The sequence below is a fragment of the Rhizobium sp. 01T444 genome (genome assembly GCF_056398305.1).
In genome coordinates this window covers 1-56,341 of record NZ_JBFTPD010000025.1, presented here as the reverse complement: position 1 = coordinate 56,341, position 56,341 = coordinate 1, and the positions used below count along the sequence as shown (strand labels likewise).

At 59.7% G+C, this 56,341-nt stretch carries 57 protein-coding genes and 2 pseudogenes (1 of these 59 cut by a window edge); 26 read left to right on the top strand and 33 right to left on the bottom strand.

Annotated elements, in window-relative coordinates; translation table 11 throughout:
- The 14 genes from AC1DTN_RS27170 to AC1DTN_RS27105 form a co-directional block, all read left to right on the top strand.
- Nucleotides 1-340 carry the 3' portion of a GNAT family N-acetyltransferase gene (locus tag AC1DTN_RS27170; protein WP_003551138.1) on the top strand. The gene continues 113 nt to the left of window position 1, outside the view, so only the last 340 of its 453 coding nucleotides appear in the window; the start codon falls outside the window, past its left edge; it ends in the stop codon at nt 338-340.
- A 307-nt stretch (nt 341-647) separates the two neighbouring features.
- Nucleotides 648-902 (top strand): DUF6894 family protein, encoded by a 255-nt coding sequence (locus AC1DTN_RS27165; RefSeq protein WP_310384367.1) that lies wholly within the window; start codon nt 648-650, stop codon nt 900-902.
- Nucleotides 903-943: 41 nt separating this feature from the next.
- A complete protein-coding gene (locus AC1DTN_RS27160; RefSeq protein ID WP_113184711.1) occupies nt 944-1,225 on the top strand; it encodes a hypothetical protein in 282 nt (93 codons plus the stop codon).
- Between the two features lie 576 nt (nt 1,226-1,801).
- Nucleotides 1,802-2,086: a protein kinase family protein gene (locus AC1DTN_RS27155; protein WP_113325016.1), complete on the top strand. Its 285-nt coding sequence runs from the start codon at nt 1,802-1,804 to the stop codon at nt 2,084-2,086.
- Nucleotides 2,087-2,313: 227 nt separating this feature from the next.
- Complete coding sequence (locus AC1DTN_RS27150; protein ID WP_477923365.1) at nt 2,314-2,448, top strand: hypothetical protein; 135 nt, start codon at nt 2,314-2,316, stop codon at nt 2,446-2,448.
- A gap of 31 nt (nt 2,449-2,479) precedes the next feature.
- Nucleotides 2,480-2,713 carry a hypothetical protein gene (locus tag AC1DTN_RS27145; RefSeq protein WP_477923364.1) on the top strand — a complete coding sequence of 78 codons (234 nt, stop codon included), beginning with the start codon at nt 2,480-2,482 and terminating at the stop codon, nt 2,711-2,713.
- Nucleotides 2,714-2,922: 209 nt separating this feature from the next.
- Entirely contained in the window at nt 2,923-6,138 is a 3,216-nt protein-coding gene (locus tag AC1DTN_RS27140; protein WP_477923363.1) for an alpha-1,4-glucan--maltose-1-phosphate maltosyltransferase, read from the top strand.
- A 1-nt stretch (nt 6,139) separates the two neighbouring features.
- Nucleotides 6,140-9,433: a maltose alpha-D-glucosyltransferase gene (gene treS, locus AC1DTN_RS27135; protein ID WP_113325013.1), complete on the top strand. Its 3,294-nt coding sequence runs from the start codon at nt 6,140-6,142 to the stop codon at nt 9,431-9,433.
- Entirely contained in the window at nt 9,430-11,661 is a 2,232-nt protein-coding gene (glgB, locus tag AC1DTN_RS27130; protein ID WP_477923362.1) for a 1,4-alpha-glucan branching protein GlgB, read from the top strand. The genes treS and glgB overlap by 4 nt, the downstream gene beginning before the upstream one ends.
- Before the next feature lie 79 nt (nt 11,662-11,740).
- The gene (locus AC1DTN_RS27125) at nt 11,741-12,472 is read left to right on the top strand and encodes a Crp/Fnr family transcriptional regulator (protein WP_113184716.1); all 732 of its coding nucleotides are present in this window, start codon (nt 11,741-11,743) and stop codon (nt 12,470-12,472) included.
- Between the two features lie 3 nt (nt 12,473-12,475).
- Nucleotides 12,476-12,706, top strand: a complete 231-nt coding sequence (locus AC1DTN_RS27120) for a DUF6894 family protein (RefSeq protein ID WP_113325564.1) — start codon at nt 12,476-12,478, stop codon at nt 12,704-12,706.
- A gap of 161 nt (nt 12,707-12,867) precedes the next feature.
- Nucleotides 12,868-13,734: a TIGR02587 family membrane protein gene (locus AC1DTN_RS27115; RefSeq protein WP_477923358.1), complete on the top strand. Its 867-nt coding sequence runs from the start codon at nt 12,868-12,870 to the stop codon at nt 13,732-13,734.
- Nucleotides 13,735-13,742: 8 nt separating this feature from the next.
- Nucleotides 13,743-14,144: a hypothetical protein gene (locus tag AC1DTN_RS27110; protein WP_113184717.1), complete on the top strand. Its 402-nt coding sequence runs from the start codon at nt 13,743-13,745 to the stop codon at nt 14,142-14,144.
- Between the two features lie 561 nt (nt 14,145-14,705).
- Complete coding sequence (locus AC1DTN_RS27105; RefSeq protein WP_477923357.1) at nt 14,706-15,779, top strand: YihY/virulence factor BrkB family protein; 1,074 nt, start codon at nt 14,706-14,708, stop codon at nt 15,777-15,779.
- Nucleotides 15,780-15,842: 63 nt separating this feature from the next.
- Here AC1DTN_RS27105 and AC1DTN_RS27100 read toward each other — a convergent pair whose 3' ends face one another.
- Entirely contained in the window at nt 15,843-16,085 is a 243-nt protein-coding gene (locus AC1DTN_RS27100; RefSeq protein ID WP_477923355.1) for a hypothetical protein, read from the bottom strand.
- On the opposite strand from AC1DTN_RS27100, the gene AC1DTN_RS27095 reads away from it, so the two are divergent.
- On the top strand, nt 16,084-17,253 hold the full coding sequence (locus AC1DTN_RS27095; RefSeq protein ID WP_477923353.1) for a zinc-dependent alcohol dehydrogenase: 1,170 nt from the start codon (nt 16,084-16,086) through the stop codon (nt 17,251-17,253). The genes AC1DTN_RS27100 and AC1DTN_RS27095 overlap by 2 nt on opposite strands.
- 10 nt (nt 17,254-17,263) lie before the next feature.
- Nucleotides 17,264-18,064: pseudogene (locus AC1DTN_RS27090) on the top strand (SDR family NAD(P)-dependent oxidoreductase).
- Nucleotides 18,065-18,101: 37 nt separating this feature from the next.
- Here AC1DTN_RS27090 and AC1DTN_RS27085 read toward each other — a convergent pair.
- Complete coding sequence (locus AC1DTN_RS27085; RefSeq protein WP_477923437.1) at nt 18,102-18,800, bottom strand: endonuclease/exonuclease/phosphatase family protein; 699 nt, start codon at nt 18,798-18,800, stop codon at nt 18,102-18,104.
- Nucleotides 18,801-18,917: 117 nt separating this feature from the next.
- On the opposite strand from AC1DTN_RS27085, the gene AC1DTN_RS27080 reads away from it, so the two are divergent.
- Complete coding sequence (locus AC1DTN_RS27080) at nt 18,918-19,886, top strand: lysylphosphatidylglycerol synthase domain-containing protein (RefSeq protein ID WP_477923352.1); 969 nt, start codon at nt 18,918-18,920, stop codon at nt 19,884-19,886.
- On the opposite strand, the gene AC1DTN_RS27075 is transcribed toward AC1DTN_RS27080, so the two are convergent.
- The 7 genes from AC1DTN_RS27075 to AC1DTN_RS27045 all read right to left on the bottom strand — a co-directional run bounded on the left by AC1DTN_RS27075 (nt 19,878) and on the right by AC1DTN_RS27045 (nt 26,212).
- Nucleotides 19,878-21,317 (bottom strand): phospholipase D-like domain-containing protein, encoded by a 1,440-nt coding sequence (locus AC1DTN_RS27075; protein ID WP_477923350.1) that lies wholly within the window; start codon nt 21,315-21,317, stop codon nt 19,878-19,880. The genes AC1DTN_RS27080 and AC1DTN_RS27075 overlap by 9 nt on opposite strands.
- A 192-nt stretch (nt 21,318-21,509) precedes the next feature.
- Nucleotides 21,510-21,890 carry a GFA family protein gene (locus AC1DTN_RS27070; RefSeq protein WP_025670270.1) on the bottom strand — a complete coding sequence of 127 codons (381 nt, stop codon included), beginning with the start codon at nt 21,888-21,890 and terminating at the stop codon, nt 21,510-21,512.
- A 133-nt stretch (nt 21,891-22,023) separates the two neighbouring features.
- On the bottom strand, nt 22,024-24,168 hold the full coding sequence (gene katE / locus AC1DTN_RS27065; protein WP_477923348.1) for a catalase: 2,145 nt from the start codon (nt 24,166-24,168) through the stop codon (nt 22,024-22,026).
- 63 nt (nt 24,169-24,231) lie between these two features.
- The gene (locus AC1DTN_RS27060; RefSeq protein WP_477923346.1) at nt 24,232-24,732 is read right to left on the bottom strand and encodes a YciE/YciF ferroxidase family protein; all 501 of its coding nucleotides are present in this window, start codon (nt 24,730-24,732) and stop codon (nt 24,232-24,234) included.
- A gap of 251 nt (nt 24,733-24,983) precedes the next feature.
- Nucleotides 24,984-25,319: a hypothetical protein gene (locus AC1DTN_RS27055; RefSeq protein WP_025669694.1), complete on the bottom strand. Its 336-nt coding sequence runs from the start codon at nt 25,317-25,319 to the stop codon at nt 24,984-24,986.
- Between the two features lie 145 nt (nt 25,320-25,464).
- Nucleotides 25,465-25,752, bottom strand: coding sequence for a hypothetical protein (locus tag AC1DTN_RS27050; protein ID WP_477923344.1), 288 nt, complete (start codon nt 25,750-25,752; stop codon nt 25,465-25,467).
- Nucleotides 25,753-25,798: 46 nt separating this feature from the next.
- Nucleotides 25,799-26,212 (bottom strand): CBS domain-containing protein, encoded by a 414-nt coding sequence (locus AC1DTN_RS27045; protein WP_025669693.1) that lies wholly within the window; start codon nt 26,210-26,212, stop codon nt 25,799-25,801.
- Between the two features lie 435 nt (nt 26,213-26,647).
- On the opposite strand from AC1DTN_RS27045, the pseudogene AC1DTN_RS27040 reads away from it, so the two are divergent.
- The 3 genes and pseudogenes from AC1DTN_RS27040 to AC1DTN_RS27030 all read left to right on the top strand — a co-directional run bounded on the left by AC1DTN_RS27040 (nt 26,648) and on the right by AC1DTN_RS27030 (nt 28,832).
- Nucleotides 26,648-27,201, top strand: a pseudogene (locus AC1DTN_RS27040) (cysteine hydrolase family protein).
- Between the two features lie 158 nt (nt 27,202-27,359).
- A complete protein-coding gene (locus AC1DTN_RS27035; RefSeq protein ID WP_025669691.1) occupies nt 27,360-27,605 on the top strand; it encodes a hypothetical protein in 246 nt (81 codons plus the stop codon).
- Nucleotides 27,606-28,304: 699 nt separating this feature from the next.
- Entirely contained in the window at nt 28,305-28,832 is a 528-nt protein-coding gene (locus AC1DTN_RS27030; RefSeq protein WP_113185907.1) for a response regulator, read from the top strand.
- A gap of 329 nt (nt 28,833-29,161) precedes the next feature.
- Here the strand turns inward: AC1DTN_RS27030 and AC1DTN_RS27025 are convergent, their stop codons facing one another.
- Both AC1DTN_RS27025 and AC1DTN_RS27020 read right to left on the bottom strand, forming a co-directional pair.
- Nucleotides 29,162-29,671 carry a sigma-70 family RNA polymerase sigma factor gene (locus tag AC1DTN_RS27025; RefSeq protein ID WP_025669688.1) on the bottom strand — a complete coding sequence of 170 codons (510 nt, stop codon included), beginning with the start codon at nt 29,669-29,671 and terminating at the stop codon, nt 29,162-29,164.
- 78 nt (nt 29,672-29,749) lie between these two features.
- The gene (locus AC1DTN_RS27020; RefSeq protein WP_025669687.1) at nt 29,750-30,133 is read right to left on the bottom strand and encodes a transcriptional regulator; all 384 of its coding nucleotides are present in this window, start codon (nt 30,131-30,133) and stop codon (nt 29,750-29,752) included.
- A gap of 243 nt (nt 30,134-30,376) precedes the next feature.
- On the opposite strand from AC1DTN_RS27020, the gene AC1DTN_RS27015 reads away from it, so the two are divergent.
- Together AC1DTN_RS27015 and AC1DTN_RS27010 are read left to right on the top strand one after the other, a co-directional pair.
- Nucleotides 30,377-30,790: an HD domain-containing protein gene (locus tag AC1DTN_RS27015; protein ID WP_477923341.1), complete on the top strand. Its 414-nt coding sequence runs from the start codon at nt 30,377-30,379 to the stop codon at nt 30,788-30,790.
- Nucleotides 30,791-31,028: 238 nt separating this feature from the next.
- Nucleotides 31,029-31,370 (top strand): response regulator, encoded by a 342-nt coding sequence (locus AC1DTN_RS27010; protein WP_049818531.1) that lies wholly within the window; start codon nt 31,029-31,031, stop codon nt 31,368-31,370.
- A gap of 318 nt (nt 31,371-31,688) precedes the next feature.
- Here AC1DTN_RS27010 and AC1DTN_RS27005 read toward each other — a convergent pair whose 3' ends face one another.
- The 11 genes from AC1DTN_RS27005 to AC1DTN_RS26955 form a co-directional block, all read right to left on the bottom strand.
- Nucleotides 31,689-32,291: a general stress protein gene (locus tag AC1DTN_RS27005; protein ID WP_113325526.1), complete on the bottom strand. Its 603-nt coding sequence runs from the start codon at nt 32,289-32,291 to the stop codon at nt 31,689-31,691.
- A 36-nt stretch (nt 32,292-32,327) separates the two neighbouring features.
- The gene (locus AC1DTN_RS27000) at nt 32,328-32,639 is read right to left on the bottom strand and encodes a PepSY domain-containing protein (protein ID WP_113325527.1); all 312 of its coding nucleotides are present in this window, start codon (nt 32,637-32,639) and stop codon (nt 32,328-32,330) included.
- A gap of 433 nt (nt 32,640-33,072) precedes the next feature.
- Nucleotides 33,073-33,414, bottom strand: a complete 342-nt coding sequence (locus AC1DTN_RS26995; RefSeq protein ID WP_477923340.1) for a hypothetical protein — start codon at nt 33,412-33,414, stop codon at nt 33,073-33,075.
- Between the two features lie 23 nt (nt 33,415-33,437).
- Nucleotides 33,438-33,725, bottom strand: coding sequence for a hypothetical protein (locus AC1DTN_RS26990; RefSeq protein ID WP_477923338.1), 288 nt, complete (start codon nt 33,723-33,725; stop codon nt 33,438-33,440).
- A gap of 72 nt (nt 33,726-33,797) precedes the next feature.
- Nucleotides 33,798-34,691 carry a carbon-nitrogen hydrolase family protein gene (locus AC1DTN_RS26985; protein ID WP_477923336.1) on the bottom strand — a complete coding sequence of 298 codons (894 nt, stop codon included), beginning with the start codon at nt 34,689-34,691 and terminating at the stop codon, nt 33,798-33,800.
- Entirely contained in the window at nt 34,688-35,341 is a 654-nt protein-coding gene (locus AC1DTN_RS26980; RefSeq protein WP_477923334.1) for an RraA family protein, read from the bottom strand. Before AC1DTN_RS26980 ends, AC1DTN_RS26985 begins: the two co-directional genes overlap by 4 nt.
- A gap of 24 nt (nt 35,342-35,365) precedes the next feature.
- Nucleotides 35,366-36,229 (bottom strand): TauD/TfdA dioxygenase family protein, encoded by an 864-nt coding sequence (locus AC1DTN_RS26975; RefSeq protein ID WP_477923332.1) that lies wholly within the window; start codon nt 36,227-36,229, stop codon nt 35,366-35,368.
- 112 nt (nt 36,230-36,341) lie between these two features.
- Nucleotides 36,342-37,430 (bottom strand): ABC transporter ATP-binding protein, encoded by a 1,089-nt coding sequence (locus AC1DTN_RS26970; protein WP_477923330.1) that lies wholly within the window; start codon nt 37,428-37,430, stop codon nt 36,342-36,344.
- Complete coding sequence (locus AC1DTN_RS26965; RefSeq protein ID WP_113325534.1) at nt 37,427-38,230, bottom strand: ABC transporter permease; 804 nt, start codon at nt 38,228-38,230, stop codon at nt 37,427-37,429. The genes AC1DTN_RS26970 and AC1DTN_RS26965 overlap by 4 nt, the downstream gene beginning before the upstream one ends.
- A complete protein-coding gene (locus AC1DTN_RS26960) occupies nt 38,227-39,126 on the bottom strand; it encodes an ABC transporter permease (protein WP_113325535.1) in 900 nt (299 codons plus the stop codon). The genes AC1DTN_RS26965 and AC1DTN_RS26960 overlap by 4 nt, the downstream gene beginning before the upstream one ends.
- A gap of 9 nt (nt 39,127-39,135) precedes the next feature.
- Nucleotides 39,136-40,182: an ABC transporter substrate-binding protein gene (locus AC1DTN_RS26955; RefSeq protein ID WP_113325536.1), complete on the bottom strand. Its 1,047-nt coding sequence runs from the start codon at nt 40,180-40,182 to the stop codon at nt 39,136-39,138.
- A 308-nt stretch (nt 40,183-40,490) separates the two neighbouring features.
- Between AC1DTN_RS26955 and AC1DTN_RS26950 the strand changes: the two genes are divergently transcribed.
- Entirely contained in the window at nt 40,491-41,195 is a 705-nt protein-coding gene (locus AC1DTN_RS26950; RefSeq protein ID WP_113325537.1) for an autoinducer binding domain-containing protein, read from the top strand.
- A gap of 43 nt (nt 41,196-41,238) precedes the next feature.
- Here AC1DTN_RS26950 and AC1DTN_RS26945 read toward each other — a convergent pair whose 3' ends face one another.
- Genes AC1DTN_RS26945 through traA form a run of 4 tightly spaced genes read right to left on the bottom strand, consistent with a single transcriptional unit; the run spans nt 41,239 to nt 46,881 of the window.
- Complete coding sequence (locus AC1DTN_RS26945) at nt 41,239-41,835, bottom strand: lysozyme family protein (RefSeq protein ID WP_477923328.1); 597 nt, start codon at nt 41,833-41,835, stop codon at nt 41,239-41,241.
- A gap of 15 nt (nt 41,836-41,850) precedes the next feature.
- Entirely contained in the window at nt 41,851-43,017 is a 1,167-nt protein-coding gene (locus AC1DTN_RS26940; RefSeq protein WP_477923327.1) for a conjugal transfer protein TraB, read from the bottom strand.
- Entirely contained in the window at nt 43,007-43,576 is a 570-nt protein-coding gene (traF, locus tag AC1DTN_RS26935; RefSeq protein ID WP_113325540.1) for a conjugative transfer signal peptidase TraF, read from the bottom strand. Before traF ends, AC1DTN_RS26940 begins: the two co-directional genes overlap by 11 nt.
- Nucleotides 43,573-46,881, bottom strand: a complete 3,309-nt coding sequence (traA, locus tag AC1DTN_RS26930) for a Ti-type conjugative transfer relaxase TraA (protein WP_477923325.1) — start codon at nt 46,879-46,881, stop codon at nt 43,573-43,575. The genes traF and traA overlap by 4 nt, the downstream gene beginning before the upstream one ends.
- A gap of 248 nt (nt 46,882-47,129) precedes the next feature.
- Between traA and traC the strand changes: the two genes are divergently transcribed.
- The 3 genes from traC to traG are packed head-to-tail and all read left to right on the top strand — an operon-like array spanning nt 47,130 to nt 49,561.
- A complete protein-coding gene (gene traC / locus AC1DTN_RS26925) occupies nt 47,130-47,423 on the top strand; it encodes a conjugal transfer protein TraC (RefSeq protein WP_113325628.1) in 294 nt (97 codons plus the stop codon).
- 4 nt (nt 47,424-47,427) lie between these two features.
- The gene (gene traD / locus AC1DTN_RS26920; RefSeq protein ID WP_025668405.1) at nt 47,428-47,643 is read left to right on the top strand and encodes a type IV conjugative transfer system coupling protein TraD; all 216 of its coding nucleotides are present in this window, start codon (nt 47,428-47,430) and stop codon (nt 47,641-47,643) included.
- A complete protein-coding gene (traG, locus tag AC1DTN_RS26915; protein ID WP_113325627.1) occupies nt 47,630-49,561 on the top strand; it encodes a Ti-type conjugative transfer system protein TraG in 1,932 nt (643 codons plus the stop codon). The genes traD and traG overlap by 14 nt, the downstream gene beginning before the upstream one ends.
- An 87-nt stretch (nt 49,562-49,648) precedes the next feature.
- Here traG and AC1DTN_RS26910 read toward each other — a convergent pair whose 3' ends face one another.
- The 7 genes from AC1DTN_RS26910 to AC1DTN_RS26880 all read right to left on the bottom strand — a co-directional run.
- Nucleotides 49,649-49,819 carry a hypothetical protein gene (locus tag AC1DTN_RS26910; protein WP_477923323.1) on the bottom strand — a complete coding sequence of 57 codons (171 nt, stop codon included), beginning with the start codon at nt 49,817-49,819 and terminating at the stop codon, nt 49,649-49,651.
- A gap of 446 nt (nt 49,820-50,265) precedes the next feature.
- Complete coding sequence (locus AC1DTN_RS26905; protein WP_025668403.1) at nt 50,266-50,577, bottom strand: DUF736 domain-containing protein; 312 nt, start codon at nt 50,575-50,577, stop codon at nt 50,266-50,268.
- Nucleotides 50,578-51,235: 658 nt separating this feature from the next.
- Nucleotides 51,236-51,502 carry a WGR domain-containing protein gene (locus tag AC1DTN_RS26900; RefSeq protein WP_113186152.1) on the bottom strand — a complete coding sequence of 89 codons (267 nt, stop codon included), beginning with the start codon at nt 51,500-51,502 and terminating at the stop codon, nt 51,236-51,238.
- 348 nt (nt 51,503-51,850) lie between these two features.
- Nucleotides 51,851-52,771, bottom strand: coding sequence for a DUF2493 domain-containing protein (locus AC1DTN_RS26895; RefSeq protein WP_477923321.1), 921 nt, complete (start codon nt 52,769-52,771; stop codon nt 51,851-51,853).
- Between the two features lie 329 nt (nt 52,772-53,100).
- On the bottom strand, nt 53,101-54,135 hold the full coding sequence (locus AC1DTN_RS26890) for a DUF7146 domain-containing protein (RefSeq protein WP_477923319.1): 1,035 nt from the start codon (nt 54,133-54,135) through the stop codon (nt 53,101-53,103).
- Nucleotides 54,136-54,439: 304 nt separating this feature from the next.
- The gene (locus AC1DTN_RS26885) at nt 54,440-55,636 is read right to left on the bottom strand and encodes a DUF932 domain-containing protein (protein ID WP_477923318.1); all 1,197 of its coding nucleotides are present in this window, start codon (nt 55,634-55,636) and stop codon (nt 54,440-54,442) included.
- Between the two features lie 479 nt (nt 55,637-56,115).
- Nucleotides 56,116-56,341: transposase (locus tag AC1DTN_RS26880; protein WP_477923316.1), on the bottom strand; the 226-nt coding region annotated here is incomplete at its 5' end.

The window sequence follows — 56,341 nt, the reverse complement described above, 5'->3', positions numbered from 1 at the left end:
TGAAGACGAATGGCGCAGCGGGGCCAATCGCTTTGAGCGCCCAGGGGAAATTCTAGCTCTTGCCACAATCGATGGTGAGGTCGCCGGTATTGGCGGCACGACACAGGATTTCATGGATAGCGGTTGGCTGCGTATGAGGCGATTCTACGTTCGGCCAGCCTATCGAAGGCTAGGGGTTGGCAGACAGATCGCGTTGTTTGTTCTTGAACATGCGAAAGCTTTCGATCGCCCGATCGTACTTTATACCGCAGGCCCAGAGGCGGAAGCATTCTGGCCAACGATTGGATTTGTCCCAATTGAGCGCGATAACACGACCCATATCTTTCGTGGCAAGCAATGACGGCTTTGGGCCGAATCCTGCCTTTCAGTGCGAGCTACTATGCCGAGCCATTGAGCTTGGTTTACCGGAAATCTCGGGCTTTAGGGAATGAGCTCGGCATAGTATCCGGCTCGGGATAAATCCCGGACCTGCATATCGACACTCTGAAGGTCAAAAGCCGCAATTTCCACTGAAGCACCCGGACCCTGCACCCGAACAGGCAAGTTCGGCCGGCAAGTCACGTCGACTTTCATCGCTTGTCGACAGCAGCATCCTCTCGCGCGGGAACAAAGAGAGCTGTCCGATGTTGTTGGGCATGGAGGTCGCGATGCCAAAATTCATCTTTCAGGTCATCGATCGCACGAGCCCGGAACCGACCGAACTTGCACATGAGTTTCCAAGCCTTGAGGATGCAAAGCAGCAGGCACGGCTTGCCCTTGCCGAGATGGCCCGCGACGGCCTGCCTGAAGCACCGCTTAATATAGTCTCGGTCGAGCTCTTCGATGAAGATCGACGGCCGATCACCGAATTCAGACTGCTGCTCGAAGAAGTGCCGAAATCCGTTCGCGATCCAACGGCCTGACGGGCCAGGATCGCACACCAACCCCATCGCTGGAGGACAATTTGAATACCGCCAATCTTCAACTGGAAGGCATGGTCATGGCGCTCGCCTCGCTCTGCGAGACGCTGGCCGATAGGGGCGTGCTGGAGCACAAGGAAATTGGCGCTGCACTCGAACGGGCAAGAAGCGCTGTCGAGCAGGACGACACCCATCAGCTATCCGAGGCCAATCAGGCCGCCGTCCTGTTTCCGATCCACCTCCTAAGCCTGGCGAACCAGGCCCATCAGCGTGGCCAACGTTTCACGTTCTCCGACTATGCGGCTCTGGTCGGGAAGTTGACATGATCGCCGATGATCGCGGCCGATCGTCGAAGCGATTTCGGCCGCGCGCCGGCAGGCCAGGAACAGCCGGGATTACCGACGTTGGCCGACGATAATATCATTGGTTCTGCGTAGGGTCATCGGTTCTGGAATTGTCCGACCGACAAGCCGGAGTGCGACATGAACGCCGACCCGCGCACACGGGACAACCAGATTTAGCCCATGCCGGAACCCTGGATCACGCGTCTGCCGCCCTCGGACAGTGAGCCGCCTCCAGGCGTCCTTTCCTATCGGGAGCGCTTTTTCTAAGCCGTATAAGCCCAACCGTCCTGCGCGGTCGTAGCGAAGAAGACGGGACCAAGCCGATCGGTCGTGCCTGCCGGTCGGCGATCTCCGACGCCGAAGAGCTTTCGGTTTCGGCATGGAGGATCCCGACTACTTCATCCTCCGCCCAATCTGCCGCTGCCAGCAGATGCCAAGCTGGCGCCGGCAAAGCACCAGAACGTCTCTGGTCTCAGGGCCTCAAAGCGCCCTTGCGGCCAGCCGCGGAACTTCAAAACCGGGACGACGTTAAAAAGGGCGAACACGTGGAGAAAAGACATGAACGCCGTGAAATCCCCCGCCGTAAAGGCATACGAACTCGACAAGGCCAAGAACAAGGAGCAGGAAAACAAGGGGGAGCTGGACCAGGCCCTAGAGGATACGTTTCCAGCCTCCGATCCGGTCTCGCAATCCAGCACGTCGGTGGCCGGAGCGCCGCCAGCAAGCGAACCGCAAAAGCAGGAAGGATTTCTTGACGGTGCCAGAGGGTGGATCAAAAGCAATCCGCTTGCCGCTGTTGCCATCACCGCAGCCATCGCATGGATTTACGGCTCGACGCGATAGCGCACCGGCCCCGGCCGGGGAGGGGTTTTTGCAGGTGGTTCCCTGCGGATCGAGTTTGCCACTCCGCACCTTCGACAAGCCACACTTCCAAATGTCAGCCCGTGTAATCCAAGGCCGACCATTCATTCACGATTGATTAACCATAAACGCAGGTCTCTGGTCGTCAATTGTATCGGAATGGGACATCGCGACGTTCCTCTGTCATCTCAACACATAGAGGTGCGGGAATGGCAAAAGTGCTGATCGTGGAAGACGAAATGCTGATCCGCTTCGCGCTCGCCGACGCGTTGATCGATGCGGGGCACGTGGTGATCGAATGCGGGACCGTCCTCGAAGCGGTGGCTGCTTTTTTTCAGACATGACAAGATCGAGGCGCTCATCACGGATGTCGACATGCCTGGCGGCCTGACAGGTCTCGACCTTGCCGGACTTGTGAGGAGGACAAGATCATCCGTTCCGATATGGGTGACGTCAGGGCGCAAGGTCGATATTTCGCATATCAGGGGTGCTGCTTTTCTGACCAAGCCCTACGATTTCGCTGCGCTGGCAAAGACCGTCACCGATCATATCGAAACGGGCGGCCCAAGCTTGTCCCATTTCAGTTCGCGCTACCGTGTGCCGGGTTAATAGTCGCACAGGACGGGGTCGGCGGGGAACCGTCGGGCCCCCAAGCCCATCCGACATAATGTCTCTTCATAAAATGGAACCGTCGGCGACATCCACCGGTCGACCTCATCCTGTGTCGCGTCGCCAGGGAACAACTAAAGCCTTCGCTGGTTGAACTCGGCAATTGCAAGATCGGCCATTCGATTGGACGCGTGGAGACCCACCGAGTGATGACGACAGCATCTCAACCGACCGCTTCCACCAATCCTCCGCGGATCTACTACGTCAATCCGCTTTTGTTATCTGGCAGGGACCGATGGTTGGAGGTCTTCGATCATGCCCGGTTTCTGGGTTTCGATACAGTACTCTCAGCCCCACCATTTCTGAGAACCGGAGAGAGTCTTTTTTCAGCGCTGGATTACCAGGCGCTCGATCCGGCCCTTCAGTTGCAAGGGCCCTGCGACGAAGCCGTCGCCAGCCTTGCAAGGGATGCAAAGGAACGTGGCGTCGAATTGATGCTGGACCTTGCCGTCAGCCGGGGTGGCGAAGAGCGTGATCTGGAATCGCTGTCTCTCGACCCGCGACGATCGCCGGTGACGCCATTCGAAGCCGGGCCTTTCCCAAGCGCCGTGATCGAGGAGTGGCAGGCTCGGTTGGCAGTCTTTGCCGCTTGCGGCATTGCCGGCTACCGGATTGTCGGGCTGGATGTGTTGTCGCCCCGCGACTGGCAGCAGTTGATCGCTGCCTCCAGGGCTGCAAACCCAACAACACGCTATTTTGCCTATACGCCGGGAACCGACTTTGCGCTGCGCCATGCTTTGCGCGACTGCGGCTTCGATGGCAGCTTCTCGTCGTTTGCTTGGTGGGATCTGCGTGAAAGCTGGATCCTGGAGGAATATCGGCTGCAGCGCTCGCTCGGACCGCAGATTGCCTTTCCGGAAGCGCCTTTCGCCAAGCGGCTTGCTCACGGCACGGAAAGCAGGGAGATCCGTGAGAGACGGTCGCGCCGCGCGCTGCGTTTGGCGGTCGAGTTCGGCGACGGACTTCTCGTGCCGATGGGCTTCGAATTCGGTGCAATGCTGCCGCTCGATCCGACGCATGGCCATGGTGGCGGTCTGCGTCGTGTTAAAGCTGAAGGCGCCTTCGATATTTCGACCGAGTTGCGTAACCTGATATCGGATGACAACGACGCGTCCAGGCCGCGACTGCTTCTCAAAAGCGAGATGTCACCTCAGGTGACGGTCATCGCGCAGGCCAACAGGCCAGATATCAGGACTGCCGAGGAGGTGCGGCTGATAGCAGTCAACAGGGACTTGCGTCGCCCAGGCACCGTCCCCGAAACGATCCTCAATCGCCTGGTCTCGCCATTCGTGCCCGTCGATGCGGTCTCGGCCGGCCGACGTCTCGGCCCCGGCGAGGTCTGCGTCATTGCAACCCGAGCTCGTCCCGCCATAACGGCCGAAGCAGGGGAGTTGGTGCTTAATGACGCCACGCGATCGCCCCGCATCGCCATCGAAAAAGTCGAGCCGCAGGTTGACGACGGTCGGTTTCCTGTCAAACGCATCATCGGCGAGGCCGTCATGGTCGAGGCCGATATCTTCACCGACGGTCACGACCCCCTGTCAGCGGCACTTCTCTATCGTCCACGCGGCCAAGGGGAATGGCATGAGGCACGCATGGCACTTTCCGAAAATGACCGATGGCAAGGGAGTTTCGTTCTCGATCGGGTAGGCCGTTTCGAATTTTGCGTGGAAGCCTGGAAAAACCCCTTCGCCATCTTCCGGTACGAACTTCTTAAAAAGCACGAGGCCCGGCTCGACCTGCGGCTGGAGTTGATCGAGGGACAGGAACTCATTGCCAGGGCCGCGGCTGAGCCCGCCGACACCATGAGGATCGAGCAACGGACCGAGCTTGGCGCATTCCTGGCCGAACTCGAGCGCCGTGAAGGCATGGGCAAGCTCGACATCCTGCTTGCCCCGCGAATGGCCGAGCTGATGAGTCTTGCCGATCGGCGGCCCTTCAAGTCCCGATCAGCTGTGTATCGCGTCGAGTCGGAGCGGCGCGAGGCGGCCTTCGCGAGCTGGTACCAGATTTTTCCGCGCTCGCAGAGCGGCGATCCGAACCGCCACGGTACGTTTGAGGACGTCATCGCACGCCTGCCGGCGATCCGCGACATGGGGTTTGACGTTCTTTATTTCCCGCCGATCCATCCGATCGGCCGCACCAACAGGAAGGGCCGCAACAATTCACTGGTCGCCGCCCCCGCCGATCCCGGCAGCCCTTACGCGATTGGATCGGAAGCCGGCGGCCACGAGGCCATTCATCCTGAGCTCGGCGCCTTCGACGACTTCGAGCGCCTGGTTGATGAAGCGAGGCGGTTTGGATTAGAAATCGCGCTCGATCTCGCAATCCAGGCCTCTCCCGACCATCCCTGGCTGAGCGAACATCCCGGCTGGTTCGACTGGCGCCCCGACGGCACCATTCGTTACGCCGAAAACCCTCCGAAAAAATACGAGGACATTGTCAATGTCGATTTTTACGCCGAGGACGCCATACCAGCGCTCTGGGCGGAACTGCGCGACATCGTCGAGATGTGGGTCGATGAAGGGGTCAAGCTGTTTCGCGTCGACAACCCGCATACAAAACCCTTTCCCTTTTGGGAATGGATGATCGGGGATATCCGGGCGCGCCATCCAGACGTCATATTCCTGTCGGAGGCCTTCACCCGCCCGAAGGTCATGTATCGTCTGGCCAAGATCGGCTTCTCACAATCCTACACCTACTTCACCTGGCGCAACGAAAGATGGGAGCTCGAGCAGTATATGAGCGAGCTCACGACGAGCGAGGCTCGCGAATTTTTCCGCCCGCACTTCTTCGTCAACACGCATGACATAAACCCGGATTTCCTGCAGAACGCGCCGCGTCCTGCCTATGTCATACGCGCTGCGCTTGCCGCAACGCTCTCCGGTCTCTGGGGCGTCTATAACGGCTTCGAGCTTTGCGAAGGGCGCCCCGACGCCAAGCGCAAGGAATATGCCGACAGCGAAAAATACGAAATCCGCGCCTGGGACTACGACCGCCCGGGCAATATCAAGGCGGAAATCGCCATGCTTAACCGGATCCGCAGGGACAATCTCGCGCTGCAATCGCATCTCGGCCTGACGCTGCTGCCCTCGTCGAACCAAAAGATCATGTTTTTCGAAAAGGCGGGGGCCGGACGCCACAACGCCCTCTTGATCGCGGTGACGCTCAATCCCAACGGCATCGAGGAAAGCAACGTCGAGTTCCCGCTCTGGCAGTACGGTGTGGCCGATACAGGCACGCTCGCATTGGAGGATCTCGTCACTGGCCAGAATTTCACGCGAACCGGAAAATGGCAAACGATCAGGCTGGACCCGGCCCATTTGCCTTTCGCCATATGGCGGGTCAGGGCAGGGGAGGCCTGAGATGGACATAGCCTTCACGGAAGACAGAAAAACGATCACTGACGACGTGCTCTGGTACAAGGATGCGATCATATATCAGTTGCACATCAAGTCCTTCTACGACGCCAACGGCGATGGGATCGGTGATTTCGAGGGCCTTTATCAGAAACTCGATCATATCGCCGCGCTCGGCGTCAACGCCATCTGGCTCCTGCCATTCTTTCCCTCGCCACGGCGCGATGACGGCTACGACATTGCCGACTATCGCAATGTCAGTCCCGATTACGGGACGATCGACGATTTCCGCAAATTCGTCGCGGCCGCCCACGAACGCAATATCCGGGTAATCATCGAGCTCGTCATCAACCATACATCCGACCAGCATCCCTGGTTCCAGCGCGCCAGGCAGTCGCCGGCCGGCAGCCCTGACCGCGATTTTTACGTCTGGTCCGACAATGACCAGAAATTTCCCGAGACCCGCATCATCTTCCTGGATACGGAAAAATCGAACTGGACCTTCGATGCGGTCGCCGGTGCCTATTACTGGCACCGCTTCTATTCCCATCAGCCGGACCTGAACTTCGACAATCCCCGGGTGATGGAGGAGCTCATCGATATCATGCGCTTTTGGCTCGAAACCGGGATCGACGGCTTTCGGCTCGACGCGATCCCCTATCTAGTGGAGCGTGAGGGCACCAACAACGAGAACCTGCCCGAAACTCACGCGATCCTGAAACAGATCCGCGCAGCGCTAGATGCCACCCATCCAGGCGTGATGCTGCTAGCCGAGGCAAACCAGTGGCCGGAGGACACACGCGAATATTTCGGGAATGGTGACGAGTGCCACATGGCTTTCCATTTCCCGTTGATGCCGCGCATGTACATGGCGATCGCCAAGGAAGACCGCTTTCCGATCACCGACATCATGCGGCAGACGCCCGACATACCCGAGACCTGCCAATGGGCGATCTTCCTGAGGAACCATGACGAGCTAACACTGGAAATGGTGACCGACGCCGAGCGCGACTATCTCTGGGAGACCTATGCATCCGACAAGCGCGCCCGGATCAATCTGGGCATCCGTCGCCGCCTGGCGCCGCTGATGGAGCGTGATCGCCGGCGTATCGAATTGATGAACGCGCTCCTCCTGTCCATGCCCGGTACGCCCGTCGTCTACTATGGAGACGAGATCGGCATGGGCGATAATATCTATCTTGGCGACCGGGATGGCGTGCGAACGCCGATGCAATGGTCGCCCGACCGCAATGGTGGCTTTTCGCGAGCAGATCCCGCTCGCCTCGTCTTGCCGCTGGTTGCCGATGCGCTCTATGGGTTCGAGGCCCTCAATGTCGAGGCACAGGTCTCCGATGCCCATTCCCTGTTGAACTGGACCCGGCGCATGCTGGCATTGCGCGGCCGCCACAGCGCCTTCGGGCGCGGCACGCTGCGTTTTCTCACGCCGAGCAACCGGCGCATTCTTGCCTATCTTCGCGAGCATGACGACGAAGTCATCCTGTGCGTGGTCAATCTCTCGCGGCTCCCCCAGGCTGTCGAGCTCGACCTATCAGCCTTCGAAGGCCGCATTCCCATCGAGCTGACCGGTATGTCGCCTTTCCCGCCGATCGGCCAGCTGACCTATCTGCTGACCTTGCCTCCCTATGGATTTTTCTGGTTCCAGCTCAATGCCGAAGCAGATGGTCCCGCCTGGCGCATGGCCCCGCCCGAGCAATTGGCCGACTTCCTCACGCTCGTCGTCCGGCGCAGTCTGACGGAGCTCGTCGAACAGCCCCAGCATGCGGCGATCCTCAGCCGCGATATTCTGCCGGCCTATCTGTCCAAGCGCCGCTGGTTCGGCGCCAAGGACCAGCCCCTTCAAGAGGCGCGGCTTGTCTCGGCGTCACCCATTCCGTTTGCCGAGGGTGTCGTGCTCGGCGAGCTGGAGGCCGTGCTTCCCGATCATGTCGAAACCTACCAGCTGCCGCTGGCAGCCGAATGGGACGACACGGCGCCGAACGTGCTTGGCCAACAGCTGTCGCTTGCGCGTATAAGACAGGGCAGGCGTGTCGGCTTCCTAACCGATGGTTTTGCGGTCGAAACAATGGCACGCGGCATCCTGAGAGGGCTCTGCGACCGCTCGATCGTCAGCGGTCGGACAGGCCAGATCGAGTTCGTTGGTACCGACCGGATCGATTGTCTGGCGCTGAGCGACGACATGCCAATCCGCTGGCTATCGGCCGAACAGTCGAACAGCTCGCTCATTGTCGGCGACCTGGCGATGATCAAGCTCATCCGCCATATCTTCATCGGCGTCCATCCCGAAGTCGAAATGACCCGCCATCTGACCGAGCACGGATATGAACATACCGCACCGTTGCTTGGCGAGGTTGTACGCACCGATGGCGAAGGCAGGCGCTCGACCCTGATCATCGTCCAGGGTGCCATCCGCAACCAGGGTGATGCGTGGAATTGGATGCTTGGCAACCTCCGGCGGGTTGCCGACGAGATCGTCATGACCGAAACCGCAATTGAGACGGCCGACGAGCAGTTGCAACCACTACTGACCTTCGTTGCCATGGTCGGAGAGCGGCTTGGTGAACTGCATGTGCTCCTGTCACGACCGACCGAAGACGAGGCATTTTCACCGTTCCGGGCGGGCGATGGGGACGTCGATGTCATCAGAAAATCCGTCACCGGCGAAATCGCCTATGCGTTTTCCAAACTGGTCGACATCGGCGAAGACGTCGATGGCGACCTTCGTGAGCGTATCGGGCTTCTTCTTGGCAAACAGGACCGGATCATCAAACTCGCCGGAGATCTCGCTGGCCAGGCAAGAGGCACGCTGCTGACCCGGACGCATGGGGACTTTCACCTTGGCCAGATCCTGGTCACCGAAGGAGATGCCGTCATCATCGATTTCGAGGGAGAACCGGCACGCAACCTCGCTGAAAGAAGGGCCAAGACAAGCCCACTCCGTGACGCTGCCGGCCTGTTGCGTTCGCTGGACTACCTGACGGCGACTGCCATGCTCGAAAATGACGCGATATCCGATCACCACGATGCACGGCGTCGTGAGGTCATTACCCGTTTTGGCAGAAGCGCAGAACAGGTGTTCCTGCAGGCCTATGTCAAGGCGCTTTCAGCCTCACCCGATCTGCCGAAGACCTCGGAAGAGATCCGGCGCGTCCTCGACATTTTCCTCCTCGAAAAGGCCGCCTACGAGATCGCCTATGAAGCGCGAAACCGTCCGAAATGGCTGCCGATCCCGCTCAATGGCTTTGCCAACATCCTGACCCGACTTTCGGAGACCCGCTTATGATAACCGACCTCGCCGACATCTTCTTCGGTGTGGAGGCGGATGCGCTGCAAGCTCTCACCGAGGGAAGGCATGGCGATGCTTTTTCGATCCTCGGCATGCACCCGGCCGGTGACGGCCGCTTCAGCTTCAGAGCTTTTCTTCCTGGAGCATTGGGACTTGAGGTGATCGATCGCCAGAGTGGTGCACTGCTTGCTTCGGCCGATCTCGTTCACCCGGCCGGCCTCTTTGGAGCAATCCTTGCCGACCATGGCCCTTACAGTCTGAGGATCCACTGGCCAGACGGGGTCCAGCTCACAGATGATCCCTACAGTTTCGGGCCGCTGCTTGGCGAGCTCGACCTTCATCTCATTTCGGAAGGCACGCATTATAATCTCACCAGAGCACTGGGCGCCGTCCCGCTTGAAGTCGACAAAGTGGCCGGCGTACGCTTCGCCGTCTGGGCACCGAATGCTCGGCGCGTATCGGTCGTCGGCGACTTCAATTCCTGGGACGGCCGCCGTCATCCGATGCGACTTCGCCCGCAGGCCGGCATATGGGAGATATTCATCCCTCATCTTACCGTTGGTGAGCGCTATAAGTTCGAGATCCTCGATCGGCACGGCAATCTTCTCGCCCAGAAGGCTGATCCGGTGGCACGGGCGGCAGAGCCGGCGCCGTCGACCGCCTCCGTCGTCGCCTCGATCGACCCGTTCTCCTGGAGTGACGCCGCATGGATGGACGGGGGGCGGCGGGGGGCGGACCGGCTGGGCGAGCCATTCTCGATCTACGAGGTTCATGCCGGCTCCTGGTTGCGCGACATGCAGGATGGCGCACGCGCGCTCGACTGGGTAGAGCTGTCGCAGCGGCTCATTCCCTACGTTCGCGACATGGGCTTCACTCACATTGAGCTGCTACCGATCATGGAGCATCCCTTCGGTGGATCTTGGGGCTATCAGCCACTCGGTCTCTTCGCACCGACCGGTCGCTACGGCACACCCGAGGATTTTGCCTATTTCGTCGATCGCTGCCACGGCGCCGGTATCGGTGTCTTGCTTGATTGGGTTCCGGCGCATTTTCCGACTGACGTGTGGGGCCTGGTGCAGTTCGACGGGACTGCGCTTTACGAGCATGAAGACCCGCGAGAAGGGTTTCATCAAGACTGGAATACCCTGATCTACAATCTTGGCCGCAACGAGGTCAAAGGCTTTCTCATCGCCAGCGCGCTCGAATGGCTGGAGCACTATCATATCGACGGATTGCGCGTCGATGCCGTCGCATCGATGCTCTACCGCGACTATAGCCGCGCGGATGGCGAATGGGTACCGAACCGCTATGGCGGGCGCGAAAACCTCGAAGCCATCGAATTCTTCAAGCACCTCAACAGCATCGTCCACGAACGCTACCCGAATGCACTGATGATCGCGGAGGAATCGACCGCCTTTCCAAACATGACCAAGTCACCTGAAGCAGGCGGCCTGGGCTTCGACATGAAATGGAACATGGGTTGGATGCATGACACGCTTCATTACATGTCCGACGATGCGATTTACCGGAAATACCATCACGGCTCGATGACCTTCGGCATGATTTATGCCTATAGCGAGCGTTTCATTCTGCCATTCTCCCATGACGAGGTCGTTCACGGGAAAGCGTCGATGCTTTCCAAGATGCCGGGGGACAAGTGGCAGAAACTGGCCAATCTGCGCGCCCTTTTCGGTTTCATGTGGGGCCACCCCGGCAAGAAGCTCATCTTCATGGGATGCGAGATCGGCCAGAGATCGGAATGGAGCCATGACGGTTCCATCGAATGGGATCTTCTGGATGATCCTGTTCACGCTGGCCTGCAGCGGCTCGTGCGGGATCTCAACCGCATTTACCGACATTTTCCCTGCTTGCACTATGGCGACACCGAAGCTGACGGCTTCGAATGGGCAGTTGCCGACGATGCGGAAAACTCGGTCCTCGCAATGCTGCGCTATGACCACGAACGGCGCTCTGCGATACTGGTGGTTTCAAACTTCACCCCGATGTCACGGCCCGGTTACCGGATCGGTGTCCCATTTTCCGGCCGCTGGCGGCAAATACTCAACACCGATGCGGCCGTATATGGCGGCGCGGGCGTAGGAGCTGGCGACCGGGACACGCAGCCCGTCGAGGCGCATGGTCGTGGTCAATCGCTTCTCGCGGATCTTCCGCCTCTGGCGACAATGATGTTTATCTGCGAGCACGACCGGAACCACGAGCTCTGAAATGGCGTTCAATAGAGATTGATACGCCTCCGGGCCGGCCCTGCGGCGTGCTCCTGGCCAGTGGCGATGGGAGGAAGAGATGGGGCCTAGCCAGGACAAAATATCCAATCGTATGCTGACGGCTCTCGAGCGGGACGATTTTGGCCTCCTTGCGCCCTACCTGGAGATGGTCGATCTCCCGTCGCAATTCAGGATTGCCGTGCCTCGGGAAAAGCTCGAACACGTCTATTTTCTCGAAAGCGGCGTCGGGGCTGTCATGACTGTTTCGTCGACAGGCCAGATGGCGGAAGCCGGCATGTTCGGTTGGGAAGGCTTTGTGCCCACTGCCACGATCATCGGCGACGATACGGTCCCTTACCTGATCGAAATGAATGTCGGGGGAGCAGGTTACCGCGTTCCGATCGCCGCGATGCGCGAAGCGACCATGAGGAGTTCAAACTTTCAGGTCCCCCTTATCAAATACATGCATGTTTTCGCAACCCAGGTCGCCTACACCGCGCTTGCCAATGTCCGCTACCTGCTTGAGCAACGACTGGCACGCTGGATTCTGATGTGCCACGATCGCCTTCGCACCGACGAGATGGCGATAACGCACGACTATATCGCGCTGATGTTAGGGGCGCGCCGCCCCGGTGTGACGACCTCGCTCCACGTCCTTGAAGGCCATCACCTGATCCGCTCGCTAAGGGGGTCGATCATAGTCCGCAACCGTGCGGGTCTGGAAGAATTTGCGGCCGGCTCTTATGGCGTTCCCGAGCATGAATACGAGCGATTGATCGGAGCGAACGGACGTGGCAACTCCAAACGGTGAAGCATGCGATACTATTTTCACATCAGGAATGGCGACGAGCTGATCTGCGACCCCGAAGGAAGCGTGTGCGCCAACGTTGCCGTCGCAATCGAGGAAGCAAAGGCGCATGCGCGTGAACTCATGGCAGAACGGCTGAAGTCCGGCCGGGAAATGGACGGACAGACGTTCGAAATCGTTGACGAGAAAGGATTGCTTGCCGCCACGGTCCGGTTCAAGGATGCCTTGCCGTCCTAGACGGTCCTGGCGGGAACCAGGTCATGCTCGACTTTGGATCGTGAAGATCCTAGCCTCACGCGACCTGCATCTCTCAAATATGTCTATATTTCGCCAATGTTGCCTGCGCGCCGCTCCTGGCACTGGCCAGGCGCCACCGCTTGCCTAGTTTTATGGCGATCATGGCTTTGAACGCACAGCAGAGACAATCCCGAAAATGGAACGGCACCCGATTTGCTGCGGGACTCGGCCGCGGGCTTGCAGGCGCGCTGATATTTGCCCTGCCGATGTTCATGACGATGGAGATGTGGGAACTTGGCTTCTACATGGATCGTAGCCGATTACTGATCTTGCTTCTCCTCAACATTCCGCTGCTCATTGTTCTGTCCAACAATGTCGGTTTCGAGGCTACCCATACCTGGAGCGATGCGATCCGGGACGCGGCCATCGCCTATGCAATTGGCATCGTCTCCTCCACCGCAGTCCTGACCGCGGTCGGTGTCCTGCAGTTTGGTCAGCCATTTCACGAGGTCGTTGGAAAAATCGCCGTGCAGGCTGTTCCGGCAAGCATCGGCGCACTTCTTGCCCGTAGCCAGCTGAACGGCGATACGGGAGACAACACCGAGGACGACGACGATCCGATCCAGGAGGGGCCGGCAGACTATGCCGGCGAGATGTTTCTGATGGCGATTGGCGCGCTCTTTCTTGGCCTTAACGTCGCGCCGACCGAGGAGATGATCCTGCTATCCTACAAAATGACGCCATGGCACGTCCTGGCTGTCGTTGCACTTTCCCTCCTTGTCATGCACGGTTTCGTCTATGCCGTTTCCTTCAAGGGCGGACATGAGATCGGCGACGAGGTGCCAGCCTGGCATGTCATCATCCGCTTCACACTGCCGGGATATGTGATGTCCCTTCTTGTCAGCGCATACGCATTGTGGACTTTCGAGCGTTTTGGAGATGCGGCGATCTGGCCGATGCTCACCGCCGTCATCGTTCTTGGCCTGCCGTGTTCGATCGGCGCGGCCGCCGCGCGACTGATACTATGAGGAGTCCAGTGGACGATAAGCCGAACGGCACCGCAAACAAGCCCCACCCTGTCGAATGGGCGGTCGGGCTGGCGAGTACGCTGCTCGTGACAGCCATGATCGGTTTCATCTTTTATCAGGCGATCACACAATCGCCTTTGCCGCCTCGCCTCTCGATCAAAAGGCTTCCGCCTATGGCGGGGGATTCAGACCATCAGGTCCGTTTCGCTGTCCAAAATGATGCAAATAAGACCGCCTCTGCGGTGCACGTTCAAGGCGAGGCCAAAAGGCTGGACGGCGGGACAGAGGTCTCGGAAGCGACATTCGACTACGTGCCGGCACAGTCGCTGGCAACGGGCGCGTTGATCTTTTCGATACCCGTCACCGAGGCCAACCTGACGATCCGGGCATCCGGATATATGGACCCCTGACTTCAGGCGAGGTGGCCTGGGACAAAACTGAGCCGCGACGAGGTTGGTTCGCACTTGCGACGCGGACAGGACCAAGGCGAGCATTCCGAAGCTTTTCTGACCTCGTCTTCGGTTTCAGCCTTCTGCAGCTTGCCACGCACTGGCGCCGGATTTCACCTTGCCAACAGTTGGAAAGCCGCGCTGATGGTCTGGCCATCTGGTGAACTTGATCAACACGACCGACGGGGCAGAAGGGACGATGTTTCGACGGACGAGGCTCCGAGTACCTTCGGCTGTACTTCAAGTGACCCTAATACTTTCGGCGGTTTTGGTCTCACCGGAGGACACAGTCGCGGGTCGATGGTCCCGAGGCCAGACAGGAGCCTTTCCGGTCTTAACGCGTTCATATTTTTGGCGCTCGACGATCAGGCAGACCCTCGAGCAGAAGAGTAATGAGATGATTGGAACAAATCGGCCTTTTGCACGATTGCGCCATCAGCAGCCGCGGACTGAGCGATCAGCGATAGCTTTGATATCTGGTTGACCTCATTGCATAGGGCCTGGCGGCAAGCAACGGAGCAGATGGATATGGGAATGCAACGGCACAATGTACCCAAGATTGTTTTGGGGCTTGCGGCTGTTGCCGGCCTCGCTTTGTCCCTTGGAGGGGGCAGGGGTCGATCGCAGATAAATGCTGCGCCCGGTCACGATGTTGGTCGCGGCAGAGAGGCCGATGTTCCGGAAGAAATCCCAATGCGGGGGTTGCGGGACGTTTTCTGGCGCGTCGTCGGGGAGGTCAGCGAAGACAGGGTGATGCTGATCGCGGGCGGTGTGACCTTCTACCTGTTGCTAGCGATGTTTCCCGCTCTTGCTGCTCTCGTTTCCCTATACGGCCTCGCCGCCGATCCGATGACCATCGCAAATCATCTGCGCAAGCTTGCGATCATGCTGCCACCCGGAGCCTTTGACATCGTTGCCGACCAGATCCGGGCGCTCGCCGGCCGACGGGAAGAAAGTCTGGGAATAACGTTTTTCGTCGGCCTCGCTTTCGCGCTTTGGAGCACTCATAGCGGCACGCTCGCCCTTTTTGACGCGATGAACGTAGCCTACGAGGAAAAGGAAAAACGCGGCCTCGTCCGCCTCAACCTTATAGGCCTTGCCTTTACGCTTTGCGCCATCGTCGGCGCAATTGCGGTGGTGGCACTGATTGCGGTCATACCGCTCATTCTGTCCTATGTCTGGCTTGACGGGTTGAAAGAGAAGCTCGCCCTCTTTGGCCGTTGGCCGCTGCTGCTCATCATCGTCGCCGGCGCGGTCACGACGATTTATCGGTTCGCACCGAGCCGCGAACCAGCAAGGTTGCGCTGGCTGACCTGGGGAGCGGTGTTGACGACGATCGCCTGGTCGGCAATGTCGCTTGGATTTGCTTTCTATTTGGACCACTTCGCCAACTATAATGCCACGTACGGGACACTCGGCGCGTTGATCGGCCTGCTGGTCTGGATCTGGCTCTCCGTCACCATCCTCATCATTGGCGCCGAGCTCAATGCCGAGCTTGAGCATCAGACGACAAGGGACACCACGACCGGCGCGCCGCGGCCGATGGGCACACGCGGCGCTTATGTTGCCGACACGCTAGGGCGCCAGGCCGATTGAACCGCTGTATTGACTGCGCGCGAGCCCGTCTCAATGGCTGCGATCATCAATGCTGAAGGCGCCTCAGCCATTGCTTGTCAACCCGGCGACCTTGGGCCCCGCAAGAAACACGATCGGATTCGCGATGATCGCGAGCATCGGGATCGCAATAGCACCGGCGAACGATTTGTGGGGAACAAGGTCGCCACGCTGAGGTTTGGGATCATCAACCGAACCTGCCAAAGATCGTCGCGTGCCGTAGCGGCTTCCGATTTGCGACAATGCAGGAACAAAGGCAGCAGAATTGACAAGAGGAGGACGACGCATGAAGGCGCTTACCTGGCACGGCAAACATGACATCCGCTGCGAGAGCGTACCCGATCCGGAGATTGAGGACGGTCGCGACGCGATCATTAAGGTTACCGCCTGCGCCATCTGCGGCTCGGACCTTCACCTTTTCAATGGCGTCATGCCCGACATGCACAGTGGCGACATTATGGGCCACGAAACGATGGGCGAGGTCGTGGAAGTCGGCAAGGACAATCCCAAGCTCAAGGTCGGCGATCGCGTCGTCGTTCCCTTTACGATTTCCTGCGGCGAGTGCTTCTTCTGCAGGCGGGGCTTCTTCTCAGGTTGCGAACGGTCCAACCCCGATCCCTCAAAGGTCACCAAAATGTGGGGAAATTCGCCCGCCGGCCTGTTCGGCTATACGCATCTGCTCGGCGGCTACAGCGGCGGACAGGCGGAATATCTGCGCGTGCCTTATGCCGATGTCGGTCCGATCAAGGTCCCGGACGGTCTGAGCGATGAGCAGGTTCTCTTTCTTTCCGACATCTTTCCGACCGGCTACATGGCGGCTGAATTCTGCAACATCCAGCCCGGCGAGACGATCGCAGTCTGGGGATGCGGGCCAGTGGGTCAGATGGCGATCAAGTCCGCCTTTATTCTTGGTGCCGAACGGGTAATCGCCATCGACACCGTGCCGGAGCGCATGGCGCTCGCGCACAGATCGGGTGCCATCACGCTCGATTTCCGGGATGAGGATATCTACGACAGGGTCATGGAACTGACGAGCGGCCGCGGGGCGGATGCCTGCATCGATGCGGTAGGCACCGAGGCGGACGCCTCGGCAAGCTGGGATTCGCGCATCGACCGCATCAAGGTCGCGACTTTCATGGGGACCGACCGGCCCCACGTCTTGCGTCAGGCGATCCATTGCTGCCGGAACTTCGGCACAGTCTCGATCGTCGGCGTCTACGGCGGCTATCTCGACAAGATCCCGATGGGTTCTGCAATCAACCGTGGCCTGACGTTCAAGATGGCCCAGACGCCCGTCCAACGCTACCTGCCGCTTCTGATGGAGCGCATTCAGAAAGGCGAAATCGATCCTTCATTCGTGATAACACATCGGGCGTCTTTGGAGGACGGTCCTGATCTCTACAAAACGTTTCGCGACAAACAGGATGGTTGCATCAAGGTTGTCCTCAAGCCCTAGGAGAAACAAAATGGCCGAAACTGCTTCGACGAAAGGCATGGCCGTTATTACCGGCGCTCCACCGGCATCGGCTTCGAGCTTGCCCAATGCGCCGCACGCGATGGTTACGATCTCATCATCGCCGCCGACGAAGCCCGCATCGTGCAGGCGGCGTCCCGACTGAAAGCTTTCGGTGTCGCGGTCGAGCCCATCGAGACTGACCTTTCGACTCTTGAGGGCGTCGATAGATTGATCGAGCGCATCGAGGCCGACGGTCGGTCCGTCGATCTCCTGATGGCGAATGCCGGCCGTGGTCTTGGTAAGGGTTTTCTCGATCAGAATTTCGCCGACGTGCGCAAGGTGGTGGACACAAATATCACCGGTACGATCTATCTCGTTCAGCAAATAGGCAATCATATGCGCGCCCGTGGTGAAGGGCGGATCCTGCTGACCGGTTCGATCGCCGGTTTCATGCCGGGCTCCTACCAGGCCGTCTACAAACGGCACGAAGGCCTTCATCAACAGCTTCTCCTTCGCGCTGCGCGAGGAACTGAGAGGCAGCGGCGTAACCGTAAGCTGCTTGATGCCCGGTGCGACTGAAACGGAATTCTTCAAACGAGCCGACTTGATGGATACGTCGATCGGTCAGGCAAAGAAGGACGATCCGGCCGATGTGGCGCGGATCGGCTATGACGCCATGCTCGACGGAGAAGGTGATGTCGTCAGCGGCTGGAAGAACAAATTGCAGGCCGCCGTCGCCAATGTGACGCCAGCCAGCGTACTCGCGCATCAGCATGCAAAAATGGCAGAGCCTGGGTCGGGCACTAAATAGCCCTCAGACAGGCCCCGCCGCTGGTCACCGACACCCATTATCGCGAAAGAGCAAGTATCGAAACCAGCGGAAGATGATCCGAAGCCATCCTTGCGAGCGGGTCATTCGGGACATAGGCGTCGACAACACCTATTGCCTCCGTCACGAAGATATGGTCGAGCCGCATAACAGGGAACCGGGACGGGAAGGTGGGACGGAAACCGGTCCGATTTTCCTGTTGCACGTCGCGAAGCCGGCGGGCCGCAGCCCTGTAGGCGGCTGATGCGGGGATCGCATTGAAATCGCCGCAGAGGATGACGGGACCGTCATGATCTCCAATCCATCCGGCACCGAGCAATGTGTTCATTTGCTGTATGCGTTCGCGCCCGCGCAAACCGAGATGGGTGTTGATAACAAGCAGCTTTTGATCGCTGACGAATATTTCGAGCGCGATCGCCCCGCGTGGCTCACCCATCGAGGGCAGGAGACCGGCTTTTCTTGCGCCGGTCGGAAGTGCCGTGATGATTGCATCTCCGTAGAGTTCCTCCGCCACGGTTAGTGCCGGGTGAAAATGGGCCTGCATCTTCAAGAGCGAGGCAATTGCCCTCGCCTGATCCAGCCCCCCTGTGCGCGACCGGCCGACATCGACCTCCTGGAGTGCAACAATGTCGGGCTTGGCCTGTGCGATGACTTGAGCAATGCGCCCAGGATCAAGTTTCCGGTCGGTGCCGACGCAGCTGTGGACGTTATAGGTCATGAGCGTGATGTTTTCTGCCAAGGGCGTCCTCAAACCTCTGATCCCCTGCGAGGAACACAACAGCGCCTCGTTCGTTCCAACTTCACGACGCCATTCCGCGCGTCCGGGAAAGCATGCATGACTCTTAAATCGCTGATCTGGAAAGGCCTGTTCGTTGCCGCAATCGGCCTCGCCGCCTTTCTTCTCTACCGGATTTTCCGCCAATATAGCGCAAGCGAGATCTTGGATTCCTTTGCGAGCATCCCCGTTCAAAGCTTGCTGCTTGCTACGCTCGCAGCAGCCGGCTCCTATATCTGCCTGACAGGTTTCGATTTTCTGGCGGTCCGGTCGCTTGGCAAACAACTCGCCTATCGGCAGGTCGCGCTCGCGTCCTTCGTCAGTCTTTCGCTCGGTCACAATATCGGTTTTGCCGGCTTGAGCAGCGGCGCCTTCCGCTATCGTTTCTATTCCCGCTGGGGCTTATCGACCGAGGACGTGGCGAAGATCGTTCTCTTCTGCGGCATCACTGTCGGCCTTGGACTTGTCACGCTCGGCGCCCTTGCCCTGATTGTCAACGCTTCAGACGCAGCGCCTCTGTTGCGGCTGTCTGAAGGCAGCGCCCGGCTATCAGGTGCTGCCCTGTTGTTGGCGCCCCTCACTTATGTGGCGGCATCCGGTCTGGTGCGGGCCCGCCTCCATCTCTGGCGTTGGTCGGTTGAATTGCCTCCGCTCCCGATCGCTATCTGCCAAGTCGCGATTGGGACGGTGAATTTCCTGTTCGTATCGGCATGCCTGCATGCACTTTTGAGCGCCTTCGCCGAGGTCGCATTTCTCCGTTCGGTGACGGCATTCGTACTGGCGAATTCGGCGATCCTTGCGACCCACATCCCAGGCGGTCTCGGCGTCCTGGAGACAACGGTCAGGCACGTCGTTCCGGATGCTGCCACGATCGGCGCACTGATTGCGTTCCGGGCGATCTATTTCGTGCTGCCGCTCATGCTGGGGACGGGCTTGCTGCTGATCTCGGAATTCGCGCCGCGCAAAGGCCAATCGCGCAAGGATGGAAAGACCGTGATGCGACCGCCCTCCGAGGCCCGATCAGGATAAGGCGGGCGCCTGCGGGTCGAAGAGCAAGGTTCCAATCACCGGCTCCAGGCGGCCGGGACCAATATCCGTGTCGAGCGCTCGCAGGCACCGAGGACCGCCGTTCAAAGCCTCGATCGTATTAATCATCGAGCCAAGCTGGCGCATTTGATCGGCGACCGTGGCTGCCGACGTTCCGAGATGTTCGGCAAGCAGACGGTTACGCAGATCGGCGATTGCCTCGAGATGGTCGGGCGTTGTGGCGTCAAGGCGCATATCGCATTCGGTATCGAGCCACTCCGACCGGTGATTTAGGTTGGACGAGCCGATCCGCACGATAGCATCATCGGCGATCAGCAGTTTCGAATGAACCAGGACCTCTGCCTCGCCCTCCACACCGGGCACCGATGGATAGAAGACCCGCAGCCGATCGTGGCGATCAGCCTGTTTGAGGCAGCGGATGACCCGACGGCGGTTGCGACCCATGACCAACTGCTCGATGAATCCGTGCGAGCTGCGGGTACAGATGATGACGATCTCCGGGCCGTCCAATTCGCTAAGGCGCGCGGCGAGCGCCTTGGCAATCGTCTGGGACGCCAGATATTGCGTTTCGATATAAAGGCTGTGCCTTGCGTCTTTGATGATCTCGAGCGTCATTCGTATGCCGTCTCGTGTGCCACCGCCAATCCCCATTCCCCGTTCGGTCAGCGCAAAGCGGGCAGGAATGTTATTGATCGATACCGAGCGGCTCGATAGTTGGCGGCCTTGCGATGCAACATAAGGAAGCGTTTCCTCCTGACCACTCGAATGTGTCCATCGGCGACGCGCGATGCGACCGATCTGCCAGGCGGCCTCCCCCGTGACCATGGCCTGGACGTCATGCAATGGATCGTGTGGTTTTCCGTCCGGGTCCTGCCGACGTGGATCGCAGGGAGCATGCCGTCGGTCGTCGAACCGTCGCGAGGTCAGGTCAATACCACCAATGAAGGCGACATCGTCGTCGACGCAGACAAGTTTTTGATGATGAGAGGCGTACCAGTGCTTGTGGGAGGCGAAGCGCAACTTGATGCGCGGATGGGCCGGGAAGTCAGTGCGATAAAAGGATCGGAGCGACTTTTGCGAATAGATCGGCCCCATTGACCACACAAGGATCCTGACATCAAGCGTGGGGTTGGCTTCAACCGCGCTCCTCAGCAAATTGCCGAGGGTTTCAGTCGATCTGCCGGGTTCCAGCATTATGTCCGGATTGAAATCCCACCCAATGATGAAGATGGAACCACACGCCTGGCGCAACGTCTCGGCAAGGCGTTCAAAGTAGAGCTTGCCGTTGACAAGAAATTCTACCGAATGCGCCGTTCCACCGAAGGGGTAGTCAGTGGACGGGCCGCCCGCCAAAATCTTTGGCGGCATAGTTCCAACGTAGGTTTTGGCGGAAGTCGGGAGGGTACTGTCCATACGGCTCATCAGGGTCGTGGGTCGCTACAACTGCTCAAACGCAGTGCTCCTCATATGAGTTCCGAAACGTTGTTTGGTCGCGACAGGCAGGCTCGCCGGGCCTTTATCGCATCGCCGGCCACGGTGCAAAATTCACGAATCGACCTTAGACAACAGCCTTATCTTGCCGCCTGACGCTGGGCGATTTCGAGCTCAGCTGTTCTTTGGCGGGTCCTCAGCATATTGCCCGGTTCCGCTAAAAGCGTGCAGCCAGGGCTCGCGACGCTTCGTCCAGACCTCCATCTGCGGGAAAATCCTGCTCGGCGCCTCGTCCAGGGAGCCCAGCCGGATTTCGACATCCTGCTCGTTCAAGCAAAACAGCCTGCAACCGCAATGAGGGCAGAAGCTTCGCCCCGCATATGCCTTGAGATCGCCGGTCACCGAAAAAGCGTCACGCGACCAGTGGGCAAAATAGACGAACGATGAACCACTTTCCTTACGGCAATCCGCGCAGTGGCACAGTCCGGTGCGATAGGGCTCCCCTTCAACCTGGAACCGCACCGCGCCGCATAAACAACCGCCCTGTCGAACCATGTATCTTCCTTTTCGAAACTGCTGCTGTTGCATGGTCTTAGCCGGCACGAGGAGGCAAAGGGCGCAACAACGTGCCGAATAGGTTCCTCGTTCCGGCTCGCAGCCATATGCAACTCGGTCATATGGCCACAACTCAAGGATCAACCACCGGCTCGGATGCCTTTCCAAGCTTTACAGAAGGTTCCCGCGCCCACACACGCATTTTTCCAAGCGCTCCGATAAAAGCGGTGAGCTCGCCTTCGTGTGGCACGACGATCGTTCCTTCATCGAGCGCATCAGAAACCCCTGCTCGGTCGAGCAGGGGCAGGGCCGCTTCAACATAGCCGATGAACTTGCAGTGCTGGAACGCGTCGGCGACGAAGTCACGAGCGGTTGCTTCTCTGACAAGGTCATCCATCGCCTCCCGCGAGGGAAGGAGCGCGACCGCATCAAAAAGCACGGAGGGACCCCCGTCGATCATGTGGTGTGCTTCCACAAGACTGCCATCGGATGCGACTACGCCGCCGACCTTGGGAGCTATCAGTTCCACCACGGCTTTCTCGTCGGCAATCGCTTTGCTCAGGGCTTTGAGCAATTTGGCGTCTACGCCGTCAGTAACGAGGATGCCAAGCTTGCGCCCCTCGAAGCGTCCAGGACCGCGTTTCACGATGCTGAGCGCCGGTGAGGGCTCGAGGTCCTGACGGGTCGGAATGGCAGCGTCCGCCGGCTTCGGCAGCGATTGCAGTCCGAGTTTTTCTGCAACGGTCGCCGCCAGCGTTTCGTCGATATTGAGCAGATGGGCGACCATCCGCTCACGGATGACGGGGTTTTCGACCTTGCTGAGTTCAAAGGTGAGGGCGGCGGCGATATGGCGCTGCTCGGGCGGCGTCTGGCTGATAAAGAACTGGCGCGCCTGGCTGTAATGGTCGGCAAAGCTTTCGGGACGCAGGCGCACCTTCTGGCCCGCTTCCTCGGCTTCGAAGGTGCGGAAACCCCTGGCGGGCGATTCCCGCGGGCCTTGGCCCGAGGAATTCGGCTCGTAATTTGTCCGGCCGACGGGATTGCGCATCGCCATGTGCCCGTCCTGCTGGAAATGGTTGAAGGGACACTTGGGTGCATTGATCGGCAGATGCGTGAAGTTCGGCCCGCCGAGGCGCTTCAGTTGCGTATCGAGATAGGAGAAATTGCGCCCCTGCAGCAGCGGATCGTTGCTGAAATCGATGCCGGGCGGCACGTTCTGGGTCATGAAGGCGACCTGCTCGGTTTCGGCGAAAAAGTTGTCCGGCATCCGGTCTAGCACCAGCCGGCCGATCGGCTGGACGGGCAGGATYTCCTCGGGAATGATCTTGGTGGGGTCGAGYACGTCGAAATCGAACTCGTCCGCGAATTTCTGATCGAAGAGCTGCACGCAGAGTTCCCATTCCGGGAAGTTGCCGGATTGAATGGAYTGCCACAGGTCGCGCCGATGGAAATCGGGATCGGCACCATTGATCTTGACGGCTTCGTTCCAGACSACCGATTGCAGGCCGAGCTTGGGCTTCCAATGGAATTTGACGAAGGTGGATTCGTCCTTCTCGTTGACGAAGCGGAAGGTATGCACGCCGAAGCCTTCCATGAAGCGGAACGATCGCGGGATCGCGCGGTCGGACATGACCCACATGATCATGTGCATGCTTTCCGGGGTCAGCGAGATGAAGTCCCAGAAATTATCGTGGGCCGATTGCGCCTGGGGAAAGGCGCGGTCCGGCTCGGGTTTGACGGAATGRATGATATCCGGAAACTTGATGGCATCCTGGATGAAGAAGACCGGAATATTGTTTCCGACCAGATCCCAGTTTCCTTCCTGGGTATAGATCTTCACGGCAAAACCGCGCACGTCGCGMGCGAGATCGAAGGATCCCTTGCTGCCGGCGACGGTGGAAAAGCGCACGAAGGCCGGCGTCYTCTCGCCGGGGCGCTGGAAGAGATCGGCCCTCGTGTATTTCGACAGGGATTCATAGGTCTCGAAGAAACCGTGCGCSCCGTAACCGCGGGCATGGACCACACGCTCGGGAATGCGCTCATGGTCGAAGTGGAATATCTTTTCGCGAAAATGGAAATCCTCCATCAGGGCCGGTCCGCGCGGGCCGACCTTCAGCGTGTTCTGATCGTCCGCCACGGGGGCGCCCTGTGACGTCGTCAAGACCTCGGCGCCATCCTCGGCGATCTGGTGGAGCTCGCCGCCGGCGCCGCGATGCAGTTTCTGATCGTGGATCGTGACCGTGTCCGATCGGTCGACTTTCGATGACCTCTTAGCCATTTGACATCCTCGTGATACGAAAAAAGCCGCCCATTTCGGGCGGCCTTGCTGACGTGATCGTGGTCAGGCGACCTTTTGGCCTTTAGGGTTGGCCTGTGCTTGCGCGAGCTGCGTCAGCTTCCTGTCGGTTGCTTCTTCTTCAGCAAGACTTGCTTTCAGGAGTGGCACGGCATCCTTAAGGCCGAGCTGGTTCGCCCAGGCAATCAGCGTGCCGTAGCGCGCGATTTCGTAGTGTTCGACGGCTTGGGCCGACGAAATCAGGCCGGCATCGAGGGCGGACGCACCCTTGAATTCCTCCATGATTTCCTCGCCTTCGGCGATGATGCCCTGGATCGCCTCACAGGTCTTGCCACGCGCAGGTTTGCCGACAAGTTCGAAAACCTGCTCAAGGCGCTCGATTTGAGCCTGCGTCTCGTCGCGGTGTTGAAGGAACCCCGCCTTGCCTTCTTCGGACTGGGCTGCACGGGCCATCTTCGGCAGCGCCTTCAAGATCTGCTTTTCAGCAAAATATATGTCCTTGAGAGTGTCAAGAAAGAGGTCGTCCAAGGTCTTTGTCGATGCCATAATAGTTCCTCCTACGGGATCGATTGATGATGTTCGCCGGCGCCTGCGGCCAGCGAAGACCAACCCTAATGCAGGCAGAGGCAGTATGTTCCTGTACGGATGCGGACCGAAACGACTGCCTTGACCGCGCTCGTTCGCGGCTAGGAGAAACCCAGCCGGTCACTGGCGCCTGCTGCAATTGGCATTAAAACTGGTTGCCCGCTCTCCATCACAAATTGCTGGTTGGCTTCGGCATAGCAGCAGATGTCCTTCTAGATTTCGGGACAACCCCTGACATTGGCGAAGCTGATGCGGTCGGGCCTTCCGCTGCGCGTGAAGCCTTGGACGGTGATCCTTCGCGAGGTTTCGCGAATGATCTGTGGACGCCGAAGACCAGCATCGCGTGCGTTATCCAATGCATCACGCGGATCGCAGCGCCGGCGCGGACCGGGATCGTAATCCGGATCGACATATCGATCACGATCACGGTTTTGCACGTCGACGCCGCCGGGGCCGATATGAAATTCCACTTGCGCCTGAGCCACGGAGGGCGCGGAGACGCCACTCAGGAGCAATGGTATAAGTGCAACTTTGATAAGGGTGTTCATGCTCTACCTCCTTTGCGCTGCAACTCAAACTTCAGATCGCTGAATTGGTTCCTTGCGCTAACGGCGGTCGCATCGGGCAAACAATCGTGGCCACCACTCGTGAGAACATTGCGGGCATTCTTTCGGTTGGCGCCAGCGGACTGCATCATTGTCCTGGGTATTGCTGGGCGTCGGCCTCCGGTAAAAAGAGATAGAAAGGAATTCGAGTGACCTGCGACAGGGTGGGGGAAACCGGATGGCCCATAGCAATGACGGCAGGTGTCGAGATACCGGATGCGCGGAACCTGCTGAACAGCGCCGGTTTCCTTTTTGCCGCACCGTTGCCAACGATGGTTGGCTCACCAGTCGATCGGGCCGCGACGAGGAAAGGAAAGGCGACGTCTGCGACACGACCGGATCCATACTCCTGGGGGTTGTTCGAACGACGCTGCATTGCGCGACGCATTCCGCGAGAAAGGTTTTCTGGCGAGCGCGCGACCCTATCGGGTCTCGTCGTCGGAAATTTCCTCCAGCGTAACGCCCGCGAGTTCCTCATTTAAGCGCGCGATATCCCCGAGTGACAGGATGCCCGTAATAGATCCAGCATCGTCGAACACGAGAAGTCGCCGCATCTGAAGTTCCGACATTCGATGGGCCGCCTCGCGCAGTTCGGTGGTTTCCAAGCAGCTCTCAATCCCGCTCGTCATGATGTCGGAGATAGGTCTCGCGATATCAATGCCTTCCGCAACGGCACGCACGACGATGTCTCTGTCGGTCACAATACCCAATACTTGCCCGTCGATGACCGGAATAACGCCGGAATCGATCTCCGACATCAGCCGCGCAACGTCCCGAATGCTGGCGTCGGGGGTTACGGTAACCACCTGCTTCGTCATTACGTCTTTAACTTGCATGTTTGTGCCTCCCATGGGTTTGCGTTCTCAAAACTTGAAGGCGCTCTTGAGGTTCCCATCGTAATGGACGGATCGTCATCTTTGGAAGCTTTCCGCGGCGGGGGCTCAAGGTGCAGACGACCCACGGCCAAACATGCGAGCAGACAAATCAGCTTGGCGAGCGGAGCAGCGAGCCGAGAAGGGCACCTTTGCAGTTGAGAAAGGGTGCGTGCCGGGGACGGACGCTGTTCGTCGATCCAGCCCCGCGATACCCGCAAGTTTGCCGCACGAAGGAAAGAAGCGAGGTTTGTAAATTCCGATGAGTACGTTGACGGTGGGGCAGGGTTCTTCCATCGAACCCGGTCTTGGAACCTCTACGACCGAGCGAAGTTAGAAAGGATTTCGGCAGAGGACGGCAGGCACTTGAGCGGACATTGGATTCATTTGTGCATAGACATGCAACGGATGTTTGCGGAGGACACGCCGTGGCGCGTTGCATGGATGTCGAAAGTATCCCCAGCCATCGTGGAGATCGCCGGCCGCTATCCGGATCAAACGATCTTCACCCGGTTCATTCCACCGTTACGCGCAGAACAGATGCGGGCGCCTGGCAGGCATATTATCGCAAATGGCAGGACATGACGCTCGACCGTCTCGACCGTGATCTCATCGATCTCGTTTCCGAGCTCCGCCGTTTCGTGCCACCGGCCCGTATTTTTGATAAAATGACTTACTCTCCCTGGATGAGTGGTCAGCTTCACCGCGTGCTCCAGACCGAAGCCGTCGAGACGCTTGTCATCACCGGCGGCGAAACGGACGTATGCGTGCTCGCCGCTGTCTTAGGTGGGATCGATCTCGGATATCGTATACGTGTGCTCACAGATGCAATTTGCAGCGGCGCCGACGACACCCACGATGCGACGCTCAAGCTGCTTGGCGACCGATTTTCGGTGCAGCTCGACCTTCTTGAGACGGAGACCTTCCTCAAGAAAGCCGCCAGCGCGAGATGATTTCCGCAGGATCATGTTGTCAGCCAATCTTGCCTGAAGGAAATGACCTCGACGTCCCTTGCCGAGGACGCCATTCAGGGTCGAGGGCTTCTTGTTCCTAAAACAGGGAACAATACCCGGAAGTCGAAGTTCCTGATTGATCAGAGACGGAGACACGTATGCTGTACACCGACCTTGTGGCGCAATCGGTTGAAGAGCTTGCATCCCATATTACCGCTATGAGCATTGAAGAGGTCTTTGCGACGATGCGACAACTTGAAGTCCTCAGTGAGAACGTTGAGGGAGAAGAGCGCGAAGAGGTTCTCTCTCGAATCGCATTGGTCGAAGAAGAGATTGAGCGCCGGTTTCCGGGGCAGTTGCTGGCACCGTATCGCGACTGGAAGAAAAGCCAGCCACTACTTTAGACGCTAATGTTTTGCAGACCATGGCCAATTCGTCTGCTAGCGTACGGCCGTGTATCGTTGGAGCTATTGGTGCGTTTCCTCCCTACAATCAACGGGAGACCAGTAGATGGCCGACGACAATGCCACGCCCCGACGGCGCCTGTCCACATCGCTTACTCAGAGGAGAGAGGCGTTCGAACAAACAAATCGCGCTGCTCGCGACGCGCTTGAAGATGAACGAAGGCGCCGTGACGAGAAGAGTGCCAGGCTAAAGGCAGCGAGACAGCAGGCAGAGCAGCAGCGCTAGACTTTGGCGAATAGCCTCAATCCGGTAGAGCTTCCACTCCACCGGCGTCGCTCTCAAGGCCTACAAATTCGATGTATCAATCTTGCGAATTTCACAATTGCCAGAAGATGAGGCACCAGCCGCTGCACAACCCATAGCGCCGACCAGGTTATTGCGCGTAGCAGCTCGGTCCTTGACCAGCGCAAATGTCGGTTGGGACCTCCCCGGCAACGGGCTTTCGCTCCCGCCATTGCAGTCAAAGGGAGAGAACTCAACGGGAATGACGAACCCGAAAGATGGTGCATCAAGCACCTTCTTGGCGGCGGTTTGTCCGCCAGCGTACGGACGGCGGCTTAAGCGGGCGAACTTGCTCACCAACAGGAACTCTCGACGGGGTTTAGCGTTTCGTAGCCGCTAAAGACGGGACGGAATTCATGAACAACAATCGCAATGAATGGATCGCAGCACGGGCCTACTCGCTTTGGGAGCAGGCAGGAAGACCGTTCGGCCAGGACGAGATCCACTGGCAACAAGCGGTACTCGAGCGCGAGCTTCTGGAGGAAACTCAGGCTTCCGCCGACGGCAGGGAAGTGATGGAAAGACCAAGGGCAAGCGTAATCGAGCCTCGAAGTGTCCTCATTGTCGAGGACGAATTCCAGCTCCGTTATAACATTGTCGATTTTCTGGATCAGGCTGGGTTCAAGACACTTGAGGCCGCCAACGCCGACGAGGCGCTCGTTCTGTTGAAGAACAATGTCATCGACACCCTCTATACTGATATCGATATGCCCGGCAGCATGGATGGCCTTGGCCTCGTCGCCAAGGTGCGTTCTCACTGGCCCTCAACGCGGGTGATCGTGACGTCCGGCCTTGTCAAGCTTTCTCACAAGGATATGGAAGCGGGCGTGACCTTTGTCGCCAAACCAACCGCCGGCTTAGAGTTGCTCAAGCTTCTGGCATAGTCCGCGAGGCCATATTTCCATCGGCCCCTCGGCTTACTCGGCAAGGACCTACTGTCGATTTCGGCTTTGGTTTCTTTGCGGCGAGGGGACGATCGCCGCGCCCACCCCCCGATGGGGTATCGGTCGCATGGTGGGTGCGCTCGATCACCACGGGTCGATGCTACACGTCAAAGCAATGTAGCAGGGATCAGCATTCAGCTATAGTTCATCGAGAGGTCGTCGCCGAGCATCGGGTGCCGTGCCCAATTATTAGAACCATGACAAGGTCGAAGGGTCCTCCGGAAAAATGAAGGCATTACCATTGCGATGCGAGGACGCCGCTGCCTGTCCTACCGCGCCGCTTCTTCGCCAAGCCGGTCGCTCAGTTTTAGCCGCGCACGGTTTATCCGGCTCTTGATCGTGCCGGTCGCGCAATGGAAATGGGAGGCCGCGTCTTCGTACGAATGTCCTTCAATCAGCACATATTCGAAGACGGAACGATAAGGTTCGGCGAGTGCTGCGCAGGCCGCTTCAAGTTCCCGCCCCCGCATGTGCCACTCCTGATCGGCCGGCACCGAGCCATCCAAGGCCGCAGTTTCCTCACTGCCAACAAACTCACGTTTTCCTACACGATACTGGGTGCAGAAAGTGTTTCGCATGATCGTAAAAACCCATGATTTAAGCCTGGTGCCTTGCTGGAAGCGATCGATATGACTCAGTGCCCGGAGAAGGGTTTCCTGTACTAAATCATCGGCGTCGCCAGGATTCCTTTGGAAGGCTCGCGCAAAACTGCGCAACGCCGGAATTAACGCAACCAGTTCTTGTTCTAGCTGGGCACAATTACTCTCTGCTGTTTTCATTCATCCGTTCCTCCATCTAAAGCGGATAAAGAAACTTGACCTTTCTTCGTTCCTTATCCGTACGCTAACGTACGGGCCTTATTGGATTCTCGGGGAAGGATCGAAGAGCGCGCTCGCGATCTCCTCGAGTGCGTTCGGCTTGCCAGCGAGATAATACCCCCCATAGTGCTCCGGAACGCCACTACCAAGATAGGCAGTGGCGAAGACAAATGGGATTCCGGTGTCTTGGAGACGTTCCGCAATTGGGAAAACCGTTTGACCCTCAAGCCGGATGTCTAGGATTGCGCCTTCGACCACATATTCTTCGATTAGGGCCAAACCCATCTCGACGGAAGGAGCAGGACCGATAACAGTTGCGCCGGCCCTTTCGAGGGCCATTCTGGTTTCATCGGGCACGAAATATTCATGCTCGACGATGAGGATACGCTTTCCCCTCAAGAGGTGAAGACTTCCACTTCCCATCAGATGCCATTACCCGGTTGACGACGAATTATCTCATATTCAAAGGATTCCATGCCGGCGATCTGGCAACATGCAAACATCGATTCTGATCGCTGCGCCTGAATTTAAACGTCTAAGCGTCAGTGGCAAAAGAAGTTCCCGCGAATTGCCCCGTTCTGTAATCAGCCCGCGAAGCTCATGCTTCGCTCGCCGTTGAACTCTATGGCAACATCCGCGTTAGCTTGCGAAGGCGGAGGAATTCTCATGCAGGACTATCACCATCTGGAGCATGCAAGGCAAGTTGCCATGGTCGCTCACGAGGGGCAGCAAGACAAAGCTGGCAATCCCTATTTTCATCACTGCCAGCGTGTTGCCGATCGCCTGGTGAGCGAGGATGAGAAGATCGTCGCTTATTTACATGACATTCCGGAAAAGGCACCGGCTTGGACAATTGATCGTCTGTCAGAAGAAGGCTTCGCTGCCAAAATCATCGCGGCCGTGGATGCTCTTACGCGCAAGGCAGACGAGGACGACGCCCACCTCGTCAGCAGAGCAGCGGCAAACCCGCTTGCGCGGTCCGTCAAACAGGCCGACTTGGAAGACAATCTCGCTCAGGCCGAGCAGGCGGGGCTTGATGCGGAGAAATACAAGCGCGCCTTGGCTCTCCTCGCGGGATGAAGGGCCAGCAGCATGTTCGCCTTGCGGGTCAATTCATTGCCCACGGCACCACCAACGTTTTTTTCGGCAGGCGACTCCTGAGCGGTCTTTCTGCGTATTGGGAACAAAGTCGGACAAAACAGGTTCTCATGACCGTTGCCTTTCATCCAACCCACATTCTGTTCCCTTCGAACGTCAGTAGATCACTATCCGCCTAAGGATGAGGCTGACAGCGTAGTTAAACCATGACGAGGAGATCATGCGCATTCTTATCGCAGAAGACGAGCCTATCATTGCCCTTGAATTACAGAGGATCGTCCAGGAGGAGGGTCATCAGGCCGTTGGGCCCGCCTCAACACTGGAGCAGGCGCTCGCCTACGCGCCTCGCGTTGATGCGGCACTTGTCGATCTTGGCCTTTCCGACGGTTCGAGCGGAGCGGCCCTCGCGCGGAGGCTCATTGATCGCTTCCAGATCAAGGTGATCTTCGTTACCGGTCGCCCGGACGCTGTCGGCGCGGGTCTAGAGGGTTCGGTCGATATCATCGGAAAACCGTTTTCCGACGACAGCGTTCGTCGCAGTCTCGCAAAGGCGTTATCCTGACTGCGCTCTACGCGATGTCGTCGGTTCGACCCGCGAGGGCGCCGCAGGGCGGAACACAATTAACGTTCGCAATTTATTCAGGCTGTGCGTAGCTTTTTCGCAAGAATGCGCCTCTACGCAGCGAGGTGCGCCCCGCGCAATCGAGCCCGCTTGCGGATAGGGTATCTGCTTCGATCCGAAAACAACTGGCAGATCGAACCTGCTCCTGATCGTCGGATACAGCAATCAATAAACCTCGCCGAAGGCGCGGCGTTACGGATCCACGGAGAGCGTACGGGAAAATTGGCGGCGAGAGCCGCCAAAATCCTCGGAATACAATTAGAGACGACGATCGCGCTGGCGCTCGGTCTCGATCTGTTCAGGCGTATAGGGCTGGGCCGCCTCATCGAACCGACTCCAGCCCTGCTCCTGATAGCTGGCCCGACGCGATGCGTAGTCAACCGGACGCGACCTGCCAAGAATGGCTTGCGCCTCGGCTACCCTGCTGTCCTCTACCTTCGCGGTTACGACCGAGCCGCCCCGGCGGATTCCTTCGGCGTAGAAATTTGCTTCGTCTTCGGGAACACCCTCATTGATCATTGCCCCGACAATGCCGCCGACGGCCCCGCCCGCAATTGCGCCAGCCGCCATGCCGGCGGCAGTTGCAGCTAGCCACCCAGCCGCAACAACAGGTCCGACGCCGGGAATGGCCATCAGGCCGAGCCCGGTCAATAGTCCGCCGGCTCCGCCCGCCACCGCGCCGACACCGGCGCCGGTTCCTGCACCTTCGGCGGCATGGCTTCCCTGTCCCTCGATATCCACGCCGTGGGCGTTATTCGTTACAATGCTTATGTCGTCAGACGAAATTCCGGCATCTTCCAATGCCTTCACGGCTGCGCGGGCGTCGTCATAGCGATCATACAGTCCTGTAATCGTTCGCATGTGGGTCTCCTTAATGTCTTGTAATTTGGATCTTTGTTACTTGGCCCGCGTCACGTTGCCCTGAAAGTCCAGGGAAACGGCCGCGTCCTTGCCATCCTTTTTTGCGGCGGCGCGCCAAACACCCTGATCGTCCAGCTTAAGCCCCGTGACATCGGTGTACCCGGCGTCCTCAATGCGGGACTTTGCCTGATCCTCCGTGAAACTGTTCTTGCCGGCCACGGGGGCGCCCGGGTTGTGTTCCGTATTGACGGCAGGTGTGGTCTGCGTCGTCGACGGCGTCTCGCTCTGGGCAAAGACAGCCGTTGCCGAAAGCAAAAGACCCAGGGAAAGTGCGGCGGTCTTGTTCATAGTCATCTCCTTTTGTTGCCCGTCTAAAACATCGAAAAATACAAATTGTTCCGACGCTTAGTGATAAGGGTGCAATCGGCTGCGGCGATCGCGAAAAGGCCTATCGATCACATGTGCGACTGTCGCTCGGGTGGAATTCGTCTCTGGGATACGATCGGATTCTATTCCATGAACCTTGTTCGCCGACGCCGCAGGACGATCCCTCCATTGGGGGGCCCTGCGCGTCTCTTTCAAAGGCTGCTGACGGATGAGAAGGTTCGCACGCGCGATTAAGCGATTAAGCGCTCGAGAGTCGTCAACAGGGTCAGATGAGCGCACAACAGGGCTCTCTCTTTCTTTGTCGCGGTGAGTTCCGGATGCCTGATGATTGCCCAGTGGGCCTCGTGTGACACACGGTAGCGCTTCGGCTGCCTGGGACGTCGCCAAAATCGGCCTAGGATTCGGACTTGATGGCACTGCTTGCCGCCGGCTTGATCCTGACCCGCTGATCGCCGCTGTCGGGATCATAAACCGCGAGGTCGACGAGCAGGTCACCGGACCTTGAAACGACGTCGAGAAGGGCAACGGCGAGTCTGGCGGCGCAGACCGTGTTGGTCGAAAGGTCGAGTGTCTCGTCGCTTGTGAGGGCTAGGCGGACACTGACTTTGCCGTCCGCGGACAAGGCGAAGGGCTGGAAACTCTCGAATTCGAGACAGGCGTCCGCCTCTCCATCCGCAGGCGGCTTTCTGGATTCAAAAAGATGCTCGAAAGTCCGTGTCTTTTGTGGTCGATCCATAGTACCCCCTCGACGGCGTCTCGTCAGTGCCAAGATGATCGGTTTGGCCGGCGCTGTGTGACATGCCTCAATACGCCGATGAGGCGAGCGCAAGAGGTGACCACCTCGAAGGCGACGTCTGGATCGCCTTCGCCGATATCGGGTGCCAGCCGTCGCATGGTCAGGGACACGTCCTCAACCAGCAGCGCAAGTTCCCCGCAATCGTCCTCGCCCAAATCCTTCAGCAACGCGAGCAGCGTGTCAGCGAAGGAGACCAGTATCGCTACCGTTTGCATCGACGTGAATTGAGCTTTTGTGGGATCGATCCGCATGAGGTTCCTCTTTGCCCGTGACTTGTCGCAAGGATCGGCAAGGTCAAGGGAGAGAAGCCAAGGCGCGGCACATTAGCCTCGATGTTCACGGGCGAGGGCAGGCTTGCCAACCGTGCCTGCCTTGGCAATCGCAACCGGCATGCCGCTGATATTGACGCGATGATCGTCCATCGGAATCCACGACCGCACCTGCTTCAGCCGCTCCAGGTCGAGCCGCGCGCTGAACACGCCTGCCTCATCGCCGGCCCGGGTCAGAATCTGCCCCCAGGGGTCGCAAATCATCGAGTTTCCGAACATGTGGCGTTCCTCGCCGTCGGGCGCTGTATAGGAACCGCATTGTCCGCAGGCGACCAGGAAAGCCTGGAACTCGATCGCGCGCGCCCGGCACAGCACCTCCCAGTGATAGCGACCGGTTTGCCTTGTAAATGCAGCCGGGAGGATGAAGACGTCAGCATGATGGCTGGCCAATCGGTCGAACAGCCGGGAGAAGCGAAGATCGTAGCAAATGCAGCAGGCGATCCTGAACCCATTGAGCTCATAAATCAGCAAGTGGTTTCCGGGCGCGACAGTGTCCGATTCCGCGTAGCGCTTGCCGTCCGGGGCCAGGATGTCGAAGAGATGCACTTTCCTGTAGGTACCGACCTGCCTTCCGGAAGCGTCGAATATGACGCTCGTGTTGAAGATCCGATCGTGACCGGGAACACTCTCAAGGATGCTGCCGGCATGGATCGCAACACCGTGCGCGGCGGCAAAGTGCTGCACCATGTTGTAGGCCCTGCCGCCGGGAACAAGATCCGCGGCCGCCGACTTCTCGACCGTCGTTCCTCCCGTCCAATCGAAATGTTCCGGCAAGACGATGAGATCGGGGCGCTCATCGCGCACCGCCTTCAACATCAGGCGGCTTGCCTCGGAGAGATTATAGGCCCGATCAGGCCGGGCATTCATCTGGATGAGAGAGATCTTCATGCGAGGTCCTGTTGATCGAATGAGAAAATGGAGCTGCCGGAAGCAAGATGGCGGCGCAGCACGGCCGAGCGTTGCTGGCGGGCGATCGCAACATGAGCAAGTGCGCGCATGCGCTCGGCATCGGCGACGAAGACACCCTCGCTGTCTGCAAGAACGGCATAGCCTGGAAGCACAGCGGCCGAGCCGCAGGCGATCGGAACATTGATCGACCCGCCGATCGCAAAGATCCGGTTTGTGGTGCGCGACGAGACACCGCGACACCACACGGGGAGGCCGATGTCCCTGATCTCCTCGACGTCGGTGCAGGGGCCGTCGATCACGATGCCGCTCGCCCCCTTGGCCTTGGCAGCGGTCGCAACACCGCCGCCGACACAGGCAACATCGTCGCCATCGACGCGGGAAATGACCAGCATGTCGCCCGCCTTCAGCATGTCGATCGCCTTGTAGATGATGACGCCGTCGCGGCCTGGCGCCGCGACGGTCAAGGCGGGGCCAAAAGCCCGGCATGGAAAGACGGGACGGACATTGGCGCCAACAAAGCCCAGATGCTCGACATGTCCGATCGTTGCGGTCTCGACGACCGGAAGCATGTCGAGGAGATCCGGGGGTAGGCAAAGCTGGCGTTCATTGGCCCGATAGAAGGGTGTCATGTCACGGTCTTTCCTAAAGGGAGATCAGATCGGGCGCTCGCCCGATGTCGTCGTACGATGCATGATGCGGATCGACGCCGGGTCGAAGGAGTCACGCCGGTGCATGGTGCATCGGTTGTCCCACATCATGATGTCGCCCTCGTCCCATCGCTGGACGAAAACCTCCTGTTGGTTGGTCGTATGATCCCAGAGTTCGGCAAGCAGCGCGTTGCTTTCGTCGATCGGCATGCCGACGATCCAGGCACCGTCAGCCGTGCCGCCGAGATAGAGCGCCTTTCGGCCCGTTTCCCCATGCGTGCGCACCAGCGGATGGACCATGCCGTTCCACTCGCGAAAATCCTGACTGGCGGGTGCCACTTCGCCGAGACGGAGTTTGCCGGTCTTGTCATAGACGTGCTGGAAGAAGATCTGACGCCCGGCGACAAGCTTCCTCAGGACCTGCGGCAGCGTCTCGTAGGCCATGTAGGTGGACAGGAAATATGTATCGCCGCCTGCGGGCGGTACCTTGACCGCCCGCAGGATCGCGCCGGCGGGCGGCTTTTCATAGAACCAGGTATCGGTATGCCAGGTCGCCTCGCTGTTGCCCATGGCGCCCGTCGGCTTCCCATCCTTCGTCGCATTGCTGATGACGAGGATCTCAGGATGGGTGGGATGACCGCCTTCCTGCAACTGTTTCGGATGGATCACGAACTCGCCGAAATGACGCGAGAATGCCACCTGATCGGCATCGCTGATCCGGGTCCGCTTGAAGCGTAGCACGCCATACTGGAGCCAGTATTGGCGCAGATCCTCAATATCGCGCGCATCATAATTGTTGAAATCGAACCCCTCGATGTCGGCGCAGACATTGCTCTCCTGCTGCACCGCCTTCAGTCTTTCCTTCAGCATTTCAATCTCCTTCTATGGTCTTCACTGAGACCGGAGCCATCCTAGATTGGCGTAGAACCGCGGTTCCAATATCAATCGCCGTGCATTGATAATGGGGCGCGATCGGTTACTCCTAACGGGAAAGGGGACGTACATCGGCCGGATCGACCGACATCGTGACGGCCTGGCCAGGCTGATAGGAGCGGGCCGCCATCGCACTGCCTGGATGGTGCAGAACCAGCCGGTGTCCGCCCTCCACCACAACCTCCAGCTCGGCATGGTCTCCAAGATCGATCACTCTGTGGATCGTCGCTTCGAGCCAGTTCGTGCCATCGGTCAGTGCTGCCGGGGCCACGAGCGTCAGGCTTTGCGGCCTGATCGAGCAGAAGCTGATCACGCCGCCATCGGCCGCACCGGATGGCGCCCTCAAAACGATCGGGCTGCCTTCGATCGACAGCTTCACGCCCGCGGCCGAGGAAGAATATGCGCTGACCGGCAGGATGTTCGACCGACCTAGGAAATCGGCAACGAAACGCGAGGTGGGATTGCGATAAATGTCGCCGGGTGTGCCCTGCTGGGCGATTGCGCCGGCGTCCATCACGATAATTCGATCGGACATCGCCATGGCCTCTTCCTGGTCGTGCGTCACGTGGATGAAGGTCATGCCGAGCGTTTTATGGATCTCCTTTAACTCGACCCGCATCGCCTCGCGCAGCTTGAGATCCAGATTGGAGAGAGGCTCATCGAGGAGCAGGACGGACGGCTTGGGGGCAATCGCCCTGGCAAGCGCGACACGCTGCTGCTGGCCGCCGGAGAGTTCCGCCGGATAACGTGCGCCGAAGCCATCGAGATGGACGCTGCGTAGCGCGCTTTTTACGGCCGCGCATATTTCGATACGTGGCGCGCCTCGCATGCGCAGCCCGAAGCCGACATTTTCGGCAACCGTCATGTGCGGGAAAAGCGCATAGTTTTGAAACACCAGGCCGAGATTGCGTCTTTCGGGCGGAACTTTCACCTGACTGTGTCCGCTGATACGGATGTCGCCCTGGCTCGGCGCGCTGAAACCGGCAATCATGTTCAGCGTCGTTGTCTTGCCGCAGCCAGAGGGACCGAGAATGCTCACGAACTCGCCCGCCGGAACTTGTAGATTTATGTCCCTGACCACGCTGAGGCCTGCGAAGGATTTGCTGACCGACAGGAGTTCGATATCGAATTCGCTCATTTGCTTCCTCCATGAAGCTGTGCGGAAAAGCCGCCGACTTTCTCGAAGATCAGGATCACCGCCAGGATGAAGGCCATCGATGCGACATTGACCGCCGCCATGATCGGATCGAGGCTGTATTCGAGGTGATTGATGACGGCTATCGGCAGGGTCGTGTCCCCTGGTCGGACCAGAAAGACCGACAGCGGAATGTTGTTGAATGAGATGATGAAGGCGAATGTCACGCCGGACAGAACGCCCGGTTTGATCAGCGGCAGGACCACATAGAACATCCGCTGGTGCTTGCTGGCGCCGAGGATCTGCGCTGCCCGATCGAGGTTTTCGTCGAAATTCGCAAGTGCGCCTGCAGCCATCCGTATGACGAACGGCAGTGCAAGCACGACATGTGCGGCAATCAGCGCCGGAGTACCGAGCATCTTCTGCAGACCGATGATCGACAGGAACAAGACGATCGCCACCCCCTTGACGATCTGCGGAACCGAAAGCGGCGACAAAAGTGCCGCCATGATCGCGCTTGAGCCGGGAATGCGCTCGTAGACGAGCGCAAAGGCGGCAAGCGTGCCGAGAACGCCGCTAATCGCCGCGACAATCGTCGCAATCTGGACGCTCAACAGGAAGGGCTGAACCCATCGTTCCTCGAAGAGACCGCCATACCAGACAGGTGTCCATTCCCATGGCCGGAAGGTCACCGTCGCACTTGGGCTGATCGACGCCGCGACGACGACCAGCAGCGGAAGTGTGATGAACGCCAAGACCAGAGCGAGCAGGGACCAGAAACCAACCGCGATCAATTTCGTCATTGCGTCTGTCCCTTCCGCGCTGATTTGCGTGCTTTGAGGCTTGCTTCCCAGCGGATCCCGATCAGTGAGACTGTCAGCATCATCGCCAGCAACGCGATCGACATGACGCTGGCGAAGGGCCAGTCGATATAGAACAGCACCTGTTCTGAGATCATCGTCGCGAGCACCTTGAAGCGCGCGCCGCCCAGAAGGGCAGGCGTCGCGTAGGCGCTGGCCGCCATCGTGAAGCTGATCAATAGCGAGCTGACAATGCCGGGCACCGACAGCGGCAGGACGATGTGACGGATGACGGACGCTCTGGAGGCACCAAGCATCTGCGCAGCCCGCTCGAGGTTGACGTCTATCCCCTGGATGCTCGTCATCAACGACAATATCCCAAAGGGCAGCACGACATGTGTCAGCCCGGCGACAACCGCAAACAGGCTCTTCGAGAGGGGAAGCGGCGTGGAAATGACACCGAGATGGATCAGCACATCATTGATGAAGCCACGATCCTCGAGGATGATCAGCCAGCCATAGGTGCGCAGCACCACGCCGGCGAGCTCGGGCGCGAGCGCCAGCGCGAAAACGACGGTTCGCCAGCGCGATCGCGAACGGGCGAGGAAATAGGCCACTGGATAGCCGAACAGTGTTACGGCCATGGCGACGAGGGCGGACATGATCGCCGTGCGAACGAAACCGGCCATGGACAAACCGTCCAGGAAGAAGCGTTCGTAATTTGCAAATGTCGGGACAAAGGTTCGGCTATCGAGGAAGCTCATGCCGATCATCACGCCCATTGGAAGCGCAAAGAAGATCGCAAGCAGGAGGCAGGACGGCGCCAGCAGCGTCGATGCCGGTATTCGCACAGTTAGGCGCCCGGAAACGGCCGGGACAGGGGCAGCAAGCGTTACCATGAAAACTCCTCAACGGGCCTGCGAGACGACGTCCCGATCCCAGCGTTCGCCCCATTCGGAAAGCTTGCCGCCGAGCACCGTCAGATCGGGCAGCTTGAGCGATTTGAGATCCTCTCCAGACGTGATCTGCCGGCGGCGCAGGGCTTCCGGAACCTCAATGTCGGAGCGAGCGCTGCCGACCTTGTAGCCCGTAACCCAGGCTTCCTGGCTGGTCTTTTCGAGAAAGAAATCGATGAAGGATCTAGCCGCCGCCTTATGCTCTGACCCGACAGGAATGTTCAGCGTCGCTATGAGCGGGATGGTCCCTTCCTTCGGCCGTACATAGTCGACGGGCAGACCCTCGTCGACAAGCAGCTGGGCGCGACCGTTCCAGAAGGGCATCGCCCAGACAGTACCATCCTTGATGTAGCTTTCGAGGATGGCAGAGGATTGCTCGAAGCCGATCGATTGCTTGGCAAGCCGCGCCATCGCCGCAAAGCCCGGATCGATATTGTCGATCAGCCCGCCTCCCTCGGCGATCGACATCATTTCCAGGAGATAGACGGCCATAATATTCTGAAAGGTCGGCAGGACGATCTTTCCCTCCAGATTTGGACCGAGGAGGTCCGTCCAGGAGGTTGGCGCGGAGCCAAGCCTGTCGGTCCTGTAAAGCAGCGACAGGTACTGGACCTCGTGGACGGCGCCGCACGGGCCGGCTGCACCTTGAAGGCTTGCGTTGAGGGCGGCGAGGTTGGGGATCGCGGAGCCGTCCAGCTTGTCGAGCACGCCATCCCGGCAGCCCTGGAGCGATTGCGAAGCAGTCATGACGACGACGTCGAACCCTGGATGTCCATTGGTCGCTTTGATCTTGGCATAGTCCTGCGAGGCGGAGCCGACAGCGTCATAGACGACATCGACGCCGGTCTTTCGCTCGAACGGCTCGATGATGGCCTGGCGAATGATGGCCTCGTAAGGTCCGCCATAGCTATTGACCACAAGCGTTTCGGCATGCGCGAATTCAGGCAGACTTACAGCAAGGGCTGCAATGAGAAGGGGTTGTGATTGGACTCTTCGCAACGTCGGTTTCTCCCAGTTGGTGGTGTTCCCGGGAAAAGGGTGTCGACGCGGACTCCACACGTCTAATAGCAATTGGCTGGGATTAATGCCTCAGCGGTATGAACGAGAATCTCCGCGCCGTCCTGCCATCTCTCGCTTGAACCGACGAGCGGGAAACTGAGACGGTGTAGCCTTGGTGGAGCCTCGAAACGTTCTCAAGATGACGCTTTTCAGTCGCTGCCCTTGATATCTGCGGTTGCGCATCCAACAGAAGCGACCTTATGTTGAAATCGCGGCGTGTCGGTACGAAACGCCGACGAGGATAAGCCATGGTGGACATCTGGCTCGATAGACTGACGGAAGGACTGGCTCTCGCGCAAGACGAGCAGACTGCCACGGACATTCTCGCAAAGCTCACGGTCGAGGCTGGGTTCATTGCCTATTCGTATCTCGAACTCCACGCAGACAACACCAAGGCGATTTCGAACTATCCATTCGAGTGGCAGAAGCGTTATTTCGAGAAGGCATATGCTCGCGTCGATCCGGTCGTGCGCGAGGCCAAGGTCAAAATGGCCGCCTTCCCATGGTCGATCCTCACTGTCGCCGCAACATCAAGGGAGCGGCGGCAATTCATGGCGGAAGCTGCGGATTTCGGCATCCGATCGGGAATTTCGATCCCCGTCAGTACCGGCTACGGGAGGCTTGCTCTCTTTACTCTCGCGTCCAGCCAAATCGATGCCCGAGCGCTTCGGGCATTCAATCCGGTGCTGGCCGCCGCCGCGATAGCCCAACTGCACGTGCGCCTGAGCACGATCGCGATGCGACCAACGGCCCGTCGCGAAGTCAATCTGAAGTCGGAGGAGATTTCCTGCTTGCGATGGTCGGCCGAAGGAAAATCTATGCAGGCGATTGCTGTCATCGAAAACACCTCCTACGCAAACGTCGTCTTCTTTCTGAGAAATGCGAAAGCGGCACTCGGCGCGACGACCTTGCCGCAGGCGACCGCCTTGGCAAAGGAGTTCGGATTGATCTGATGCGATCGACCGATCGCCGGTGGCAGGACGTCCAGCAGACGCGCTAATTCCCGGCGCCGAGTCGGGAGAGGTCGATCCGCATCGCCGCTCCACCGATATCGACCTTGTCTGCAGGCAGGGCCACGGTCGGCTCTTGATTTGCATTCTCTCCAGGCTTGGCGTTTGCGTCTGGCCTACCACCATCGGGCTCCTCGGCGGCAAAGACCTTCGCTCCCTCAAAAAAACCCGTCTTCCAGGCAAGCACCGCATCCTCGAAGATGACCCGAGCGGCGTCCTCATCGTGCGGATCACCGTACCATTTGGCGACAATGCGCATCACCTTGGCAAACAGGGCAGACCCAAGCTGCAAATTCCTGCAATCATCAAAGAGAGCTGGATCGAGATCGTCATTCGTTTTTGCGCCAATTCCCGCCGGCATCTGCGTCAACCCGACCCTGACGACTGCGTGGCCTGCGTAGCGGCGTATGATGGAGATCGCTTCGGTCGCATCGACCGGTTTCGGCAGCAGAAGCAAACGTCCTTGCGAAACAACCGTTATCGCCAGCGGATCCAGCGATCCGGCAGACGCGATGAAAGTCTCGACGATGGCAGGTTTCAAAGACGGGTCCGCGCATTTGGCAATCAAGGCAGGGTCCAGCATGGCTTGCTCCTCGGATCAGGTGTTGAACGAAAAGACGACTGGCTTGGCAAATAGCCTCGCCCAGGCAAGGACTGCAGCGCGTTGCACATCCACGATCGATGTGCCTGATGTCCACCAACCGTTGCCGATAGCCACCACAATGTCGGGCGCACCGGACATCGACTGGAGGACTGGCCAGACCAGCAGTTGCTCATAGCAAATCAGGACCGCCACGCGCGTTGCGCCCACCATCTGATCGGCCGGCTGGAAGGCATGCGCATGCGCGCCACTGTTCTGGCCCACCCAGGTCCTCCAGGGCTGCCACATCGCGATCGGCACCGGCATGCGCTGTCGGTAGAGGATGCGGCTCTCTGCGCGCCCGATTTGCACGAGGACATTGTCGTAGCCTGAGGCATCTGCCACAGACGCCCCGGCAAGGATGGTGACATCGCTGCCAGCAAGCGCACGCCGCCACAGGCGCTCCACGGTCGGCGTCCAGAAGCCGAGCGCACCTTCCGGCAGGATAACGACATCGACTTGGTTCGCCTGCGCCCTTGCGACCATTGCAAGAAGATCACGCTGCTGTGCCAAACCGGCATCGCGACCCAGAGCTGACCCCATTTCGAGCTCGACGCCCCGCCAGTCGTTCGGTATCTCAATATCGGTCCAGGTCGCGGCGGACCAAAGCCAGAATCCAACAATGGTGACGGCAGCAGCCGGTCGAAGGCGTGTCGTCATGGCCGCGAGGCCGGCTGCCGTCGCGATCAATCCCAGCCAGCACCAGCCTGCAAACAGAGCACCTGCAGCCGTCAGGGGACTGGCCCAGCCCGTTATCCCAAAGGGCGGGATCGCCATGACGAGGCAGGCGACGAGGTAGCAGCAGGCTCTTTTCCAACCGCGGCTTCCCGTCCAGACAATCGTATGCACCGTCACGAAACTCGTCGAGGCCATGAGCCACAAGAGAAGGCCAGGCCACAGGTCCGCGGCGTAGAAGGTCGCTACCCCTTGCGGCAGCCCGCTGGACGCTGCCAGAAAATAGGCCGATGAAACAGCCGAAGCCTGCCATCGCGTCCGCGCGAGCGACCAGATGCCGGGGAAAGCCATCGCGGCTGGAAGCAGGGACGGCTCGCCGCTCCAGCCAATCCAGCCAGCCGCAGCAGAACTGCAAAACAGCACCGGAAGGCGCAGGCGGTCACGGTGCATAGGTCACCACCTGTATCGCCAGACCGAGGATGCCAGATGCCGGCACCGGTCCGAAATAGCGGGAATCGAAGGATGCCCCGAAGGAGGAATGGACGAAAACGGCACCAGCCGGCACCGTCCCTCCGCGATAGGGTGTCAAAGAGCGCCCGCGACCGTCGAATTTCAGAGGTCTGGAGCTGTCGAGCAAGGTACCATCGATGCCGATGCTGCTGCCTCGGACCTCGACATGTTGACCGGCAACGGCAACGACTGACTTGATGAGTGGCGCAAAACCGCCTGGGCACCGCCCCGCGCGCAGGTATCCGCGTTTTCGGGCTTGCCGCATGGCAGGCGTCTGCGGTGGACAGAGGAAGACAAGATCGCCCACCGCCGCCGGCCGATCGAGTTCGGCAATCCGCCAGAGACCGATCGGCTCGCTCGGGGTCAGATTGATACGGAATCCGAAAAGACCGACAATGGCAATGATGCCGGGCAATCCGATGAGCATCGAGACAATGGCGAGGCGGCGCCTGCAAGTCGCGCTTGACAGGAGGCAGGTTCGAGACGGAGACCGCGTCATCGGAGTGACTGCACATTGGTTCTTGTTTGGCGCGCAACGTCGGCCTGCTTGAGCGCGAAAGCCGTGCGCTCATGCGCCTCAAGCTGCTGCACGGTTCGCATCGCGCTCCAGGCAGATTGCATCTCTGCCTTCTGCGCCGGATTCATTTCGGCCGTCAGTGTCCGGAATGCCTCCCCATCGGGATCCTTTGCCGCTTGTCCAAGGAAGGTACGTACACCGAACCGCTCTTCGACCGCTTTCGCGAAGCCCTCGAGCTCGTCCGTCGCCATCCGGTCGGAAAGCACATACTGGATGACGGAGGCAGGTTCGTTCCTGTCGAACGCGTCCCGGATTCGTTCCAGCATCTGCATTGCATGAGACGACAGGGCGGGAATCTCGACGCCCGCGATCTTTCGGCTGATCGACACTTCGCCATGCGCACGTTTTTCTAGCATCTGGTGTTGGTGCAGATATTCTCCAAGGCTGTCGCTCAAAGCAGAGACATTCCGGAGCGCCCGGTCGCGGTTCACCCTGTCGCTATGACCCGAAAACAGGCCGGCCTTGCCCTTCAGGGCTCCGAACGTTTCCGCTTCTTCAGCCATCCTGACAAGCGTCACTTTTGCTGCCGACCGGTCCACGAGCATCGCGTCGAAGTCGATCTTCCTGAACGCCGCTTCCGGATCAGCATAGACGGTATGCAAGCGTCTACTGACTTCCTGCCATTGCCTCTTAAGACCGGGATCGGCGGCAAGCCTGTCGTAGACGGCCTGATCGATCGAACGAGCGAATGTGGTGATGGCACTCACCATCGGTCTTGCCTTTTTTCCATCGCCGGTATCGAGCGGATGGATGCCTCTGCCGAGCCCTCGTTCTGCACCCACGGCTGCAAAACGATGACCGAGATCGATCAATCTGTCTCGTTGGCGCACCATCCATTCCAGCCGATGCGCAACCAGCGTCCGTGCGACCCGAACGAGGTGCAGACCGCGGCTTTCGGCAAAATGAAGTGCCTGCCGATAGAATGAGCCGCCCTCGTAGTCGAGCGTCGTTTCCTTGGAATTCCTGCGCGACAGGATTGGTGTGAGACCACCCGTCTTTTCGAAGGACCGGCGTCCGTAGTAGASGSYRAGATCCTCGCGATGGCGTGTCATCGCCACATAGGTCAGGTGCCGGTCGAGCGACAGCGAGGCCAGAACCTTGACCTGRTCGACGGTGGCGCCCTGGCTCTTGTGGATCGTCGTGGCATAACCGTGATCGACATGCCCGTAGAAGCGSTGCTCCACGACCACCTGCCGGTTGTCATCGCCSGCACCGATCTGGACGCGGATGCGGCCGGGTGCTGCCTCGACCACCTTGCCCAACATGCCGTTCTTGACGCCRAGCRAAGCCTCRTTCTTCAGGAAGACGATCTGGTCGCCGRCTGCAAATTGGCGTTTGCCCTCGGTTGTCGCAAAGACGAAGCCCTGTTCCACGATACCGCGCTCGACAAGCCGTTCGCGTGCCATCTCGTTCAAGGCGCGCACGTCGCGGCGCAGATGCGCCAGGATCAGCGAGGTCTTGGCCGGATCGTARTCRCGATCCCAGTCCGCGATCAGACTGGCGAYGGCCTGCGCCTTCAGCTGCGAGCCGATGATCTTGTCGTTGGCSCTATAGGCGTCGATGGCCCGACCGACATTGCCGCGGGCAAGATCGAGCGAGGCGTCRCGCATCCACTGCTCGCGCTGTCTGTAGATCGTGTCGAGTTCGGCATAGCCGATGCGATCGGTGATYGCCCGGAAGGCGGCGCCCGCTTCGATCGGCTGCAGTTGTTCGGGATCGCCGACAAGCACGAGTTTGGCGCCGGCCCGCGTGGCAGCTTCGACGAAGAATGCCATCTGCCGCGACGACACCATGCCGGCCTCGTCGAGCACGAAGACCGTCTTGTCGTCGAGCCGGTCTCGGCCCCGGCTCCAGCGCTGTTCCCAGGACGACAGGGTGCGAGAGACGATGCCCGCTTCCTTCTCCAGTCCTTCCGCCGCCTTGCCGGCAAGTGCTGCGCCGATGACACGGTAACCTTGCGCCTCCCAGGCCTCGCGGGCCGCCTTCATCATCGTCGTCTTGCCGGCACCGGCACGGCCGATCACGGTTGCGATCCGCTCGCCGCCGGCAATATGTTCGATCGCCACCTTCTGCTCGTCCGAAAGACGCGGATGGCGCAAAAACGTCGCCTCCAGAACTCTGTGTCTGACACCATGTGAAGAGCGCTGCGACAGCCAGATCGCCCGGTTCGCCATCTCGGCTTCCAGGCGGATCATCTCGCGGGTCGTGTACTTCGCCGGCGAGCGCAGGCCGGTGGCAAAATCGGTCCGCGCCTCCTCGAGTTTCAAAGCACGCGGGCTCTGGACGATCCGTGCCATCACGCTCTGAAACAGGCCAGGATCGTCGATGTAGCGATGCAGCACCTTGGCCACATCGCGCTCGTCGAAAACGCTTTTCTCCCGCGTGACCAGGTCAAGCACGATATCGGGAGTGAGCTGGATACGGCGAGCATTCTCTGCACGCCGCGCCTCTTGAAGCTCGAGCCGCTCCAGCAAGACGTCAGGGCGGCGACCAGCCGCTTTCCGTTCGATCGCCTTTGCTCCGACACCGAGATGGATTGTCGGCGTCAACTCGACGCCCTGCTTTTCGAAGGAGCGCCCATCGACCCTGACGTCGAGACCGGCAAGCGACAGATGCCGGTTCTGGCAGGCAAACCAGCTGTCGCGCAGCCCGTTGAAATCGTCGATGCCACCAGCCCAGAGCTCGTAGACGATCTTGCCGTGATCGTTGCGGATCGGATTGCCGTCCGCACCAAGCAGCGCAATCTTCTTGCCCCCGAAACCGTCATGCGTCAGCGGCCGCAGCGTCGTCATCAGATGGACATGCGGATTGCCCGGAGCGTCGTGATAGACCCAGTCGGCAACCATCCCTCTGGCTGTGATCTGGGTCGCAACGAAATCTCGAACAAGGGCAATATTCCGCTCCCCTGTCAGCTCGATCGGCAAGGCGATAGTGAGATCCTTGGCAAGTTGCGCATCGGCGCGTCTCTCGAAGGCTTCCACGGCATTCCAGAACTTCTCGGAAGCGCCGGCGACCGAAAGATCGGCGATCATTGACCGCAGCCACGGCGGAGTGTCCGTGGGGATTGCAAATTCCTCATGCACGAGCCCCTGCTTGCGCGTGTAGTCGATGGTCCGGGCTTCCCGATCGAACTCCATGCGTGCGCAGTGACGGTACGCGGCCGACAGCACGGCGCTGCGGCCGGAGCCGCGGGCGACGATGCTGACAGAAAAATGCGGAACGGCCACGGGCAGGGCTCCTGGAGGTCAACGAAACGACAACGTCCGTTGGAGACGGAAACAGTCCGGACCTTCAGCAAGCACGTCGCGCCAGCGACGTATAATTGCGCCCTTCAGGACCGCTCCTTCGGATCGGCCGGGATCATGCGCAAAGGTGTCGGCTGCGCCAACTCGCATTTCTGTTAGTAGATCGGCGCGCCGATCTAAGGGACTGTCATGCCGATCACGTTCGAAACGGCATGAAAGGGCGAAGCGGAATGAAGAAGCCATCCTCCAGGATCCGCGAGGAGATTTCCAAGCTGCAGGAACAGCTGAGGCTTGCTGAAACCCGTGAAGCCGAACGCATCGGACGCATTGCACTGAAAGCAGGACTTGGCGAGATCGAGGTCGAAGAGGCCCAACTTCAGGCTGCCTTCGAAGAGCTGACGAGACGATTTCGCAAAGGCGAGACATCGGCCGGTAGCGAGCAGGGCAGGCGATCCGAAGCGAGCCCGGTTCAGGCAGCGCCCATCGCGCCTGGCGCGACTACGGGCGGGTCTGCTGAGAATTGAGCGCATGGCACGCGCGACCAAATCCGACGCCCGCAAAAAGGATACACGCGAGAAAATCGAGCTCGGCGGGCTGATCGTCAAGGCGGGCCTCAGGTTCGAAAAACGTGCCGTGCTTCTGGGAGCTCTGATCGAGCTCTCTCAGCGACTGAAACGAGACGAACAAGAGCGGATGCGATTGGCGCAGCTCGGCGCGGAGTTCTTCGGTGATGATCGGGCATAGGATGCTGCTGCCCGCTCTCGTCATCGGCCTGATGCTCTTGGGAACGATCACGACGAACGGGATCGACGAGACATTTGCCGGACTCGCCAGGACACAGGCGACGATGCTCTTTCTTATTCAGGCCAGCATCGCACTGCCGTGCGTTGTGGCGGCCGCGACCGGCATTGTCTTCCTGTTTGCCTGCGTCGGATCTGCAAGCATCAGACATGCGGGGTGGGGCGTCGCAACGGGAAGCCTTGTGAGCCTCGCCATCGCCATCCTGAGAGAAGCATCACGCCTCGAGCCGTCTGCGACGAGCGGCTTCGGCAGTAGATCGGTCATGACCGCTATCGATACAGGCACTGTGGCTGGCGCTGCGGTTCTATTGATATCGGCCGGCTTCGCTCTGCGCGTTGCGCTCCTGGGCAACGCGGCCTTCTGCGACGTTCGGCCAAAGCGCGTTCGGGGCCGGCGTGCCATTCATGGCGATGCTGGTTGGATGGCCTTGCCCGAAGCGCACAAACTCTTTCCCGACACGGGCGGAATTGTCATTGGCGAGCGCTACCGTGTCGATCGCGATCCTGACGCCGGCCGGTCGTTTCGTAGCACCGACAAGGAAAGCTGGGGAATCGGCGGCAGGTCACCACTGCTTTGTTTCGATTGCTCGTTCGGCTCGACTCACGGGATTGTTTTTGCAGGATCAGGCGGTTTCAAGACGACCTCGGTGACAATTCCGACGGCACTCAAATGGGGCGGCACCCTCATCCTTCTCGATCCTTCGAACGAAGTCGCCCCGATGGTATCGGACCATCGCGAAGCGGCCGGCCGCAGAATTCGCATTCTCGATCCGCATCATCGGCAGTGCGGATTCAATGCGCTTGATTGGATCGGCAAATTCGGCGGCAGCAAGGAGGAAGATATTGCTGCCGTCGCGTCCTGGATCATGAGCGATAGCGGCCGCGCAGCCGGCCTGCGCGACGACTTCTTCCGAACCTCCGGGCAACAGCTTCTGACCGCAATCATCGCCGACATCTGCCTGTCAGGACATACGGACGAAGACCATCAGACGCTCCGCCAGGCGCGGGCAAACTTGTCAGAGCCGGAGCCGAAACTGCGCCAGCGCCTGCAGGAAATCTACGACAATTCCGGATCGGCTTTCGTCAGGGAAAATGTCGCCGCTTTCGTCAACATGACACCGGAAACCTTCTCAGGCGTCTACGCCAATGCGATCAAGGAAACCCATTGGCTCTCCTATCCAAACTACGCCGCGCTCGTGTCCGGGTCGAGCTTTTCGACCGAGGACATTGCCTCCGGCAAAACCGATGTGTTCATCAACATCGATCTGAAGACCCTCGAGAACCATGCCGGGCTTGCCCGCCTTATCATCGGCTCGTTCCTGAACGCGATCTACAACCGGGACGGCGCAATGAATGGGCACGTGCTCTTCCTCCTCGATGAGGTCGCGCGGCTCGGCTATATGCGCATTCTCGAAACCGCCAGAGACGCTGGCCGCAAGTATGGCATCACACTGACGATGATCTATCAGTCGATCGGCCAGATGCGCGAAACCTATGGCGGTCGAGACGCCGCCAGCAAATGGTTCGAGAGCGCCAGCTGGATTTCCTTTGCCGCGATCAACGATCCGGAGACGGCCGACTATATCTCACGCCGATGTGGCACGACGACGGTCGAGATCAATCAGGAGAGCCGCAGTTTCCAGCCTCGGGGATCATCGCGAACACGATCAAAACAGCTCGCGTCCCGGCCATTGATCCAACCCCATGAAGTGCTGCAAATGCGAACCGACGAACAGATTGTCTTTACCGCCGGCAACGCGCCCCTGAGATGCGGACGAGCCATGTGGTTTCGCAGGCAGGATATGCGCGCATGCGTGAACGAGAACCGGTTCCACACTGACATGGTGCGACCGATTGAATAGATCGCAGTCGGGCTTGAGACAGAGATTAGGACCGCGAGCGCCAGACAGAGATATTTTGTAAGGCGATCGGGGCTCGCCCCACCGGCCTCAGAAGGGCGGTTCGGTATCGATCGTGTCTAACTGTTCCGCAACGGCTACGTTGAGTTCGGCCCGTGCCAGATCCAACTCGGCAATGATCTGACGGCGTTCGGCCGGATCGACCGAATTCGACAGCTCGAGCCGCAGTTCCTCGATCTGTTCTTCTATTGAAAACGTCATCGTCCCGTCTCCTTGAAAGGGTGAAAGATGACGAACGGCGGTGTGGCGAGTGGGCGGGGTCAAGGATCGCGAAGCGACCGCAAGGCGGGGCGCGGAGGAACCGATTTTGTGCGGACGGACAAGGTCCGGCCGCGCAAAATTGGCGGGACCGCGCATCCTTGAGGCTGCCTGTTCGCCGCGCCACAGTGGGAGGATCTGAGCAGACAACCCGCTCCCCGTATCGCGCCGTTAAGACGCAAGCGAGCTCGATGCTCCTGTGCGTCTTTCGAGGCGATCAACGGAACCGGTTAACCTCTGTCAACGATTTGCGACGGGCAACGAATTCGCCAAGCCGCGTCCCGGAGGACGCAACCTCCGCATACATGGATGCCGGAGCCGGATTCGATACCGGCTCCGGCGTCGACATCTAGCAGGAAGAGCCCCGCCTTTCGGCGGGGCTGTGCCTGTCAGTCCTGGCTAACGCGGCGCGACCAGATGAGCTGGTATCCGTCGTCACCTTCGACCTCCGAGAGTGTCGCGTAGATTGGGGCCGGGAAGCTCGGATCGTCGAGCTTGACCGAGAGGTAGTCGCGGCCCTGTTCGGATGTCTTCTGCCAGGCGGCGCCGAGCTCGACGGCGCCCGCGAAAATGCGGAAATGCGGGCCCTTGTCGGTGGGGTTATCGATACGGGCGATGCGCGCCTTGACGTTGAGGGCGAGGGTGCGGATCGAGCCGGAGAAGCCTGTTTCGGTGGAAGTGAAAGTGCCGATAGTTGCCATTGTCCTGTTCCTTTCGCTGTTTCGGGCCACGACCATCGCGGCCTCGATGGCTGTCGCAAAGACCGGGGACGATCGGGCCGCACCCATAGGGCCGAAATGCAATGAAGGACGGCAAGTCGCAATTTTGTTAGTTGGCGGGGAATGACGGCGGAGCCGGCAGGGGTGGGAAAATTGCGACTGCCGTTGCGGCAGCACGATCGAGGCGCAGCCGCTGTCCGGTCAGACAGGCCCCATCGAGCCCGCAGATGCGCTGCCGGATCACAGGAGAAGGAGGGGGATTGGCGCGACCGCACATTCATCACCGGAAACATCCAGGAAACCACAGCGCGCCCGACCGACGGCGAGGCCGCGCGAAGGGAACATTCTCGCGCTCCACCAGTTGCTAAGGCCGGTGCAATGAATATCGTTGCCGAGAGATTTGCCCGCGGAGGACATATGCTCCAGACAAAGCCGTTCATCGTTGAGACGAGGTCAGGCCGGGAAATCGAAGCCCCTCGCGCGCAAGCCGTCGATCTGGGGCGATCTGGATCTCAGCCAGGATCAGGATCTTGCGGCAGCAGCCCGACGAACGAACCTGCCTCGACCTCAGACGGCACCCGCGACTGATCAGGCTCGGCAGCCGGGCTTTGCCGGTGACGACCAGTTCTGCGCATGATGCTCAATTCACATCCCGTGGATCCATCCCAACCGGAACATATCCCCTCTTGCGCTTCCTTCGAGCGAGCGCCAGGAAATGCGAAATCGCCTGATGTTCACTGGAAAAGATCTCGCTCTTTTCTCCGCCGGCCTTGCCGATGCGACCCCAACTGCGCATGACCGCAATCTCCCCGAACAGCGTCGGCTGGATCGACAAGGCATAATAGCGTGCCATGTTGCGGGTCTCGTCGATACGCTGGCAATAGAGCTGATAGGCATGGGTTGTCATGCGCGCAGGATGGCCAGCTTCACCCGGCGCGTCCAACGACAAGTTTGAATCGATCCGGCTGCACCGATTCATGAAGATGATGGATCTCATCCCGGGCCGTCTTCACCTTAACGTCCATTCTGGCAGCAGCAATCGTGTCTGTAATCCACGACGGCGCTGTTGGCGGCCCTGATGATCAGGCCGCGAACCCTTCGGCCGATGGCGTCTACTGATCTGCCGGATCAAGGGTCGCCGCAGAAGGGTGGCGCAAGGGACGAGAACCAAGCCGTCTTGCCGGCCTAGGCCGATACGAGCCGGATGAAACCAGTGTCCACATCGTCGTCGCTCGCTCTGCCCAGGCGGCGGCGCTCATGCGCCTCCGAACGTCCAGACCGGAATGCCGAGCCTCCGGCCCTTGTCTGCAAGATTATCGTTGATGCCTGTGCCGGGGAAGTGCATCACGCCCTTCGGCACGATCTCCAGCATCAGATCGTTGCGCTTGAAGGGCGCTGCGCGGCCATGCTTCGTCCAGTCGGGCGCGAAGCCGATTTGCGCCACGTCGCGGTGTGTCGCCCAGACCGAGGCGATCTTCTCGGCGCCCTTCGGTGCCTTGCCGTGGACCAGCACCATGTTGGGATGCTTAGCGTGGACCTGGTCGAGCTTGGCCCAGATCAGCCGGTGATCGTTGAAGTCGACTCCACCTGTGATGATGATCTTCGGACCGGGAGGCAGAAGAATTTCGTGCTCGGCGCGCTTCCTCGCCATCAGGAAGTCGCGGCTATCGATCATCGCTGCCGTGAGATTGCGATGATTGACCTTTGATCCGCCGCGCGGGAGCCAGGGCTTGCCCGCGTGGCGCTCGTAATTTTCGCCGGCCTGGTCGCGCATCAGTTCGAAGGCGTTTCGGCGCTCGATCATCGTCATGCCCTCGGCGATCAGGCGTTCGAGTTCGACCGACTTCACCTCACTGCCGTCCTGTTCCCGCTGGGAACGTTTCTGGGCTTGCTCGTTATCGTCGAGTTCGCGTGCGATACGCCCGGCCGCTCGATGGAAGACATTGACAGTCGACCAGAGGAGATCGTCGAGATCGGGTTCGAGGCGCGTATCCGCCAAGGTTGCCACCAAGGCGTCGAAGATGTCGGCAATGGCGCCCGCGATCGCGTTGCCGTCCGGTAAGAGCCGCTGGTCGGGTTCGTCCGCCAAGGGTCGATAGCCGTAGAGCTGCAGCTCCTCCAGGACATGGCCGGTGGGAGAGGATTCGTCATGCGGGTGGAAATCGAGCTCGTTCATCGGATGCTCCGTCGGTTGGGCCGCGACCGTCGCGGCCTTCATGGCGACGAAGCCCACGGGCCGGATGTACCTGCACCCGCAGCGTCAGCGAAGGGCCGGAGCGATAGCGCAGGATGGCGGCGCCCGACTATTTTGTCTCGCGATGGAAAGGCCACATCCCGAAGCGGCTTTCCGCGTCGGGATGTGGCCGCCGGAAAATAGTCGGGCGGCGCCATTGCCAGGCTGGCCGGCTTGTGGGCCGATCGCTCTCTCGAAGGCCGGGGCGAGCTAACTCCGACCGAAGCATCCCGACGAGCGCAGCGGCACTGCAGCACGTTTCCGCTCGCCGGTTACGCCGCCGGCTCCATGAAGCGTGCGGCATCCCGCGGATCGATCTTTATTCGGGTCTGCCCCCGCAGCGCCTCTAGACCAAGAGTGCGGAGATCCTCGTTGAAGTCGCCGAGCTGCGGCGAGAGGACGATCGCCTCGATCCCGACTGCGTTCGTCCGGTCGACCAGACGGTCGCATGCGCCGTCGCCGGCCGCATCATCGTCGCGCAAAATGTAGAGCCGCCGCAGCGTATCCGGCAACACGACCGCAGCAAGGTGGGTTGCCGAGAGCGCTGCCAGCATCGGCATGTCAGGCAGGACCTGTCGCATCGAGAGGACGGTCTCGATGCCTTCGCCAGTAGCCATGACGTCGCCGCTCGCGCCGAAGCGGACGGCGTTGCCGAGAAGGTGACCCATCGCCCGCCGCGGCCGATCGATCGGAGCCTTTCCTCGGCCTGTCGGGTCGAGCCAGGTCCGATGTGCCCCGGTGATCTTGCCATCCAGGTCGGTGATGGCCGCGATCATGGCGGGCCAGGCCTCCGGCGCGACATGCTCGTCGGGCCGATAGTAGCATCGCGGATGGAAGCGGAGGTTTCCGGTTCCGTGCAGGTCCGTGATGCCGCGTTCGTGCAGATAGGATTGCACGAGTGTGCCAGCGATTGGCTGCGACATGGCAAATAGGCGCCTCGCGGCGCTGGGCGAACCATGCAGTGTCGGGACCTGATGCGTGATCGGCGGGGCAGGTCGGGACTGCGGCATGGCGAGGAAGGTCCGTGCCTCCTCGACGACCTCCTTGAAGGCGGCGAGACCGCAGCTCTCACGGATCACGTCGAGAAGATCGCCGTGTTCGCCGGTGGCGGCGTCGGTCCATTTGCCCGCCGCACCGTTGGGCGAGTCCTTAAGCCTGACGTAGAGAGACCGGCCGGGCGTGTTGTGCACGTCTCCCACAAGCCAGTAGCGCCCCACGCGGCGGCCGCTGGAGAGATAATGGCGGCACACTGCCTCTGCCTGCCGGCCAAGGCGACGGGCGAGATCGGAAGCGTCCTGACGGGTCATCACACGACGCCCCGCCTGGAGGCACGCGTCTCGAACGCGCCCACGCGTCGAACGCTTGGCAGGCTCGGAACCGGCGTGTTGATGGGAAAGTCGCGAAAGGACGACAGGGGCTTCTTCTCAACTGCAATAGCCATCGGGTTTTGCTCCGCGACGGGCGGCCGAAAGTCTCTCTTTCGACCTCCAACCCGTCACGAGGCGCAGCGCCGCCCTCTCACTCTCGAGGGCAGCGCCGCCGGTTCCGTTAAAATGCGAGGCGTGGACATCGAAAGCCGGAGCGCCCGCCAATCCTCCGGCAATCGGGGTATCAGCCGGCACTATTTAAAAGTTTCTTCGCCTTCGCCTCCATGTCGAGACGTGCGTCCTGATGCTGCTTGTCTCGCGCGATCGCGGTGATGCCCTGGACGAAGTCGAAGACGCTTTCGGGAGGGCGGCCTTCCTCGGCCAGCACCGTGTCGATGATCCGACCGGTCTCGGCCTTGGAGAAACCACGGCGGCGCAGAAACTCTGTGCGATCCTCATCATTGTGCGCCACGATCCGTTCGCGCGCCGCCCTGATGCCATTGATGAAGGGCAGGGGAGAGGAGTTCGCGAAATTGAGCAGGGCCGGCGCCGCCTCATGGGCAAAGCGGGAGGTGGCATATTTCGAGTGGCGGATGGCGATTTCCTCGAAATCTTCGACGCCCCAGAGATTTCGATTCTGGCAGACGGCACGCAGATAGAAGCTCGCCATGCCGAGCGTCTTGGCGCCGACCTCGGAATTCCAGCAATAGAAGCCCCGAAAATATAGATCCGGAGAGCCATCGGGGAGGCGCCCGGCTTCGATCGGGTTGAGATCATCGACGAGGAACAGGAAGACGTCGCGGTCGGACGCATAGAGTGTCGTCGTATCCTTGGTGATATCGACGCGCGGGTTATAAATGCCGGTCGACCAGTCGAGCATGCCGGGAACCTTCCATCTTGTGTCACCCGTACCGTTGCCGGCGATGCGCTGCACCGCATCGACGAGCTCATGATCGAAGATCCGGCCATAATCGGGACCGGTGACGGCGCGCAGTTCCAGCCGCCCGTCGTCAGTTTCGAGGGTCTTGATATGTTCAGCCCGGGTGGCGGTCAGGCCATATTGCAGGTTGATGGCGGCGAGCGGGGCGGGAAGCTGGCGCAGGTAGGCGGCCGGAGCGCCAACGAGGCCGGCAAGCTGGCCGAAACTCCAATGGGTCGGCACAACAGGGCGATCGGCATCGGGAAGCAGGAGCGCCAGGCGCTCCGGATCGGCACGGTTTGCCTCTACGTGGATACGAGCGCTCTCGACGACGCGCGTCTGGCTGTGGTCGGCACGATCGCGAACGGAGCGCGCCAGCTCGGTGAGGGACAGGTAACGCTCGTCAGCCGGGCGCGAGAACCACTCGGACGAGACGCGACTCACTCGTTCGCCGCGGCGCACATCAACCTTGTAGCCGCCGCTCGTATCACGACCTGCGTCAGGAATTTCAATCTGGGTCATGGGACCAAACTCCATGACGGGCGCCGGAGACCTCTTCTCCAGCCCTCAACCCGTCACGCCAAATCCGGTCCGCGCTCTCACTCTAGGGGCGTTGCGGGTCCACCGCGCGGAAGGGGTCGGCCGAGACGAAGGCTCGGCCGCAGGAGGAGGCTTTCCGCGGCGCGTGTCCAAATCAGCCTGGGACTCACCTCTGACAGGATCCTCGTATCCTAAACTCGCTCGGCCGCCTGCAATCGAGGACTCAACGCGGGGCTACTCCATCGAACAAGATTCTGAGCAGGGCTGCTCGCAATCAGTCCAATCCGCAACGATCCGCTGCAGATCGCGCTCGCTCATCGCTATCAATCCCATCCGCAATCTCCCAGACGTCGCTTGGACCCGGGGAGAATGACATTCCAACTTTGCAGAAACAGGACATTCTAACTTTGCGGTGGAGAAGCTAACCCAAGTGCATCATGGCCGCCTTGGAGGGTAGGGCATCAGCCACCCTCGCGCAAATAGGCAGCAAAGGCTTCGGCGGGGGTCCGGTATCCGAGGCATTTGCGAGGCTGTGAGTTTAGATGATGCGCCAACTCGGTCAGCTGTTGCTGGGTGACATTGGCAAGATCCGTGTCACCAGGCATGAAGCGTCGGATACGTTTGTTGGTGTTCTCAACGGCGCCTTTCTGCCATGGCGCGCTCGGCGCCTTTCTGCCATGGCGCGCT

Bases quoted from the DNA above. Each gene is read 5' to 3' on its own strand.
- AC1DTN_RS27165 (WP_310384367.1), top strand. From the start codon at position 648: ATGCCAAAATTCATCTTTCAGGTCATCGATCGCACGAGCCCGGAACCG.
- AC1DTN_RS27155 (WP_113325016.1), top strand. From the start codon at position 1,802: ATGAACGCCGTGAAATCCCCCGCCGTAAAGGCATACGAACTCGACAAG.
- AC1DTN_RS27150 (WP_477923365.1), top strand. From the start codon at position 2,314: ATGGCAAAAGTGCTGATCGTGGAAGACGAAATGCTGATCCGCTTCGCG.
- AC1DTN_RS27145 (WP_477923364.1), top strand. From the start codon at position 2,480: ATGCCTGGCGGCCTGACAGGTCTCGACCTTGCCGGACTTGTGAGGAGG.
- AC1DTN_RS27140 (WP_477923363.1), top strand. From the start codon at position 2,923: ATGACGACAGCATCTCAACCGACCGCTTCCACCAATCCTCCGCGGATC.
- treS (WP_113325013.1), top strand. From the start codon at position 6,140: ATGGACATAGCCTTCACGGAAGACAGAAAAACGATCACTGACGACGTG.
- glgB (WP_477923362.1), top strand. From the start codon at position 9,430: ATGATAACCGACCTCGCCGACATCTTCTTCGGTGTGGAGGCGGATGCG.
- AC1DTN_RS27125 (WP_113184716.1), top strand. From the start codon at position 11,741: ATGGGGCCTAGCCAGGACAAAATATCCAATCGTATGCTGACGGCTCTC.
- AC1DTN_RS27120 (WP_113325564.1), top strand. From the start codon at position 12,476: ATGCGATACTATTTTCACATCAGGAATGGCGACGAGCTGATCTGCGAC.
- AC1DTN_RS27115 (WP_477923358.1), top strand. From the start codon at position 12,868: ATGGCTTTGAACGCACAGCAGAGACAATCCCGAAAATGGAACGGCACC.
- AC1DTN_RS27105 (WP_477923357.1), top strand. From the start codon at position 14,706: ATGGATATGGGAATGCAACGGCACAATGTACCCAAGATTGTTTTGGGG.
- AC1DTN_RS27095 (WP_477923353.1), top strand. From the start codon at position 16,084: ATGAAGGCGCTTACCTGGCACGGCAAACATGACATCCGCTGCGAGAGC.
- AC1DTN_RS27100 (WP_477923355.1), bottom strand. From the start codon at position 16,085: ATGCGTCGTCCTCCTCTTGTCAATTCTGCTGCCTTTGTTCCTGCATTG.
- AC1DTN_RS27085 (WP_477923437.1), bottom strand. From the start codon at position 18,800: ATGACCTATAACGTCCACAGCTGCGTCGGCACCGACCGGAAACTTGAT.
- AC1DTN_RS27080 (WP_477923352.1), top strand. From the start codon at position 18,918: ATGACTCTTAAATCGCTGATCTGGAAAGGCCTGTTCGTTGCCGCAATC.
- AC1DTN_RS27075 (WP_477923350.1), bottom strand. From the start codon at position 21,317: ATGGACAGTACCCTCCCGACTTCCGCCAAAACCTACGTTGGAACTATG.
- AC1DTN_RS27070 (WP_025670270.1), bottom strand. From the start codon at position 21,890: ATGGTTCGACAGGGCGGTTGTTTATGCGGCGCGGTGCGGTTCCAGGTT.
- AC1DTN_RS27060 (WP_477923346.1), bottom strand. From the start codon at position 24,732: ATGGCATCGACAAAGACCTTGGACGACCTCTTTCTTGACACTCTCAAG.
- AC1DTN_RS27055 (WP_025669694.1), bottom strand. From the start codon at position 25,319: ATGAACACCCTTATCAAAGTTGCACTTATACCATTGCTCCTGAGTGGC.
- AC1DTN_RS27050 (WP_477923344.1), bottom strand. From the start codon at position 25,752: ATGCAGCGTCGTTCGAACAACCCCCAGGAGTATGGATCCGGTCGTGTC.
- AC1DTN_RS27045 (WP_025669693.1), bottom strand. From the start codon at position 26,212: ATGCAAGTTAAAGACGTAATGACGAAGCAGGTGGTTACCGTAACCCCC.
- AC1DTN_RS27035 (WP_025669691.1), top strand. From the start codon at position 27,360: ATGCTGTACACCGACCTTGTGGCGCAATCGGTTGAAGAGCTTGCATCC.
- AC1DTN_RS27030 (WP_113185907.1), top strand. From the start codon at position 28,305: ATGAACAACAATCGCAATGAATGGATCGCAGCACGGGCCTACTCGCTT.
- AC1DTN_RS27025 (WP_025669688.1), bottom strand. From the start codon at position 29,671: ATGAAAACAGCAGAGAGTAATTGTGCCCAGCTAGAACAAGAACTGGTT.
- AC1DTN_RS27020 (WP_025669687.1), bottom strand. From the start codon at position 30,133: ATGGGAAGTGGAAGTCTTCACCTCTTGAGGGGAAAGCGTATCCTCATC.
- AC1DTN_RS27015 (WP_477923341.1), top strand. From the start codon at position 30,377: ATGCAGGACTATCACCATCTGGAGCATGCAAGGCAAGTTGCCATGGTC.
- AC1DTN_RS27010 (WP_049818531.1), top strand. From the start codon at position 31,029: ATGCGCATTCTTATCGCAGAAGACGAGCCTATCATTGCCCTTGAATTA.
- AC1DTN_RS27005 (WP_113325526.1), bottom strand. From the start codon at position 32,291: ATGCGAACGATTACAGGACTGTATGATCGCTATGACGACGCCCGCGCA.
- AC1DTN_RS27000 (WP_113325527.1), bottom strand. From the start codon at position 32,639: ATGAACAAGACCGCCGCACTTTCCCTGGGTCTTTTGCTTTCGGCAACG.
- AC1DTN_RS26995 (WP_477923340.1), bottom strand. From the start codon at position 33,414: ATGGATCGACCACAAAAGACACGGACTTTCGAGCATCTTTTTGAATCC.
- AC1DTN_RS26990 (WP_477923338.1), bottom strand. From the start codon at position 33,725: ATGCGGATCGATCCCACAAAAGCTCAATTCACGTCGATGCAAACGGTA.
- AC1DTN_RS26985 (WP_477923336.1), bottom strand. From the start codon at position 34,691: ATGAAGATCTCTCTCATCCAGATGAATGCCCGGCCTGATCGGGCCTAT.
- AC1DTN_RS26980 (WP_477923334.1), bottom strand. From the start codon at position 35,341: ATGACACCCTTCTATCGGGCCAATGAACGCCAGCTTTGCCTACCCCCG.
- AC1DTN_RS26975 (WP_477923332.1), bottom strand. From the start codon at position 36,229: ATGCTGAAGGAAAGACTGAAGGCGGTGCAGCAGGAGAGCAATGTCTGC.
- AC1DTN_RS26970 (WP_477923330.1), bottom strand. From the start codon at position 37,430: ATGAGCGAATTCGATATCGAACTCCTGTCGGTCAGCAAATCCTTCGCA.
- AC1DTN_RS26965 (WP_113325534.1), bottom strand. From the start codon at position 38,230: ATGACGAAATTGATCGCGGTTGGTTTCTGGTCCCTGCTCGCTCTGGTC.
- AC1DTN_RS26960 (WP_113325535.1), bottom strand. From the start codon at position 39,126: ATGGTAACGCTTGCTGCCCCTGTCCCGGCCGTTTCCGGGCGCCTAACT.
- AC1DTN_RS26950 (WP_113325537.1), top strand. From the start codon at position 40,491: ATGGTGGACATCTGGCTCGATAGACTGACGGAAGGACTGGCTCTCGCG.
- AC1DTN_RS26945 (WP_477923328.1), bottom strand. From the start codon at position 41,835: ATGCTGGACCCTGCCTTGATTGCCAAATGCGCGGACCCGTCTTTGAAA.
- AC1DTN_RS26940 (WP_477923327.1), bottom strand. From the start codon at position 43,017: ATGCACCGTGACCGCCTGCGCCTTCCGGTGCTGTTTTGCAGTTCTGCT.
- traF (WP_113325540.1), bottom strand. From the start codon at position 43,576: ATGACGCGGTCTCCGTCTCGAACCTGCCTCCTGTCAAGCGCGACTTGC.
- traC (WP_113325628.1), top strand. From the start codon at position 47,130: ATGAAGAAGCCATCCTCCAGGATCCGCGAGGAGATTTCCAAGCTGCAG.
- traD (WP_025668405.1), top strand. From the start codon at position 47,428: ATGGCACGCGCGACCAAATCCGACGCCCGCAAAAAGGATACACGCGAG.
- traG (WP_113325627.1), top strand. From the start codon at position 47,630: ATGATCGGGCATAGGATGCTGCTGCCCGCTCTCGTCATCGGCCTGATG.
- AC1DTN_RS26910 (WP_477923323.1), bottom strand. From the start codon at position 49,819: ATGACGTTTTCAATAGAAGAACAGATCGAGGAACTGCGGCTCGAGCTG.
- AC1DTN_RS26905 (WP_025668403.1), bottom strand. From the start codon at position 50,577: ATGGCAACTATCGGCACTTTCACTTCCACCGAAACAGGCTTCTCCGGC.
- AC1DTN_RS26900 (WP_113186152.1), bottom strand. From the start codon at position 51,502: ATGACAACCCATGCCTATCAGCTCTATTGCCAGCGTATCGACGAGACC.
- AC1DTN_RS26895 (WP_477923321.1), bottom strand. From the start codon at position 52,771: ATGAACGAGCTCGATTTCCACCCGCATGACGAATCCTCTCCCACCGGC.
- AC1DTN_RS26890 (WP_477923319.1), bottom strand. From the start codon at position 54,135: ATGACCCGTCAGGACGCTTCCGATCTCGCCCGTCGCCTTGGCCGGCAG.
- AC1DTN_RS26885 (WP_477923318.1), bottom strand. From the start codon at position 55,636: ATGACCCAGATTGAAATTCCTGACGCAGGTCGTGATACGAGCGGCGGC.